The sequence below is a fragment of the Thermoplasmata archaeon genome (assembly GCA_036395115.1).
Taxonomy (GTDB): Archaea; Thermoplasmatota; Thermoplasmata; order RBG-16-68-12; family RBG-16-68-12; genus RBG-16-68-12.
Map to the genome: position 1 here is coordinate 1 of DASWDU010000032.1, position 56,806 is coordinate 56,806.

Annotated in this window: 59 protein-coding genes and 2 tRNA genes (1 of these 61 cut by a window edge); 23 read left to right on the forward strand and 38 right to left on the reverse strand. The window is 65.7% G+C overall.

The genetic code is table 11. The features are described from left to right. The 3 genes from VF992_07220 to VF992_07230 all read right to left on the reverse strand — a co-directional run. On the reverse strand, positions 1-2,159 hold a 2,159-nt coding region (locus VF992_07220; protein HEX9340940.1), incomplete at its 3' end, for a CARDB domain-containing protein. Positions 2,160-2,478: 319 nt separating this feature from the next. After that, positions 2,479-3,495 (reverse strand): zinc ribbon domain-containing protein, encoded by a 1,017-nt coding sequence (locus VF992_07225; GenBank protein HEX9340941.1) that lies wholly within the window; start codon positions 3,493-3,495, stop codon positions 2,479-2,481. A gap of 71 nt (positions 3,496-3,566) precedes the next feature. Continuing rightward, the gene (locus VF992_07230) at positions 3,567-4,325 is read right to left on the reverse strand and encodes an ATPase domain-containing protein (GenBank protein HEX9340942.1); all 759 of its coding nucleotides are present in this window, start codon (positions 4,323-4,325) and stop codon (positions 3,567-3,569) included. 181 nt (positions 4,326-4,506) lie between these two features. Here VF992_07230 and VF992_07235 point away from each other — a divergent pair, with 181 nt between their 5' ends. Next, positions 4,507-5,934 carry a zinc ribbon domain-containing protein gene (locus tag VF992_07235; GenBank protein HEX9340943.1) on the forward strand — a complete coding sequence of 476 codons (1,428 nt, stop codon included), beginning with the start codon at positions 4,507-4,509 and terminating at the stop codon, positions 5,932-5,934. On the opposite strand, the gene VF992_07240 is transcribed toward VF992_07235, so the two are convergent. After that, positions 5,918-8,011: a DnaA/Hda family protein gene (locus VF992_07240; GenBank protein HEX9340944.1), complete on the reverse strand. Its 2,094-nt coding sequence runs from the start codon at positions 8,009-8,011 to the stop codon at positions 5,918-5,920. The two genes, VF992_07235 and VF992_07240, sit on opposite strands and share 17 nt — an antisense overlap. Before the next feature lie 157 nt (positions 8,012-8,168). Here VF992_07240 and pgk point away from each other — a divergent pair, with 157 nt between their 5' ends. Both pgk and VF992_07250 read left to right on the forward strand, forming a co-directional pair. Beyond that, complete coding sequence (gene pgk / locus VF992_07245; protein ID HEX9340945.1) at positions 8,169-9,416, forward strand: phosphoglycerate kinase; 1,248 nt, start codon at positions 8,169-8,171, stop codon at positions 9,414-9,416. Positions 9,417-9,475: 59 nt separating this feature from the next. After that, the gene (locus tag VF992_07250; protein ID HEX9340946.1) at positions 9,476-10,849 is read left to right on the forward strand and encodes a cytosine permease; all 1,374 of its coding nucleotides are present in this window, start codon (positions 9,476-9,478) and stop codon (positions 10,847-10,849) included. Between the two features lie 17 nt (positions 10,850-10,866). Here VF992_07250 and VF992_07255 read toward each other — a convergent pair whose 3' ends face one another. Further along, positions 10,867-12,225 (reverse strand): sialidase family protein, encoded by a 1,359-nt coding sequence (locus tag VF992_07255; GenBank protein HEX9340947.1) that lies wholly within the window; start codon positions 12,223-12,225, stop codon positions 10,867-10,869. A 210-nt stretch (positions 12,226-12,435) separates the two neighbouring features. After that, positions 12,436-12,539: transfer RNA gene (locus VF992_07260), tRNA-Thr, on the reverse strand. 92 nt (positions 12,540-12,631) lie between these two features. Here VF992_07260 and VF992_07265 point away from each other — a divergent pair. The 4 genes from VF992_07265 to VF992_07280 all read left to right on the forward strand — a co-directional run bounded on the left by VF992_07265 (position 12,632) and on the right by VF992_07280 (position 17,393). Next, a complete protein-coding gene (locus VF992_07265) occupies positions 12,632-13,765 on the forward strand; it encodes an amidohydrolase family protein (GenBank protein HEX9340948.1) in 1,134 nt (377 codons plus the stop codon). 57 nt (positions 13,766-13,822) lie between these two features. Then, on the forward strand, positions 13,823-15,307 hold the full coding sequence (locus VF992_07270; protein ID HEX9340949.1) for a glycine--tRNA ligase: 1,485 nt from the start codon (positions 13,823-13,825) through the stop codon (positions 15,305-15,307). Between the two features lie 267 nt (positions 15,308-15,574). Next, the gene (locus tag VF992_07275) at positions 15,575-16,501 is read left to right on the forward strand and encodes a hypothetical protein (protein ID HEX9340950.1); all 927 of its coding nucleotides are present in this window, start codon (positions 15,575-15,577) and stop codon (positions 16,499-16,501) included. Positions 16,502-16,574: 73 nt separating this feature from the next. Continuing rightward, positions 16,575-17,393 carry a Rab family GTPase gene (locus VF992_07280; GenBank protein ID HEX9340951.1) on the forward strand — a complete coding sequence of 273 codons (819 nt, stop codon included), beginning with the start codon at positions 16,575-16,577 and terminating at the stop codon, positions 17,391-17,393. Here VF992_07280 and VF992_07285 read toward each other — a convergent pair whose 3' ends face one another. From VF992_07285 to VF992_07305, 5 genes are all read right to left on the reverse strand, one after another. Continuing rightward, positions 17,394-18,947, reverse strand: coding sequence for a tRNA uridine(34) 5-carboxymethylaminomethyl modification radical SAM/GNAT enzyme Elp3 (locus VF992_07285; GenBank protein HEX9340952.1), 1,554 nt, complete (start codon positions 18,945-18,947; stop codon positions 17,394-17,396). 24 nt (positions 18,948-18,971) lie between these two features. Further along, a complete protein-coding gene (locus VF992_07290) occupies positions 18,972-19,493 on the reverse strand; it encodes a hypothetical protein (protein HEX9340953.1) in 522 nt (173 codons plus the stop codon). A 49-nt stretch (positions 19,494-19,542) separates the two neighbouring features. Further along, positions 19,543-19,818 (reverse strand): hypothetical protein, encoded by a 276-nt coding sequence (locus VF992_07295; protein HEX9340954.1) that lies wholly within the window; start codon positions 19,816-19,818, stop codon positions 19,543-19,545. Positions 19,819-19,821: 3 nt separating this feature from the next. Next, complete coding sequence (locus tag VF992_07300) at positions 19,822-20,256, reverse strand: winged helix-turn-helix domain-containing protein (GenBank protein ID HEX9340955.1); 435 nt, start codon at positions 20,254-20,256, stop codon at positions 19,822-19,824. A 104-nt stretch (positions 20,257-20,360) separates the two neighbouring features. Beyond that, positions 20,361-21,191 carry a hypothetical protein gene (locus VF992_07305; protein ID HEX9340956.1) on the reverse strand — a complete coding sequence of 277 codons (831 nt, stop codon included), beginning with the start codon at positions 21,189-21,191 and terminating at the stop codon, positions 20,361-20,363. Positions 21,192-21,300: 109 nt separating this feature from the next. Here VF992_07305 and VF992_07310 point away from each other — a divergent pair, with 109 nt between their 5' ends. Next, positions 21,301-21,609, forward strand: a complete 309-nt coding sequence (locus tag VF992_07310; protein HEX9340957.1) for a MoaD/ThiS family protein — start codon at positions 21,301-21,303, stop codon at positions 21,607-21,609. Between the two features lies 1 nt (position 21,610). Then, positions 21,611-22,711, forward strand: a complete 1,101-nt coding sequence (locus VF992_07315) for an exo-alpha-sialidase (GenBank protein HEX9340958.1) — start codon at positions 21,611-21,613, stop codon at positions 22,709-22,711. Between the two features lie 78 nt (positions 22,712-22,789). Here VF992_07315 and VF992_07320 read toward each other — a convergent pair whose 3' ends face one another. The 4 genes from VF992_07320 to VF992_07335 form a co-directional block, all read right to left on the reverse strand. Continuing rightward, positions 22,790-23,119, reverse strand: a complete 330-nt coding sequence (locus VF992_07320) for a hypothetical protein (protein HEX9340959.1) — start codon at positions 23,117-23,119, stop codon at positions 22,790-22,792. 10 nt (positions 23,120-23,129) lie between these two features. After that, positions 23,130-23,450: a hypothetical protein gene (locus VF992_07325; GenBank protein HEX9340960.1), complete on the reverse strand. Its 321-nt coding sequence runs from the start codon at positions 23,448-23,450 to the stop codon at positions 23,130-23,132. 172 nt (positions 23,451-23,622) lie between these two features. Next, positions 23,623-25,029, reverse strand: coding sequence for an FAD-binding oxidoreductase (locus VF992_07330; protein HEX9340961.1), 1,407 nt, complete (start codon positions 25,027-25,029; stop codon positions 23,623-23,625). A 44-nt stretch (positions 25,030-25,073) separates the two neighbouring features. Continuing rightward, entirely contained in the window at positions 25,074-25,220 is a 147-nt protein-coding gene (locus tag VF992_07335) for a hypothetical protein (GenBank protein HEX9340962.1), read from the reverse strand. A gap of 320 nt (positions 25,221-25,540) precedes the next feature. Here VF992_07335 and VF992_07340 point away from each other — a divergent pair, with 320 nt between their 5' ends. From VF992_07340 to VF992_07350, 3 genes are all read left to right on the forward strand, one after another. Continuing rightward, positions 25,541-25,729, forward strand: a complete 189-nt coding sequence (locus VF992_07340) for a hypothetical protein (GenBank protein ID HEX9340963.1) — start codon at positions 25,541-25,543, stop codon at positions 25,727-25,729. Between the two features lie 113 nt (positions 25,730-25,842). Next, positions 25,843-26,271, forward strand: a complete 429-nt coding sequence (locus tag VF992_07345) for an SRPBCC family protein (protein HEX9340964.1) — start codon at positions 25,843-25,845, stop codon at positions 26,269-26,271. Between the two features lie 93 nt (positions 26,272-26,364). Continuing rightward, positions 26,365-26,832 (forward strand): winged helix-turn-helix domain-containing protein, encoded by a 468-nt coding sequence (locus tag VF992_07350; GenBank protein HEX9340965.1) that lies wholly within the window; start codon positions 26,365-26,367, stop codon positions 26,830-26,832. Here VF992_07350 and VF992_07355 read toward each other — a convergent pair. Both VF992_07355 and VF992_07360 read right to left on the reverse strand, forming a co-directional pair. After that, positions 26,777-27,835, reverse strand: a complete 1,059-nt coding sequence (locus tag VF992_07355; protein HEX9340966.1) for an SIS domain-containing protein — start codon at positions 27,833-27,835, stop codon at positions 26,777-26,779. The two genes, VF992_07350 and VF992_07355, sit on opposite strands and share 56 nt — an antisense overlap. 157 nt (positions 27,836-27,992) lie before the next feature. Further along, complete coding sequence (locus VF992_07360; GenBank protein HEX9340967.1) at positions 27,993-30,656, reverse strand: AAA family ATPase; 2,664 nt, start codon at positions 30,654-30,656, stop codon at positions 27,993-27,995. Positions 30,657-30,791: 135 nt separating this feature from the next. On the opposite strand from VF992_07360, the gene VF992_07365 reads away from it, so the two are divergent. Further along, positions 30,792-31,688, forward strand: coding sequence for a prenyltransferase (locus tag VF992_07365; GenBank protein HEX9340968.1), 897 nt, complete (start codon positions 30,792-30,794; stop codon positions 31,686-31,688). Here VF992_07365 and VF992_07370 read toward each other — a convergent pair. Beyond that, entirely contained in the window at positions 31,683-32,609 is a 927-nt protein-coding gene (locus VF992_07370; GenBank protein HEX9340969.1) for a prenyltransferase, read from the reverse strand. The genes VF992_07365 and VF992_07370 overlap by 6 nt on opposite strands. Position 32,610: 1 nt before the next feature. Continuing rightward, on the reverse strand, positions 32,611-32,985 hold the full coding sequence (locus tag VF992_07375; GenBank protein ID HEX9340970.1) for a cupin domain-containing protein: 375 nt from the start codon (positions 32,983-32,985) through the stop codon (positions 32,611-32,613). Between the two features lie 62 nt (positions 32,986-33,047). Between VF992_07375 and VF992_07380 the strand changes: the two genes are divergently transcribed. After that, complete coding sequence (locus VF992_07380) at positions 33,048-33,731, forward strand: helix-turn-helix domain-containing protein (GenBank protein ID HEX9340971.1); 684 nt, start codon at positions 33,048-33,050, stop codon at positions 33,729-33,731. Between the two features lie 25 nt (positions 33,732-33,756). Here VF992_07380 and VF992_07385 read toward each other — a convergent pair whose 3' ends face one another. After that, positions 33,757-35,004, reverse strand: a complete 1,248-nt coding sequence (locus VF992_07385; GenBank protein ID HEX9340972.1) for a glycosyltransferase — start codon at positions 35,002-35,004, stop codon at positions 33,757-33,759. Positions 35,005-35,062: 58 nt separating this feature from the next. Here VF992_07385 and VF992_07390 point away from each other — a divergent pair, with 58 nt between their 5' ends. Continuing rightward, positions 35,063-36,148, forward strand: coding sequence for an ABC transporter ATP-binding protein (locus tag VF992_07390; GenBank protein ID HEX9340973.1), 1,086 nt, complete (start codon positions 35,063-35,065; stop codon positions 36,146-36,148). 19 nt (positions 36,149-36,167) lie between these two features. Beyond that, entirely contained in the window at positions 36,168-37,349 is a 1,182-nt protein-coding gene (locus VF992_07395; GenBank protein ID HEX9340974.1) for an amylo-alpha-1,6-glucosidase, read from the forward strand. Here VF992_07395 and VF992_07400 read toward each other — a convergent pair. The 3 genes from VF992_07400 to VF992_07410 form a co-directional block, all read right to left on the reverse strand. Further along, positions 37,339-38,157, reverse strand: coding sequence for a carbohydrate ABC transporter permease (locus VF992_07400; protein HEX9340975.1), 819 nt, complete (start codon positions 38,155-38,157; stop codon positions 37,339-37,341). The two genes, VF992_07395 and VF992_07400, sit on opposite strands and share 11 nt — an antisense overlap. A gap of 47 nt (positions 38,158-38,204) precedes the next feature. Continuing rightward, positions 38,205-39,110, reverse strand: coding sequence for a sugar ABC transporter permease (locus tag VF992_07405; GenBank protein ID HEX9340976.1), 906 nt, complete (start codon positions 39,108-39,110; stop codon positions 38,205-38,207). 74 nt (positions 39,111-39,184) lie between these two features. Beyond that, complete coding sequence (locus VF992_07410; protein ID HEX9340977.1) at positions 39,185-40,489, reverse strand: ABC transporter substrate-binding protein; 1,305 nt, start codon at positions 40,487-40,489, stop codon at positions 39,185-39,187. Between the two features lie 145 nt (positions 40,490-40,634). On the opposite strand from VF992_07410, the gene galT reads away from it, so the two are divergent. Further along, the gene (galT, locus tag VF992_07415; protein HEX9340978.1) at positions 40,635-41,648 is read left to right on the forward strand and encodes a galactose-1-phosphate uridylyltransferase; all 1,014 of its coding nucleotides are present in this window, start codon (positions 40,635-40,637) and stop codon (positions 41,646-41,648) included. 172 nt (positions 41,649-41,820) lie between these two features. Here the strand turns inward: galT and VF992_07420 are convergent, their stop codons facing one another. From VF992_07420 to VF992_07445, 6 genes are all read right to left on the reverse strand, one after another. After that, positions 41,821-42,453: a hypothetical protein gene (locus VF992_07420; protein HEX9340979.1), complete on the reverse strand. Its 633-nt coding sequence runs from the start codon at positions 42,451-42,453 to the stop codon at positions 41,821-41,823. Between the two features lie 107 nt (positions 42,454-42,560). Continuing rightward, the gene (locus VF992_07425; protein HEX9340980.1) at positions 42,561-43,403 is read right to left on the reverse strand and encodes a Stp1/IreP family PP2C-type Ser/Thr phosphatase; all 843 of its coding nucleotides are present in this window, start codon (positions 43,401-43,403) and stop codon (positions 42,561-42,563) included. Between the two features lie 2 nt (positions 43,404-43,405). Next, entirely contained in the window at positions 43,406-44,617 is a 1,212-nt protein-coding gene (locus VF992_07430) for an FHA domain-containing serine/threonine-protein kinase (GenBank protein ID HEX9340981.1), read from the reverse strand. Between the two features lie 13 nt (positions 44,618-44,630). Continuing rightward, positions 44,631-45,311 (reverse strand): zinc-ribbon domain-containing protein, encoded by a 681-nt coding sequence (locus VF992_07435; protein HEX9340982.1) that lies wholly within the window; start codon positions 45,309-45,311, stop codon positions 44,631-44,633. Next, positions 45,311-46,594, reverse strand: coding sequence for a VWA domain-containing protein (locus tag VF992_07440; protein HEX9340983.1), 1,284 nt, complete (start codon positions 46,592-46,594; stop codon positions 45,311-45,313). The genes VF992_07435 and VF992_07440 overlap by 1 nt, the downstream gene beginning before the upstream one ends. Positions 46,595-46,733: 139 nt before the next feature. Further along, the gene (locus VF992_07445; GenBank protein ID HEX9340984.1) at positions 46,734-47,177 is read right to left on the reverse strand and encodes an ester cyclase; all 444 of its coding nucleotides are present in this window, start codon (positions 47,175-47,177) and stop codon (positions 46,734-46,736) included. Positions 47,178-47,354: 177 nt separating this feature from the next. On the opposite strand from VF992_07445, the gene VF992_07450 reads away from it, so the two are divergent. After that, complete coding sequence (locus VF992_07450) at positions 47,355-48,488, forward strand: hypothetical protein (GenBank protein ID HEX9340985.1); 1,134 nt, start codon at positions 47,355-47,357, stop codon at positions 48,486-48,488. Positions 48,489-48,542: 54 nt separating this feature from the next. Here the strand turns inward: VF992_07450 and VF992_07455 are convergent, their stop codons facing one another. From VF992_07455 to VF992_07465, 3 genes are all read right to left on the reverse strand, one after another. Next, on the reverse strand, positions 48,543-48,923 hold the full coding sequence (locus VF992_07455) for a hypothetical protein (protein ID HEX9340986.1): 381 nt from the start codon (positions 48,921-48,923) through the stop codon (positions 48,543-48,545). A gap of 9 nt (positions 48,924-48,932) precedes the next feature. Further along, on the reverse strand, positions 48,933-49,157 hold the full coding sequence (locus tag VF992_07460; protein HEX9340987.1) for a hypothetical protein: 225 nt from the start codon (positions 49,155-49,157) through the stop codon (positions 48,933-48,935). Between the two features lie 225 nt (positions 49,158-49,382). Continuing rightward, positions 49,383-49,467 (reverse strand) — tRNA-Leu (locus tag VF992_07465). Positions 49,468-49,573: 106 nt separating this feature from the next. Between VF992_07465 and VF992_07470 the strand changes: the two genes are divergently transcribed. Further along, on the forward strand, positions 49,574-49,951 hold the full coding sequence (locus VF992_07470; protein ID HEX9340988.1) for an SCP2 sterol-binding domain-containing protein: 378 nt from the start codon (positions 49,574-49,576) through the stop codon (positions 49,949-49,951). On the opposite strand, the gene VF992_07475 is transcribed toward VF992_07470, so the two are convergent. The 3 genes from VF992_07475 to VF992_07485 are packed head-to-tail and all read right to left on the reverse strand — an operon-like array spanning position 49,914 to position 52,391. Further along, positions 49,914-50,336, reverse strand: coding sequence for a hypothetical protein (locus VF992_07475; protein ID HEX9340989.1), 423 nt, complete (start codon positions 50,334-50,336; stop codon positions 49,914-49,916). The genes VF992_07470 and VF992_07475 overlap by 38 nt on opposite strands. A 4-nt stretch (positions 50,337-50,340) precedes the next feature. Further along, positions 50,341-51,288, reverse strand: a complete 948-nt coding sequence (locus VF992_07480) for an NAD-dependent epimerase/dehydratase family protein (protein ID HEX9340990.1) — start codon at positions 51,286-51,288, stop codon at positions 50,341-50,343. Next, positions 51,285-52,391: a hypothetical protein gene (locus VF992_07485; GenBank protein HEX9340991.1), complete on the reverse strand. Its 1,107-nt coding sequence runs from the start codon at positions 52,389-52,391 to the stop codon at positions 51,285-51,287. The genes VF992_07480 and VF992_07485 overlap by 4 nt, the downstream gene beginning before the upstream one ends. Before the next feature lie 123 nt (positions 52,392-52,514). On the opposite strand from VF992_07485, the gene VF992_07490 reads away from it, so the two are divergent. After that, positions 52,515-53,669 carry an acyl-CoA dehydrogenase family protein gene (locus VF992_07490; GenBank protein ID HEX9340992.1) on the forward strand — a complete coding sequence of 385 codons (1,155 nt, stop codon included), beginning with the start codon at positions 52,515-52,517 and terminating at the stop codon, positions 53,667-53,669. On the opposite strand, the gene VF992_07495 is transcribed toward VF992_07490, so the two are convergent. Continuing rightward, on the reverse strand, positions 53,666-54,280 hold the full coding sequence (locus tag VF992_07495; GenBank protein HEX9340993.1) for a metalloregulator ArsR/SmtB family transcription factor: 615 nt from the start codon (positions 54,278-54,280) through the stop codon (positions 53,666-53,668). The genes VF992_07490 and VF992_07495 overlap by 4 nt on opposite strands. A 207-nt stretch (positions 54,281-54,487) precedes the next feature. Between VF992_07495 and VF992_07500 the strand changes: the two genes are divergently transcribed. Further along, positions 54,488-54,730 (forward strand): hypothetical protein, encoded by a 243-nt coding sequence (locus VF992_07500; GenBank protein ID HEX9340994.1) that lies wholly within the window; start codon positions 54,488-54,490, stop codon positions 54,728-54,730. Positions 54,731-54,775: 45 nt separating this feature from the next. Beyond that, positions 54,776-55,372, forward strand: coding sequence for a hypothetical protein (locus tag VF992_07505; protein HEX9340995.1), 597 nt, complete (start codon positions 54,776-54,778; stop codon positions 55,370-55,372). A 380-nt stretch (positions 55,373-55,752) separates the two neighbouring features. On the opposite strand, the gene VF992_07510 is transcribed toward VF992_07505, so the two are convergent. Continuing rightward, entirely contained in the window at positions 55,753-55,992 is a 240-nt protein-coding gene (locus VF992_07510; GenBank protein ID HEX9340996.1) for a hypothetical protein, read from the reverse strand. A 117-nt stretch (positions 55,993-56,109) separates the two neighbouring features. On the opposite strand from VF992_07510, the gene VF992_07515 reads away from it, so the two are divergent. After that, positions 56,110-56,745 (forward strand): hypothetical protein, encoded by a 636-nt coding sequence (locus VF992_07515; GenBank protein ID HEX9340997.1) that lies wholly within the window; start codon positions 56,110-56,112, stop codon positions 56,743-56,745. On the opposite strand, the gene VF992_07520 is transcribed toward VF992_07515, so the two are convergent. Beyond that, a protein-coding gene (locus tag VF992_07520) for a hypothetical protein (protein ID HEX9340998.1) crosses the window boundary here: on the reverse strand, positions 56,742-56,806 show its final stretch. Its footprint extends 424 nt past the window's final position; 65 of the gene's 489 nt are visible here — the last part of the coding sequence; the start codon falls outside the window, past its right edge; its stop codon occupies positions 56,742-56,744. The genes VF992_07515 and VF992_07520 overlap by 4 nt on opposite strands.

Sequence of the window (56,806 nt, forward strand, 5' to 3'; positions counted from 1 at the left end):
GCCTGGCAGTTCGAGCACTTCGCCATGTCCTTCTCGAACTCGACGCCGCACTTCGGGCACGTCGTCGCGTCCTCGGCGATGAAGGCGCCGCACTCGCCGCACTCGACCATCTTGCCGAGGCCGTAGACCTTCCAGTACATGGTCACGCCGATCGCGACCGCGACCACGGCCGCGATCATGATGAACAGCAGCCAGAAGGGAATGCCGATGATCGGCACGATCTGGTTCAGGATTGATCCGGGCGTCTTCACGGCAATGGTGACGCTGCCCGACGAAATCGAACTCGCGGAGGGCGTCGCGACGATCGAGTAGGATCCGTCCTGCGTGCCGCTCGGCACGGTGATCGTCCCGATGAAGAAGCCTTGGCCTCCCGATGTCGTCGTGTTCGTGGAGAGGACCGTGGTTCCGGAGCGCAGTTCGATGATGACCGGCACCCCCTCGATGCCGTTCGAGTTTGTATCCCGCAGGTATCCCGTCACGGCCAAGGGTTTCCCCGGCTCGAACGACTGCCCGCTCGACGGCGACAGGATCGAGGCGGATCCCGAGGGCGGCAGCACGACGTTCAGGGTGATGTTCGCGAAGTTGTTGCTCTCCTGCGCGGCGCCGCCTTCGTTGATCAGGTTGTTGGGATCGACGATGAGCTCCAGGGTCGCAGGACCCGCGATGGGCATGCCCGCGACGACCGTCAAGGACCGGTTCACTACGGCTCCCGCCGCCACATTGACGCCGGTAGCCCGTGCCACCTCGTTGGCGGGGTTTCCGTTCGCGTAGGCGGCGACCGCAGCGTTCGTGGCGTCCGTTTGCCCGCTGTTGCTGATCAAGGCGTAAACCGTGAAGGGCTGGTTCTGAATGACGGTCATCGTGCTGGGGGTAGCCTGGAGCACGAGATCGGGACCCGTCCGCACGGAGACGCCGCTGAAGGACAGCGTGAGCCACACGTTGTTGTCCGCAGCGTCAATCGCCGGGTACGGCGGGAAGGATACGCTGCCGGTCTGCGTCGATGCCGAGTACGTCGCGAGTTCCTCGTAGTTCCCGAACGACTCCGCGTTCGGCAGGCTGGCCGTCGTGATCTGATCCGTGAATAGCGGAATCGCAGCCGTGCCGCTCGAATCCGTCCGGTCCCACGCGTTGGTGCCGCTCGACGTTCGGCCGAGGTACCAGATCGTACGCGTCGTGGGCGTCGTCGCCCCGGCGCCGTTGTCCGGATACTGGGCCGCAGCCGAGCTCGGACTCAGGGTCGATGCGATCGTCGTCCCGCTCATGGGGAAATTCGTCGAGTCGCGTGCGACGACATGTGCCCACCGCAGCAGGTAGACGCTGCCGCCGGCGGCCGTCGGGACATATGCCGGCTGGAAGTCCGACAGCAAGGGTGGATCCTGGCTCCGGTCAACCGTGACGTTGTACAGGTATGCGTTCGACGTTCCGTCGACGCTCAGCGTGTTGTGCCAGCCCGCGACGTTCTTGAAGTCCACACCCAGGTACGTGTCGTACGCGTAGAGACTCGTCGATGCCGTCAGGCTGAAGTCCATGCTGCCCGTGCCGTTCGGGCCGCTCGTGTACTCGTACAGCCGCTCGAACCGGGAGGCGAAGACGCTCGCCGACGTGGACGCCCACGAAATCGAGGGCGCGTCGTTGTTGTCATCCGTGTCGACCCCGAGCCCCGAGAGATCGGAGTCCACGAAGCCGGTGACCGTCGACTTGGAGATGTTGAGTGTCGCGCCGGCGGTCGCATTGAACCAGCCGGGGAACTTTATCATCGACCCGTCCTCCATCGCGAAACGGCTGCCGGCGCCGGATACGGTGACCGCGAGCTTCAGATACGGATTGATTGCTTTCGTCACGGTCGTGAGGGTCGAGTGGTCAAGGATGAGCTCGCCGCCCGCGTTCACATTGAGCGCGTAGCTCGCGTGGGGCGGGGTCGCGTCCTTCGAAAAGTTCAGGCCGCCGTCGCGAACCGTGAGGCTCCCACCGGAATTAATGTTGATCGTCCCATCAACGGTGAAGAAACCACTGCAAACCTGGACCGTGGAGACAACCCAGTCCCCCGTAGGTACGCCCGCGACCTGGTCGCAGGCCGCCGCGCGCGCAGTGGGGCTCAGCACGATCACCGATGCGAGCAACCCGCCGAGCGCGAGCGAGAAAACGATCAAAACGCTCAAACAAATTCGACCGCGTCCGGCTTCGTCAGACATAGGAATACCTCCGAGGATCGCGCGCTCCGATACCCGGAAGGCTACGACCAGTGGGCATGATGTCCGGGCCATCCTGGGCCGCTTTATAAATAGGTTACCGCGCGATTATCTATCCCGATACGCAACTGTTCTCACGCCGGAGAACAGGCGGTTTCTATGGAGAGATTACTATTATCCGATTGTGAGTATGGAAATAGCCTGAGAACGCGCGAAACGATCGAAAATCGCGTGGAAAAAGGAGGGTTCGCCGGCCGCGGATGGACTCCGCGACCGGCTCGGGTCGAGGTCAGATGACCTTCTTCTTCAGGACCTTCTTCACGCTGACCGCCGTCTTCTTCGCGCCCCGGTCGTCGTCCGATGCGATTCGGTGGCCGCACGCGTAGCACATGATGGCGTCGGACGAGATCATCGTGCCGCATGCGGGACACGGGAGTTCCGACTCGCCCTCGGGCTCGACGGCGACCGCGGGCTTCGCGACCGGCTTGGCGGCGGGCGCGGCGGCAACGGGTGTCGCGGGCCTCGCGGCGGGTGGCGCCGAAGGCGTCTGCGCGACGGGTTGCGGCCGGAACCCTGGGGCGGGTGCGGGCTGCGCAGCGAGGGGCCTCGGAGCGGCACTGGGCGCGACGGCCGCCGGTCCAGCCACGGGGGCACGGGCAACCGCTTGTTCGTGCGCCAACAGCTGCTTCTCTTTCTCGATGAGGCGCTTCGCTTCCTCCGCGACCTTCCCCCGGGCGGATGCGATGTTGTCCTCTTCCGCCGCGAGTCGCTTCTCCCGGTCCATGAGTTCCCGGTTCCGGGCGATTTGTGCCTCGAGGGTCGCCTTCTGCTCTTCGAGGAGTTTCAGAATCTGCTCCTGCCGCGAGAGGATCTCGGCCTTTCGGGCCGCGACATCCCGAGCCTGGGCGGTTGCGTCCGCGTCGCGCCGGGCGATCTCTTCCTCGCGCTTCAGGTGCGACTCCAGGCGTTTCGCGAGCTCTTGCTCGCGCGAGACAATCTGGTTTTCCTTCGCGAGGACGTTCTGCCGCATCGCCTCGAACTCCTGATCGCGCTGGTCGATCGTCCGCTCCTTCTGTTCGACCTCCTTCTCCCGCGCGCGGAGGCCTTTTTCCCGTCCGACGATTGCGTCCCGTTCCTCCGCGAGGGCCGAGCGCTCCTGTTCGAGGGAACGGCGATCCTCCTCGAGCTTCGCGGACTGTTCCTGGAGGGCGGCTTCGCGCTCCTTGAACTCCGTGTCTCGGGACTTCAGGCTCTCGTCCAGTTTTTGCAGTGCGTCCAGCGCGTCTCGGATTGAATTCTCGGCCATCTACGGCACCCTCCGGAGAGGTTGGTTCGTTGCGCCGAGCCTCCCAGGCATCGGCGGGTGAATGGAAGTCATCAGGATGCTCCTATCTCGAAAATCGGACCGAGGACGGTCAGGCCGCCCTTGCGGACTTCGATTGCGTGCTTTTCCATGGAGTGGTCCGCGGATCGCATTTTCTCGACTTGCAAGTACCGCACGAGCTTCCCGCGCGAGCGGTCGAGCCCGAGCAACACGATGCCATCGACGAGGAACCCCTCGTTCCCGAGCAGCTGGCTCTCGCCGTTCGCGCTCCGCTCCATCACGACGAGCGACGTCAGATCGGCGTCGCGCAGCATCTTGAAGAAGTAGAACATCCGTCTCCGCATGTTCGTCGTGTTCTCCATGAGCGAGTACAGCGCTCCCAGGGAATCGAGCGAGAAGAGCTTGAACTTGTGACCATGGACCTTGCGGTAGTGTCCGATCATCCGCTCGATGAACGCGAGGTAGTCCGTCTGGTCCTCCGGGCCGACGACCGCATCGATCTCCCGAAGATCCGTGAAGTCGCTGATCTGCATGTTCATCGATAGCTCAACGCCGAGCGATTCCATGTTGCGGAGATGCGACTGGACGGTCTCCTCGAGCGTCGTGTACAGCCCGAACTCGCCGGTGTCCTTGAGGTACCGCGACATGAGGGTGTAGCAGAACGATGTCTTCATCGACCCCGGCGGTCCGGTGACGAGAATGACCTTCGGTGGCGTGATCTCGGACCGGATCACCTTGTCCAGGCCATCGATTGAATTGCGAAACCCCATGAGCCCGCCGTCGATATTCCATCGCACGGGGAGAGGGCTCACTTAATCGTTTTGCGCTGATTATCCACCTTGAGCACTTATCATTCTCTAAACTGAGTCCGGAAAGTCTTAGTACGACGCTCAAGGATGGAAACGCGTCGACGATTCGAGGTGTCGGCTTACGCCACGCAAGGAAACGAAAGTCTGTCCCGTCTGTGACTCTCCCATCGACGCGGACGCGCGCGTGTGTCCTTCGTGCCAGACCGACCTCACGCTGTTCGACCTCGGCGGCCAGACGTCCCACGAGACCGTCAACGTGGCGGAGAAGGACGGCCGGAGCATCGACGAGATTCTGGCCTCGATCATGGAGGGCAAGGAGGATCACCGGGAGATCTTCGAGACGCTGAAGAACGTCGCCCGGGAGAGCCCCGAGTCGGGCGAGGTCGTCACGGAGACGAAGGCCGTCCCGGGGTCGGAGGCGGGGAAGGACCTCGGCGAGCAATTCCTGTGCCCCGTGTGCGAGACGCTCGTCGCCGCGGATGCGACCGCGTGCCCCGGATGCGGTGCGGAATTCACCGAAGGGGAAGCGACGGAATACGAATGCCCTGTGTGCAGGGCCAGCGTGCCCTCCGACGCGGATCGCTGCCCGAGCTGCGGGGTGCGTTTCGCGGAAACCGAGGCGGAGGCGGAACAACCGCAGCCGCAGGTGGAGGTCGCCCGACCTCCGCCCTTGCCCGTCGAGCCGGCTCGGCCCCCGCCCGCGGCTCCGGTGGCGGCAGCCGGTCGAGCCCCGGCCCGCCCGGCCCGCATCCCCCTGCAGAATCGTCTCGACAAACTGCGGCAGGCGCAGCGGGAGACGGATCGGAAGATCCCGTCCGGCGATCGCAAACTCCTGTACCGGGAACTTCCGAAGCTCGTGAACGAGGTGAAGCCCCTCCTCGTTTCCGCCAAGCGGATCGGGCTCGAAATCGACGACGGCAAGCGGATCATCAACGAGGCGATCCAGGCCGGGAAGGGCCGCGACATCGAGCGCGCGGTCACCCTGATCTCGGAAGCCCGAATGGCGTTGGATCTCGCCTTCGTCGAATTCATCGGCGGCCGGATCGATTCGTTCGTGCAGGAAATCCAGGTGGCGAAAGGGGACGCCGGGATGCAGCTTGCGATGCCGAAGCTTCAGGCGGCCGTCGGGCGACTCGAAGCGGGCGACTACGACGGTGCCTGGGACCAATACGAAGGCTCGCGCGGGACGTTCCGGACGGATGCGAAGGACTATACAGACGCCCGCACGATCATCGAGGAAGGCGACCGGCTCGCGCGCGATGCGCGCACGATGGGCATCGAGGTCCGCGAAGCCGAACGGTTGCTCCGCCAAGGACGGGAGGCGATGGACCGGCGTGACGTCGCCGGCGCATCGCGCCTCGGGAGGGCGGCCCGCGAACGGCTCCAACGGGATGTGCCTGCGTTCGTGCAGGAGGAGATGCGGAAGGCCCGGAACGCGCTTCTGGACCTGAAGATGAGAGGCGACGATCTCGGCAGTCCGATCAGCATCCTGAAGGAGGCGAGCGCCCTCGTCAAGCAGGAGTCGTGGGGCGAGGCCCTCGGGTACATCCGGGACTTCTACAAGGAGATCGAGCGCCGCGGAAAGTCAGGGCTCGTCACGCCGCCTCGATGACTTCCATTTCCCGCTCGAGTGTCTTCAGCTCCTGATCTCTCAGCGTCGCGGGCCCGAGGGAAATCACGAAGGCGTAGTGGCTCTCGGAAACATTGTCCAGGAGCCTTCGGATGAACTTCAAGACGGCGTCGAACGAATTGTTTGAGACGAGATACTCGATCCCATCCAGCAGGACGGCACCGCGGGGGTTCTTCGACATGAAATCTTCGATCTCGTAGACGATTCGCTCCAGCGCGGGCGCGATCGTCTCCTCCGCAGACCCTTCCCGGTCCGTGAGCCAGAGGACCCGTCCTGCCGGCAGATCGAAGTTCTCCCGCAGCCGCTTCGGGTTCGTCCGGGTAATGACCAGGCCGCGGCTCCCGCCACCGAGGAACCGAGCGAAGAGGCGAAAGGCCACCGCGGGTCGGTCCTCCTTTATCAGGTAGCTGCGGCCTGGTTGGAAATCGCGATCGGCATCGGCACGCGCCTTGGCCGGCGCCTTCGGTTCGACCGCGGGGAGCTCCGGCGCGGCCCCGGAGAGGACCTCGCGTGCGAGGTCCTGCGTGATCGGCCGTTCCATCACGGATGAAAACGCGACGACCCGGTTGAACGCACCGCCGAGTTCCCGGACGTTGTTCTCCACCACGCTCGCGATGAAGCCGAGGATGTCCGAATCGATCGAGACCTTTGCATCGCGCGCCCGACGCTCGAGGATCTCGATCCGTGTGGCGAGCTCCGGCGGCTCGATGCCCGCGACGAGGCCCGACTCGAACCGCGACACGAGCCTCTCGTCGAGATTCGAGATCGCCTTCGGAGGGCGGTCGCTCGCCAGGACGATCTGTTTCTCCCGCTCGTGGAGGTCGTTGAACGTGTGGAAAATCTCCTCGTGGATTTCCGGCATGCCGCTGAGGAACTGGATGTCGTCGATCATGAGGCAGTCGAGGCCCCGCACGCGCTCCCGAAACGCGCCTAGGTCGCCCTGCACGCGGGCCTCTTCGAGGCTCGTCGCGAACGCCTCGCACGTCAGGTAGAGGACTTTCGAATTCTCGGAATGGGAGGCGATGTAGTTTCCGATCGCATGCAGGAGATGGGTCTTGCCGAGCCCGGGGCCCGACGTGATGAGGAGCGGGTTGTACGCCTTCGCGGGGTTCTTCGCGACCGCGACAGCGGCCCCGTGTGCGAAGCGGTTGCTCTCCCCTTCCACGAAGGACTCGAACGTCGACGCGGGCACGAGGTTCGTGCCCTCTTCCCGGACGGGCGTCGGCTCCTCGAGAACGCGGACGATATCCTCGGACCTTGGCTTGGACTCCGGAGGCAGGGCCTCGGCTTGACGCATCACGAACTCGAGCACTTTCTTCGTCCGTTCCGCCGATTCCCGCTCCCGGAGGAGTTCGAGCTCGCGGCGAGCCTCGATCCGGCGCATACCATCGATCGCATCCCGAAGGCCCTCGACTTCCGCATCGACGTCTGGATACCGGATCGGACTCCGGAGCTTGTCTCGGAGCAACGCGGCGCGGGACTCGAAACCGGTGACGTCGATCCGGTCCAGGATCTCTGACACCGCTTCGGACTTCTTGACCGCCTCGCGCATCGCGATGACGGACGCCGTGAGGACCGCCGGGTCCGATTCGAGGTTCGCCTCGACGGAGGAGACGTCGTACCCACCCTCCTGCCACGCGCGGACCTGCTTCTCGACCTCCGTGCTGCTCATCGCGTGGGGGACCTTCGTCCGCTTCACGACCTTCGAGGGCCTCTCGAGGACCGCATCCGCGTACTCCCGCACGAGGCCATCCATGTCCACGCGCGCGTGCAGCTCGAGGACGCAAGCGTCGTCGTAGGAGTCCTGCCAGACCTTCTTCAGGGCCGACCGTCCGCGATCCTGCCCCTCGCCGCGCTGGTAGAGGGTCGCCTCCGGGATGCCGCTGCGGAGCAGGACGATCCCTTCCGAGCGCCTCCCGCCCGACGACCGGACGGTCCGAACGTACCCGGAGAAGGAATACTTCTTAAGATCCAGGAGCAGCTGCTTCAGCGCATTCGGGCCGCCCCGCGTCGTCCGGATGAGTTTTCCCTCTGGCAGGAGGAGGTCCTGGGGCGTCACGGTACCTCGGTGGGGTCAGTCAATCCCCTGGACCCCTCTAAAAAGGTTCCAACCTAGTTTCCCCGTTTGAGAAGTACACAGGCGTGCACGGGAGGTGCGGCCCGTCCTCGACGCCTGCAAAAGACTATAATGCGCCGGGATTTAGCCGCGCGCGCGGATGGCCCGGGACTTCTTCACGATGGATGACTTCGACCTCTCGGGCCGCACGGTCCTGCTCCGAGTCGACATCAATTCCCCGATCGATCCGGCGACGGGTCAGCTGCTGAACGACGCGCGGATCCGAGAGCATCTGACGACGATCCGAGAGCTGCGTCGTTCGAAGGTCGCGCTGCTCGCCCACCAGTCCCGGCCCGGGAAGGACGACTTCACGAGCCTCGAGGTCCACGCCGAGCGGATCGGCGCCCTCCTCGGCGGCCCCGTCCGGTTCGTGCCCAGCTTGTTCGGACGGCCCGCGATCGAGGCGATCCAGGGGATGCGCGCGGGGGACGTCGTCGTCCTGGAGAACACGCGCTTCTTCTCGGAGGAGGAATCGCTCGCGGACGCGAAACCGGAGAAGATGGCCGCCACGCACATCGTGCAGCGCCTCGCGTTGCTCGCGGACTACTTCGTGCTCGACGCGTTCGCCGCGGCCCACCGCGCCCAGCCGAGCCTCGTTGGGTTCTGCGAGGTCTTGCCCTCCATGGCGGGGCGCGTGATGGAGCGGGAACTCACGATGATCGCGCGAGCGCTCGAAGATCCCTCGCGGCCAAAGGTCGCCCATCTCGGCGGAGTCAAGGCGGACGACTCGATCGCCGTGACGAAGCACATGCTCGAGAAGGGGATTGCGGACAAGGTCCTCACGTCGGGGGGCGTCGCGAATCTCTTCCTCGACGCCTCCGGCATCGATCCCGGACCGCCGACGACGGAATTCATGCGGAAGGAAGTCGACGACTACGACTCCCTGATCGTCGAGTGCAAGGCGTTGCTGTCGACGTTCCGCGGTCGACTCCTGATTCCGTCCGATGTCGTCCTGAACGACCATGGGCAGCAGATGGCCGTGTCGACACGCGACCTTCCTGCGAAGCTTCCGATTTACGACATCGGCCTCGACACGATCGCTCGGTACGTCGACGAAATCCACCGCGCGAAGACGATCTTCTACAACGGCCCCGCGGGGGTGTTCGAGCTCGAGCCGTTTTCCGTCGGGACGCGAGAACTCCTGAACGCGGTCGCCGAGGCCGACGGCTTCTCCGTCGTCGGCGGAGGGCACACGGTCGCCGCCGTCGAGCAACTCGGCATCCAACGCTCCATCGACCACCTGAGCACCGGCGGCGGCGCGCTCATGAACTTGCTCGCGGGGAAGGAACTCCCACTGGTCAGCGCGCTTCGCCGTTCGCACAAGAAGTTCGGGAAAGCCGCGGGCTGAACCCTCGAGGACGGACCGAGTCCCCAACACATTATATAGCGCCCGCGGTTGAGCGACCGATGGTCCGTCTTCGAAGGCCACCGGAGTGGGGCATCGAACCGGTCCCGGAATCCCTCCGCGTCCTCCGGACGTTCGACGTGTTCGTGCTTTGGTCGAGCCTCGGGGTCGGCCTTCTCGTCCTCGCCGCGGGCGCCCTGCTCGTGACGCTCTTCGGCCTCACCCTCTGGGAAGCGATCCTCGTCTCCCTCGTCGGGTCGATCGCCGGGAGCGCGCTGCTCGCGGGGGCGGGACACCACGGAAGCCGCGCGGGCGTGCCGACGATGGTGAGCCTGCGGCCCGTGCTCGGCCGCGTCGGGTCGTACGCCCCGACCGCCCTGAACATCGTGCAGTTGATCGGCTGGACGGCGTTCGAGCTCCTCATCATGGGACAGGCGGTCGCCCTCCTGTCGGGGGATGCGCTCGGCCCCTTGACGGCGGCGATCTTCGTGCCGGTCTGGGGCGCGATCACCGCCGCGCTTGCCCTCGGTGGCCCGCTGGCCGTCATCCGGGATTGGTTGGAGCGCTTCGCGATCTGGCTCGTATACGCATCGACCGCCGCGATCGCGGTCGCGCTGTTTCTGCACGGCTTGGACCTGGGCCTGCGGCCCGCCGCGACGGCCTCCGGATTCACGGGGACGCGGTCCCTCCTCCTGGGACTCGATGTCGTCGTGGCGATGCCGATTTCCTGGTGGCCTCTCATCTCCGATTACAACCGATTCGCCCGCGGGCCGCGTGCCGCCGCCGTGGGCACGGGAGTCGGCTACGTCTTCGCGAACACGGCGTTCTACGTATTGGGTGCCGGACTCGTGTTCTTCGGGATCACGACGCCGTTCGGCCTCGACCCCGCCGACCCGGCTGCGTTCCTCGCGGCAATCGGCCTACTGGGCTTGAGCGTCCTTCCCCTCATCGTCATCTTGGTCGACGAAACCGACAACGCGTTCGCGGACGTATACTCCGTCGCCGTATCCGTGCAGAACCTCGCACCGAAGCGGCGCCAGGCGACGACCGTCCTCGTCGCCACGGCGATCGGGACCGCGGCGGCATGGTCCCTCCTTGCCACCGGCCAAGGGCTCGGGGGCGCATACGAAGGCTTCCTGCTGCTGATCGGCGGACTGTTCGTTCCCTTGCTCGGGGTGGTGATCGCCGATTCATTTGTCGTCCGTCGGGGCGCGTATGCCCGAGACGATTTCTTCGCGGCGACGCCCCGATGGCGGTGGCCTGCGTTCGCGGGCTGGGGGCCCGGCGCGGCCCTATATTTCGTGATCGTCCTCTTCGCCCTCCCGGTCGGCGCGACGCTTCCCTCGTTCGCCCTCGCCGCGGCGCTGCATGTCGGCTTCTCGCACATCGAGGCGGGATGGAGACGGCGTTCCCCCATCGCGGTCGGGAATCCGTAGTGGGCCCGGCGACGGGCCTACGACTCCCACGCCGCGACGACCTGCGGCAGCGGCGCGACGGTGCCGTCGGAGCGGGTGTAGGTCGTGAGCGTGTCGTCCACGAAAATGACCGCGGCCTTGCCGTTCCGCGGGTTGATCGCGACCTCGAACAGGTCGAGGAGATTCCGTGTCCCGCTGGCGCATCCCGTGCCGAACGTGCAGATCACGCCGACGTGGTTCGGATGCTCGGACACCTGGGACTGCACGAACGAGGCACCATCGTTCGTGGTCTGCGCGAGGTAGGTGTTCCATACGGCGGCGGAGTCGTCCTTGCTCGATGCGGTCGTGCCGTAGTACACGATGTCGACCTTCCCGTTGTACGCGGCCACCCACGGAAACACCGCGGTCACCGCACTCCCGCTGTTGACCGACACCGTCGAGCTCCACGTCGCCCCGTGATCGGACGACGTCGCAAAAGAGACCGTGTGCGCGTCCGACCACGCGGCGTACAGATTGCCGTTCGCAGGATCGACCGCGAGCGCCGGGAAGACGTTGTTCAGCGCGGTGTTCACCGCGGCGTGGTAGACGAGCGTCGGCTGCCACGTGAGCCCGCCGTCGGTGCTCCGAGAGACGACGATGTTGTTGAAGTTCGCGTTCGTCCCCTTCTGGAGGCCGCCCTGACCCGACGCGTAGATCGCGAACACGGAGTGGGTCGTCGCGTCGGCGACGATCGGACCTTGGTCGTTGTTGAAGGTCGACATGCCGGTCAGGCCGTCCTGCCCCGGGATGGGGCTTGCGACCGAGTGCCACGTGAATCCGTCGTCGTCGGAGCGCTGCACGTGAATCAGGGTGCTCGATCCGCTGTCGTGGTACGAGATGTACACCGTCGGTCCGTCCGACGTCACCCACTGCCGGTCCGCTCCGCTCGTGTCGATCAGCTGCGCCCCGCAGTTGGTGAAGTCGTTCGACGTGTCGGCGTTCGGACAGGTGATCGCGGAGACGCCCAGCCTTAGGGAGGTGGAGGGCGGGTTCAGAATCGCCATCAGCGTGCTGAAGAGCACCGTGCCGGTGGAGCCGAAGTCGACGTCCGCATCCTCGCCTCCGATCGCCCCGTCAATGTGGGCATCGGGCGCGCCTTGGAACACGGGCGTACTCCCGAACGGAGCCTTCCAAACGTTCGTCTGGAAAAGCCGCCACGAGAGCGCCGTGTAGACGACGGTTCCGTCCGAGCCGATCGCGACAGCCGGCTCGCTGCTCCCGTTGTCTTGGAGCAGGATGTCCGTCGCGAAAGAAATCGTGCCGGGTCCCGCAGCGGCCGGTTTCCCTGCGCTCGCGGTCGACGCGAACAGCGACAGCGAGACCGCGACCGTGAACATGACGATCCACATGTGACGCATGCGAAGCCCTCCTCCAGGCAAGGGGCGGCGAAGGCGCGGTCCCGTCAAATACCTTTCGCGTACCGTCTAGCTTCGGGCAGCAACCAATCGTGTTATCGGGATTGACAACGAGCAGCTGCCCACAGGATTGATAATCGCATCGTCCAGTGCGGGGACCGCAACGATCTCCTGACGAGAGCGTCCATACCGCCCGGTCATCGAAACAAAGGAAGCCGCCGGAGGGCTTCGATCCCCCGACCTGCAGTTCCTTCGGCGCGGGCGTCTTCCGCCTGCGCATACGAAACTGCCGCTCTGCCGGGCTGAGCTACGGCGGCGCGATTCAGGCGGAAAAGGTCCACGCGCATAAAGATTGTCGGAAGCCGAACGACCCGCCAACGTTTATGGCGGCGCGGCCCATCGCAGCCGCGTGGAGCGCGTGTCCGGCTGGTACTACGACGGCCGTCGGTTCCGGCGCGGCACGGTTGGGTGGGATGATGGCGTCATCGCCGAGACCCGCACTTCCATCGACCGCGAGCGAATTGCGCAAGGCGTCATCATCCCCGGTCTTTGGAACGCTCACACGCATCTCGGGGATGCGGTGGTCACCCAGGAATTGAAAGGCACGATCGAGGAACTCGTCGCGCCGCCGCACGGCCTGAAGCACCGCGTCCTCGCACGCGCGAAGGATGACGCCGTAATCGCGGCGATGCGGCGCGCGATGACCACGATGCTCCGGACCGGAACGACCGGTTTCTCCGACTTCCGCGAGGGCGGGCTCAAGGGCCTCAAGCTCCTTTACGCCTCCGCCGCCGCTCTCCCGGTCCACGGGATCGCGCTCGGACGGCCCGCCGGCCTGACGTACGACCGCCGAGAGGTCGAGGCAATCCTGCGAGCCTCGGATGGGATCGCCGTCAGCTCGTATGTCGATTGGCCCGCGGCGGAAATCGAGAAGTTAGCCGCGGACGTCCGACTCGCGAAGAAGATCTTCGCGATTCACTGCTCCGAGCGGATCCGGGAAGACATCGATGCGGTCATCGATCTCAAACCGGCATTCCTCGTCCACATGGTGCATGCGACCGACTCGGATCTTGAGCGATGCGCGGACGCGGGCGTTCCGGTCGTCGTCTGCCCGCGGTCGAACGCCTTCTTCGGCCTGACGCCGGATCTCCCGCGAATGCGGCGCGCCGGAGTCGAGCTTCGGCTCGGGACCGACAATGCGATGATCAACGCGCCATCGATGCTCCGCGAAATGGAGTTCGCGTACCGAGTGGCGCGGTTGAAAGGCGATGTCAGTGCACGCGAAATCGTCGAGATGGCGTTGGGCGGGCGTCGCCTCGGCGACCCCGACGCCGCATGCGCGATCCGGGCGGGGGAACGGGCGGACCTCGTCGTCCTCGACCTGCCGGGCGGTTCAAGCGGTTTCGCGTCACTCCTGCGGGCCACCGCCAGCGACGTGCGGCTCGTGGTGTCCGGCGGCCGCGTGTGGGCGGGCGACCCTTGGTTGACAGTCAAGCAGGCGGGCCGACGGAAGCGACGCATCCGTTCTACCGGAGGAAATTAGCACACGAGGATGGGACCACCCCATCCTTTATCATCGGCCCTCCCGTTCGGGGCCGCGATGGCCTCGTACGACGACGTGATGTCACTGTCCGTCCGCCGCGGTTTCCTGTGGCCCGCGGTCGATCTGTACGGAGGCTTCGCGGGCTTTTACGACTACGGCCACAATGGCGTCCTCCTCCGGCGCCGATGGGAGGACCTCTGGATGGAGACGTTCCTCGGCCTAAGTGACAACTACTATCTGATCGACACGACGACGATCCTGCCGGAGGCTGCTCTGAAGGCCTCAGGCCATGTCGACCACTTCACCGACATCCTCGTCACCTGCACGCGCTGCGGCGAGTCCTACCGGGGCGACCATCTCCTCGAGGCCGCGACGCACGACGAGCGCGAAGGGCTGACGCCGTCGGAGGTCGACGCGCGCATCCGGGAACTCAAGATCCGTTGTCCGAACTGCAAGGGGGAACTCGGCCCCGCGCGGGAATTCAACATGATGTTCCCACTGGGAATCGGACCGATGGCCAAGGACCGCGCCTATCTCCGGCCGGAGACCGCGCAGGGAGTGTACATGAACTTCCGGCGGGAATTCGAAGCGCTCCGACGGAAGCTCCCGATGGGGCTGGCGATCATCGGCCGCGCGTACCGCAACGAGATCAGCCCGAGGCAGGGCGCGTTCCGGTTGCGGGAGTTCCTCCAGGCGGAGCTTCAAATCTTCTTCGACCCTGCGACGTTCGCGAGCGCGGTGCCCTTCGACGCAATTGCGGCGGAGCGCATTCGGATCGCCTGGGCCGCCGAGAAGAACGAGCCGACCGCGCATGACCTCCCTGCGAAGGACCTCGTTGGCCGCGGACTTCCGCCGTGGTACGTCTACCACCTGCATGCCGTCCAGCGATTCTACCTCGCCAATCTGCGGATCCCGAGGGATGCGTTCCGTTTCGCGGAACTCGACGAGCGGGAGCGGGCGTTCTACAACAAGATCCACTTCGACATCCAGCTGCGACAGGAGAGCCTCGGGGGGTTCCGCGAGGTCGGGGGCGTCCATTACCGGTCGGACCACGATCTCAAGGGCCATGAGGCGGGATCGCATGCGAAACAGTCCGTGACCGTCGGCACATCGAAGCTCGTGCCGCACGTGCTCGAACTGTCGTTCGGCGTCGATCGGAATGTCTGGGCGCTCATCGACTTGACGTTCGCCAAGGGGGAGCGGAGCGTCCTGCGCCTCCCACCGCGAATCGCGCCCGTGACGCTCGCGGTCTTCCCGCTCGTGAACAAGGACGGCCTGCCGGAGCGGGCCGAGGCGCTCTTCGCGAGCCTCCGAAAGCGCTTCACGGCCTTCTACGATGACTCCGCTTCGATCGGACGGCGATACGCGCGGATGGACGAAATCGGGACGCCGTTCTCCGTTACGGTGGACCATGAGACCCTCGAAGGGAAGGGCGTCACCGTACGGGAACGGGATTCCCAGAAACAGATTCGAGTCCTTGACGCCGAACTCGCGGACACGATTGCGAAGCTCCTCTCGGGCGAGACGTCCGTCGTCCCGTGACCGCCTGAATCGCTGCGCCGATCGACCTGTCCGTCCGAAGGGCCGGACGGCAACCGGCATGGACAGCCGGCGACGATTCCGTTCCTGAGAATCACTAATTCGGGAGCTATTCGGTTCGTGAGACGAACATCGGAACATTGAATAGACCCGTTACGAATGGTTGCCGCCGTCAGATTCAGTCCGCATGCGGACAACAGGTTGGGGGGGCGCCAACCGGTGCAACTGGGCCAAGCACAGATATCGAGAGTTATCGCCAGCGCGGGCCTAGTGCTCTTCGCGTTTCTGACTCTCGCAGGCAGCGCGAACGCAGCGCTCCCGCGGTCATTCTACTATCTCGGGGTCATCGTCGTCGATCGAGAAGAACCGCGAGTCGATTTCGTCTTCTGGCTCGACTCGCCGTATTCCTCGACGGATAACCAGACGATGGCGAAGACGATCGATGTCACCGCCAACTTCGGCCCCGAGCTGATGTGTCAGGATGCGAGCCCGGGTTCGTGCCAAGATTCCTGGAAGTACGCCGGCCACCTCGATGACGCGAAGGGGGACCAGTGGTTCAATGTGACCACGAGAATGGATTCGACGTCGACGGACCCGGTCTTCACGACGGTCAGCGTACATGTCGTGTACACGGACGCGGACGGAGCGCAAGCGCGGACGATCGACCGGACGCTGACCTTCGCACTAAAGTACGTGGCTCCGCCGCCCTCCGTGAACGTCGCGGCGGCCGCGGCGGCCGGCCTCGGAGGTGCGGGCGTCTTCGGAATCGGACTGTACGCGGCGCGTCGGGCGCGACTCGAGGAATTGTATCTGATGCACGACAGCGGCATGCTCATCCGCCATTGGTCGCGCAAACAAGGGATCGTCCACGACAGCGACATCATGAGTGGAATGCTAATCATCCTGCAGGAATTCGTGCGCGACTCGTTCGACGACCGCCGCGGGACGCTCGAGCAACTCCGGTTCGGGCAGCGCCAGGTCATCATGGTCCCTGGGGAGCACACGGTCCTCGCGGCCGTAATCGAAGGCCGCTACGTCAACGGCCTGCCGCGAAAACTCCAGCTCGCGGTCTGGGATTTCGAGCGGTCCCACTCGGACACCCTGGCGCAATGGGACGGCAACGTCGCCCTCCTGCCCCGCGCCGACGCGATCGCGGATCGGTTCATCCGTCCCCGTCTCCGCTTCCACCCGAACTGAACCGTGTATTCGCATCGCTGACATTGAGCCAGCAAGCGTTATAAGCGCGGCCCTCGAATGGGACGATGTCGCCATGGTTGATGATCACGTCAAGCGTAAGGTTCTCCTCCTCGGCGACGGCGCGGTCGGCAAGACGTCTCTGATTCGCCGCTTCGTGGTCGACAAGTTTTCGGACGACTATATCACGACGATCGGCACGAAGGTCACGAAGAAGGACCTCCGGCTCGAGTCCCCGGGCGGCGCGACGGACCTGACGTTCATGATCTGGGACGTCCTCGGCCAGAAAGGGTACAAGGGCATCCAGGATAGCTCCTTCCTCGGAGCGAAAGGCGCCGTCCTCGTCTACGACGTCTCGCGCACCGAGACCACGGAGAGCCTCCAGGACTACTGGATCCCCCATCTCCTCGACATCACGGACACGATCCCCATCGTCGTCGTCGGGAACAAGGTGGACCTCGTCGCCTCCCGCCGGACGGCGCAGGAGGGGCTCGACGAGCTCAAGGAGGAGCTCGAGGTCAAGGGCTTTCTGAGCTCCGCGAAGACCGGCGAGAACGTCGAAGCGGGATTCCTCGCGCTCGCGAAGTCGGTCGTCTCACACTCAGCCGGGAAGGTCGCGAAAGGCACCGCGGTCGACGAGGTCACGAACGAGTACATCACCGTTGCGGACGCGATCATCATGGACTTCTGCGACGTCATGGGCGGCCAGGAGGCGGCGATGCCGATCGTGCGGCAGCAGCTGACGCGGGCCGGCGTCGACGTCAAGGCGCCGACACGCGACGGGTTGCGCCTCGCAGTCGACTGTCTCGCGGAGGCGGAGTCGGCGTTCCGCAATGCGGACGACGTCGAGGCGAGCAAGCTGAAGCGCCTCGGCTGGATCAAGGAAATCTCGTGATCAGAGAGACCGGGCCATGTACGGGCCGTCGCGATCGTATCCGAGCGCTCGATAGTACCCCCGCACTCCGACGCCCGCGGTCACGCGGACCCTTCGGACGGAGAACTCCTCGCGCGCGATCCGCTCGGCCTCCCCCATGAGGCGCCTGCCGAATCCCCGGTGCTGCCACCGGCCCTTTGCCTCCGAATGGATCGGCACGATCCCACCGAACACCTTCAACTCGCGGACGGTCGCTCCCGCCCTGTCGAGACGCACTCGCGCGTACGCCACGAGCACATCGCGCCCTCGGTCCTCGATGCTCAGGAACAGCTCCGTACCTCCTGAGGACTCGTACTCCTCGCGGATCAGGGACAGGTCCTCGGGTCGCGGCACGACCTCTCGGAGGCCGACCTCGCGGCAACGGATGCAGCGGCACCGGAGGCCGGCACGCCGGAGTCGCTCTTTCGCGAGCACCCGCAGGTCGCCCCGCTTCGGGCCGTCCTCGATGTCCGCCGCGCCGATCTCCCGCTGCACCCGTTGGATGCGGCACCACCGCGGCACGATCACCTTGATGCGGGCGACGAGCTCGACCGCCTCCTCCGTTCGCAGCGGCGAGTAGCGACCGGATTTCCAGAGGCCGTACAGTGCGGTGCCCGGCAGCACGAGCGTGGGATAGATCTTCAGGAAGTCCGGCCGGTACGCCGGATCGTCGAAGAGGACGCGGAACGATTCGAGGTCGCGGTCCACGTCGGCCCCGGGAAGCCCGGGCATCATGTGCGCGCCGACTTTGAGGCCTGCGTCTTTCGCGCGCGCCATGGCGGCACGGCTCTGCGCATCCGTGTGCCCGCGATGGACCCGCTCGAGGACGTCGTCGTGGGTCGACTGGATCCCGAGCTCCACGCGGGTCGTCCCAAGGCGCAGGGACGCCTCCACCTCCGGGCCGAGGAAGCAGTCCGGCTTCGTCTCAATCGTGAGGCCGATGCATCGCACCTCGGCGCTCTCGTTCGCGGTCTGCGCCTCCTCGAGGGACGCCGCCACGGATCCGTTCATCCCGTCGAGACATCCTTTCACGAACCGCTCTTGGTATGCCGGCTCGAGCGCGGTGAAGGTGCCACCGATCACGATGAGGTCCACCTTGTCGGTGTCGTGCCCGTTCGCCCGGAGGGCCTGCAAGCGAGCGAGGGTCTGCGCGAACGGATCGTAGCCGTATTCGGCCGCCCGCATCGCCGCCGGCTCCGTGCCGAGGTACGACTGCGGCGTCCCGAACCGGGGTCCGCCAGGGCAGTACGTGCAGACGCCATGGGGGCACGCATGCGGGGCCGTCATCACGCTGATCACCGCCACGCCGCTCGCGGTCCGAGCCGGCTTCACTCGGAGGACGTCCCGAATCCCGTCGCGCATCTCCGGCGGGAGCGCCGCGAGGATCGAGGCGTCGCTCGGGAGGCCCGCGAGGCGGTGTGTCCGCGCGAGGCGGAGCTTCAGCCGTTGCATGTCGTCTTTCGACGACGGCGGCCTCCCGCGGAGTTCGCCGATCAGCGCATCGAGGAACGCGCCGTCCGGCCTTGTCGCGAACATCGATCGCACCTCCCGTCGGCTGGATCAGTCAGTCTTCTCCGGCGTCCCCGGCGTCGCCTCCTCCTCCCGGCGGCCGAACAGCCCGGCCGCTTGGGAGAGGCCGACGCCCAGCGAGGCGATTCCGGCGAGGCCCAGCGCGACCCCGATGATGCCGCCGACCGTGTACACGTCGCCGAGCGCGAGGATCAGGCCCGTGACGAGGCGGAACCACGCGAGGAGCAGCACGACCTCGAAGAGGACCAAGACGCCCACGCCCGCCGACGCGATCACGAGGCCGCTCACCCCCGCGGAAGACAGGCCCGCGGCGAGGTTCGCCCGCCAGAGCGCGGCTCCGACGCCGGCGAGGAAGAGGATCTGTCCGAGGTTCGAGGTCAGGCGAAGCGCGTCGACGGCATCGGCCATCGAGAGGCCCGCGGCGGCGGCGAACGCCTCCTTGTAGACCTGCGAAAGCTGCGACAGGAAGTACAGCCACACGCCGAGGAACGCGAGCGCGAGCCAGGCCCTCGGGGCCCGGACGCCTCCGAGGCTCACCCGTGCGGAACCCACGGCGGCAATATTCCGGACGTGGGGATGAACCTTGGCCCATGCGCCGGCGTCAGCCGTACATCGTGCCGGTCTTCTCGCCCTTGAGCGTCTCGCCCGCCACCTGCTCCATCACGTCGACCGCGAGGATCACGTGCAGCGGGATGAGGCGCAGTTTCCCCTTCATCTCCTGGTGGCTCTCGTCCAACTCGACGACGATCGCATCGTCCGTGCCGATCGTCGTGTACCCGCGGAAGATGCCTTTCGTGACCTTGGTGCGCTCGCGCGTCTCCATGGACTCGATGCGGTATCGCGATCCCTTGGTCAATGAAATCACATCTTGCGCCATCGCCTACCTCCGCCCCTCCGCGAGCTTCTCGAGATGATCGACCGTCTTGCGGTAGTTCTCCATCGCGATCTCGACGTTCGACTCGACGAAGTTCCACGCCTTCGAGAGGTTCCCGTACCGGATGCGGTAGCCTTTGCGCACCGCCCCGCGCTCGCTCACGTTCGCCTCGTCGAGGAGATCCATCTCCTTCAGCTTATTGATGTGCCGGTAGATCGTCGCCTTCGTCGTCTTCAGTTTCGCCGCGAGCTGCTCGACGGTCCACCCCTTGTCCATCCGGCCCAAGAGGCATTCGATGAACAATCGGTACGGCACGGACTCCCGCACGTTCGTCGCGTCCGTCTTCGGGTCGTATCCTTTTGGGATGTATCCGATCTGCGTGAGGAAGAGGAGGGCGACATCGTCGATGTCCTTGAGCGGCGTGAGGGGTGTGTTGCTCACCACGGCAATCTCAAACGGCAACGGGGAACCTTCGGTCCCGAACCGGCGTGCCCTAGTTAAGGTTTACCATTGAATTTTATTGCCGTAGGTAATAATAATTCCGGTCAGACGTCAACAATTCCACTGTAGGTATCGACGCGAAGGCCTCGCGCGCGCATTTCGCGGACGAGCACGTTGATGCCGATGCTGTCCGAGGCGACGTGGCCCGTGACCACGAGGTTCTTCGATCCCTCGCGACCGTATCGCTCCCACAACCGCTGGAGGGCCCCCGCATTGATGTGGATATAGAAAACCGTGTCGATTCGGTTGTCGTACGCCGCGCGGGCCACGGGGACGCCGCCGTTCGTGCCCGCGCCGTGGTGGACCGCCCACTTTCCGAGCGAATTCTCGAGTTTCCCCATGCGAACGACAATCCGCGTTTGTGCGGAGCGGAATTCCGGAATCGCCGAGAGCACGTCGATGGCGTCGCTCACCCTAGGATCGGACGGCAGGTGCGCGCGCAGCGTCTCGTCCATCACGCGCCGGCCGATCTCGTCGCACGGATTGTGGATGCACATGAGCCCGATCCCGATCATTCGTGCGATCGAGGGGAGGCGGTCATAATTCTCGGCGTGGACCTGCGGCTCGCGCTCGTCCTGCATCTCACGGACCGCCGCGTCCGCGGCGGCCTTCGGCACGCCGTGCCGGACGAGGATGTCGCCGTGCTTCGCGAGGACCTTCGGGAACCCGAGGATCGCCGAGCCGCCCGTCGGATGGTGCGCGATCACCAGGTCGTACCCTTTCTCCTTCGCCACGACGAGGTCCGCGGCGTCGACGTCGATGCCGACCAAGACCTTGTGGACGTCCTTCGCGGGGACGTTGATCGTCGTGTCGCCGGGGACCTCGGACTGCTTCGCGAGGGCGAGCGAGAGATCGAGGATCTCCTGGGAGTCCATGCCACACCGCGAACGGGCGCCGGTGCATAACCCTTCCCCGTCCGCTCGGGTTCGGCCAGGACAGCCAAAGGCTTTTCATTCCGGCGCCGTTGCCGAGGAGGGGAAGATCGTGGCCACCCGAGCCTCATCCGCCGAGATCGCCCGGACCGGGGTCACCGTCCGCATTCCGCCCGCGCTGCGATCGTACACCGACGGCCAGGATGAGGTCGTCCTCGAGGCGGATGACGTCGAGTCGCTCCTCCGGGCGCTCGACCGGGCGTTCCCGGGGATCCGGGACCGCGTCGTCGACGAGGCGGGACGACGGCGGCAATATGTGAACATCTTCGTGAACGAGGAGCTGCTCTGGTCGTCGCTCCCCGAGGCGCGGCTTCGGCGCGGGGACGTGGTCCATATCCTCCCGAGCGTTGCAGGCGGTTGACATGGCACGAATCAAGAAGGGCGATGTGGTCGTCGCGGTGGGGACGAAGAAAGGCGGATTCCTGTTCCATTCCCCGGACCGGAGGAAATGGTCCGTCGAGGGACCCGTCATGAAGGGCATGTCGGTGTACCACATGATCCTCGACCCGCGCGACGGACGCACGGTGTACGGCGCAGCACCGCACACGAACGAACCGTGGGGGCCCTGCGTGTACCGCGGCCGCGCGGGCGAGGACGTGAAGCCGACGGCCGCCTCGCCGAAGTTCAAGGAGGGCTCGGGCCTCGCGGTGACGCGCATCTGGCACATCGAGCCCGGGCCCGCGGACTCCCCCGAGACGATCTACGCGGGCGCGGAGCCCGCCTCCCTGTTCCGGAGCGACGACCGCGGCGACTCGTGGGGCGACTTCGACTCCCTGAACTACCATCCGACTCGGAAGGAGTGGCAGCCCGGGGGCGGTGGGCTTTGCCTGCATTCCGTTCTCGTCGACCCGCGGAATCCCAAGCACCTGATGATTGGCATCAGCGCGGTCGGAGCGTTCGAGACCCGCGATGGCGGGAAGTCCTGGACGACGGAGAACAAGAACGTCCGCGCCGAGTTCCAGCCCAACCGCTACCCGGAGCGGGGGCAGTGCGTGCACAAGCTCGCGTGGGACGCCTCCGGGGACGGGGCGATCTTTCAGCAGAATCACTGCGGCATGTACCACCGCGGCCCGGGGGGCGGCGCGTGGACGGAGGTCTCGAAGGGCCTCCCGTCGGATTTCGGCTTTCCTATCGCAGCCCACCCGCACGCGAAGCACACCGCGTTCGTCGCGCCGCTCGTCGGGGCGGAGAACCGTGTCTTCCCGAAGGGACAGATGGCCGTGTGGAAGACCTCGAACGCCGGCAAGACGTGGAGCCGACTCACGAAGGGCCTCCCGGGACCGAACGCGTACCTGGGCGTCCTCCGGGAGGGGATGGGCGTCGATGCGGAGGACCCGCTCGGCGTCTACGTCGGCACGAACACGGGACAGCTGTTCGCGAGCCGGGACGAAGGGGAGTCGTGGAAGATGCTCGCGGACTTCCTACCGCCGATTCTCTCCGTGAGCGTGGCGGAAACCAAGTGACGGCCCGCTGCTGCGACGCGTGAAAGGGGTGACGAGGCGGCGTGATCGGCGCCGCCCCGATGCGTTGCTGGCCGAACCTCAAAGGAACGTGAAAAACGGGAAGAACACGAAGATCAGGACGAGGACCGCCGCGAGGAGTTGCGCGATTCTCCACACGGTCGTCGTCCATGAATCGCCCGTCGCCGCGTACGCCCCGAGGAACAGGGCCAAGGTCACGAAGAAGCCGCCAACGCCAATCAAGACGATCGCCACCATCGCAATCGCGCCCACCGCTCCGGCTCCTGCGACGGAGAGGGTCGCAATCGTGATGATCCCCGTCAAGAGGGCGACTAGCCCGAAGACCAGGAGCGTAAGGTGCTGGGCCGGCGACTTGCCCATGTCCCAGAGTCTCTCGCCCATTCCCGGCATCGAGACCACCTCACCCGAAGATCGTGGGGGAGCTCGCGAGGACCAGCAGGAGCGCGACGAACGAGAGGATCAGCAAGAACAGGCGCACGAAGACGTCGAGATCTTCGAGCAAGATCGCGGCTCCCAGAAGGCCCGCAACGAGCAGGAACATTCCAAAGTGAGCGATCGCAGGACCCCACACTAAGCCCAAGTTAGCTTGGGCCGCCGATTGCTCCGGCGTTGGAGTAGAAGCGAACTGCGAACGGCTCGCATCGACCAACATCGCGCCTGCCGCTAAGAAGAGGAGGCCGGCTATGAGCAGGAAGCCGATCCCCATCCTCTTTCGATCCATGAACATGGGCCCACGCATCCTCGGTGGTGGTGGTTCCATCTGGTCCACACCTCGGAAGGCGCAGTTATGTTCAGATTTATATATATTCCGCTAAATGGGCAGTTCATATAAATTTCGCAAACGAGGCGGCCGGGACCGCTCGCGAACGACCCATGGGGGATTTCGCGCCGCCTCACACGCCCGCTTTTCCGGGGTTCAGGATGCGATCCGGATCGAGCGCCTCCTTGACCCGTTGGACAATGGCCAGGCCGGTCCCGAGCTCCTCGCCCATGAGGTGCGAGAGCTTCACGCCGACACCGTGGACGTATTCCATGGAGCCTCCGAGCGCGTGCGCGCGTCGGATCACCTCATCGACTGCGTCGGCGACGGCGAGCTTGGCCGCCGCTCGATCCCCACCGACCGGACGGACGACCTCGAGGGAGACGAGCTCGGGCTGCGTCCAGATGCCGAAGCCGATCGGCTTGACGCTGTGCTGCCGCAGGACGGCGAGCGCGGCCCGACGATACGCGAGGATCTTCGAGCGAGGGAGCGCGACATGCACGTAGTCGAAGATGACGTCTTTCAGGAACACGTCCGCACGCGTGATTCCGGGCGAGACCTCGTCGTGCGCGTAGATGATGTCGTGGCGCGTGCGCCAATACTCTCGGGCCTCCCGATCCGGATGGGGACGCGCCCGGGCCGCCCGAAGATGTCTCCGAGCGACCCGCCACGACGCCGCGACGAGTTCGCGAGCGCCCTCGAATCCGAGGTAGAGCGTCGGCGGTCCTGTGTCCGAGCCCCACGGGAGCCCGGGCGCGGGGAACGTCTGCTCGAAATCCATCGCGCTCGGCATGAGGCCCGCGTCGTACATCCGCGAGATGCACCGCAAGCCGGTCGGGAAATCCCGGAGTCGAAAGGCGTGAATCTCCGCCCGCTCGGGCACGGGGAAGACGCGCAGGGTCGCGGCGGTGACGATCCCCATCGTCCCTTCCGTCCCGACGAAAAGCCGCTTGAGATCGAGGCCGGTGGTGCTCCGAGCCGCGGGTCGCGTCCGGATGATCGTGGCGTCGGCCAAGACGACCTCGAGCCCGAGCACCTGGTCGCCCATCGTCCCGCGCAGGTATCCGGCATAGCCGATCCCGTTCGTGCCGATGGCACCGCCGAGGGTCGCGCGCGGCCGCGACCATGGGTCATGGCCGAGGCAGAGCCTTCGCCTCCGGAGGCGCTGATCGAGATGCTCCAAGACGATCCCCGCTTCCGCTGTGGCCGTGCAGGCAATCGCGTCGATTTCTCGGACGCGTCGCATCCGACGGAGATCGACGACGAGAGAGTGGGAGCCCGGGCGCGCACCGCCCATGAGGCCGGTGCCGCCTCCCCATGGGACGACCGAGAGGCCCGCGGCCTTTGCGGACCGAATGACGGCGGCGACGTCTTCGGGGGAACGGGGCCACACGACCGCCGCCGGCAAGGGCCCATCGTCCGGGAGGCGGGAGCCGCGGTGGGCCCGGAACGTATCGAGCCGATATCGGGGCGGAACGGCGGCGCCAATCGCGACCTGACTCGCGCTGAGACGACCGAGGAGATCCCCGAGCGACGCCACCACGCGGGCTCAACGCGCAGCGGATATTCAAGCCGCGCGGGACGTCAGGCGCGCTCGAGATAGTACAAGGTGTAGGCCTTGCGAGCCGGGGTCGCGTAGGAATTGTGCTCGAGACGGACCGGGACCCAGGAATCGGGGAGCTCGATCAGGTCTTCCTCGTCGCACTCGACGCGTTGCAGCTTTGCCTTCATGCGGATTCCGGAGTTGCGTTCGCGGATGGTGCCATAGCCATTTCGGGCCTGTTCTCGCGGATGATTCCTCGGCACCGCGAGGAGGGCGTCCGTCAGGATCGGTGGGCGGAGCGCGGATCGGGTCGCCCGGACCCGATCGCGAATGCGCCACTCTCAGACCGCCGATTCCGCGACCCACCGAACGTGACGCATCGATCCTCCATAGCGCGAGGGAGTGCTATACTATGACTATAATCAAGCGATTCCTCGCATGTCCGGCGAGCTTCTAAGGGAGGGAAACGCTTTTGATACCCTATTGTATGGAGGGGACGAGGTCAAACATGCCGTACACGTACCAGGGATGGACGCTGTACTCGCGAGACGTGAAACTGAAGAAGGGACCGAAAGTGACGATCTACTTCTTCAGCAAGCGCAAACCGAAGAGCGGCAAGCCGATGGACGAAATGCCGAAGAATCGCAAGGTCGGCGTGAACAAGCGCACGGGCCTTCCCTTCTTGCGGAAAGGTTGAGTCCACCTCGCGAACCCCCACCCGCCGAGGCAAAATGGGGGAGGACCTCGGCCCCTTTCTCTTTCCGTGATTCTCGTGGAAAGTATTTGGCCGAAGGCGTGTTGCTCGCCTCCGTGCCCGAAGGGACCGTCTCGTTCGAGGTCGCGGCACCCGTCGATCGGGTGTGGGCGTTCCTTTCCGACATGCGTCGCGTCGGCGGTTGCGTGCCCGGCGTGCAATCGGTTGAGGTCCTCGATGCGAACCGCGCGCGCTGGAACCTCAGGGTGAAGATCGGCCCGCTGTCCCAAGAGTTCGTCGTCCTCACGGAGACGATCGAGCAAATCCCGCTGCGACACGGGCGATTCCGCGGGGAGTCCGACCACATGGACCTGATCGGGACGATCGACCTCGCGCCGCTCGGGAATGGCACGAAGGTCACGTACACGATGGCCGTGCAGGCGAAAGGCCCGCTCGCGCGGATCATGGACAACTTCCTGCAGTCGAAGCTGAAATCGCAGACCGAGGAATTCGCCGCTAACGTGAAGAAGGCGCTCGAAGGCTGACGTCGGCGGGATTCCGACCGCGTCGCCTCGCGCCCATGGCTCCGGTTCAACCGTGATAACCGGGAGCTATGTCTTTTAATCGGGCGACCCTGAATGCGCCGTGTGTCGTTCGGACCGCCCGCGAACGGCAGCGAGCCCCCCCGACCGAAGTTGCTGGTCGAAGAACTCCTCCTGTACGACAAGGACGGGCAGTCCCTCCTCGACGACCACGCCTTGCGGATCCTGATCGCACTTCACCAGGAGAAGTTGACGGCGCAGGAGATCGCGAACCGGTACCGCGTGCCGATCGCCGCCTGCTATCGGCGCGTCCGAAGGCTCGCCTCCCTGGGGCTCATCTCCGAGGCGGGATTCGTGACGGAGGGACGCCGAAGGCCGGCACGCCTCTACAAATCCGAGGTAGACCGCTTCCAGATCACGTACGGGAGCGGCAAGATGCATCTGCACCTCCTCCTACGGAACGGCACGGATGTGGCGACGCTCGTCGGGATGCCCCCCGACATCGTCGTCAGTGAAACAGCGGCTGCAGCCCCGCACGATATCCGGGAATATCCGTCCGCATGACGTCCGGGTTCGCGCGCCGCTCGAGGGCGGCGTAGTACGCGAGGAACTGCAGCGACACGACGCTCACGATGGGGCGGAGGATCCGCTCCGTGGACGGCAGACGGATTTCGGCTTCGGGCGAGTCGCCGATCGTCGTCACGCGCGCGCCGAATTGCCGCATGGACCGGCGGATCGCCTCGCTCCGCGCCCCGTCGTCGCGGGACCGAAGCATGACGACGGACTCGCGGCGGTCGACCGAGAGACACGGACCGTGGAGCACTTGTTCGATGTGGTAGCCGCTCGCAGGGAGGCCGCACGTCTCCCGGATCTTCAGGGCCGCCTCGAGGGCCGTGATCGCGTCGAACCCACTGCCCAGGAACGACGCCCGGTCGCGTCGCGCCACAGCGGCGGCGACGCGCCGGACCGCGCCTTCGCACTTCAGGGCCTCCGCGAGCGCCCCCGGGAGCCTTTTCAGCGCTCGACGCACGCCCGCCCAAACCGGACCGCCGGCATCCGCGGCGAGCGATGCGAAGGCAGCGAGCTGCGTCGTATAGGCCATCGTGTTGGCCCAAGACCGGTCGTGGACCGTTCCGATGACGAACGCCCGGCTCGTTTCCCGCTCCATGTCGGACCGGGGAAGGCCGCACAGCCCGATCGTTCGAGCGCCCCTCCGGCGCGCGCGGCGTAGCGCGAGGTTCGTCGTCGGGGTGGACCCGCTGTGGCTCACGCCGAGGACCGTCGATCCGCGCGGCGCGCCGACACCGTATGCGAGATCGTACGCGTGGACGGCGCGGACCACCTTCGCGGTTCCGAAGGCTGCCTGGAGGACTTCCGCCCCGTACGACGCCGCATGGAATGACGTGCCGCATCCCGTGACGACGACGAGGCGGTTCCGACCGAGCACGTCGTCGACGGGCACGCGCTCGACCCGGCCCAGCGTTTCCGCGACGTAGCCCGGCTGACCGCGAATCATGTCGTGCATGTGGTACGGGTGTCGGTCCCGCGGATCCGGGAAGGAGACCATGCGACGGCATCCGCTCGCCGTCCTTAAGACCGCACAGACTCGGGTCCGCGAGCCGGCCGTCGGGAAAACAGAACAAGCCAAGTCACTTTTAAAAGCGAACCGGGGCGAATGCGCAGGCTGAGAGGTGACCCATGGACCCGCCGCCGAAGGATCCGAACTAACTACGCGTCGGTCGCGTCGCCGAACGGTTCTCGGGGGAGTCGGTGTCGGTGAGGAGCGGTTCGAGTTCCGCCAGGAGAGCGTCGTTCCCCAGGGCGCGAGCCAGCCGCGCGGCTTCGTCGAGGTACTGCCGGGCCTCCGACGTATCGCCGTGTTCCAGGTGGAAGCGACCCACGTAGAGGAGCGACTGAGCCAAGTCCGATCGGTCCGCGAACTCTCGCAGGCCGCGCAGGCCCTGCTCCCAGAGCCGCGTCGCCCGGCCCCACCGGCCCAGTTGGGACTCTCGCTGTCCCTCATAGACGGCGAGCAACGAAAGAGTGTCTCGTTCCTCGAGGATCTGGATGAGCCGTTTCGCTTCGGCGAGAGGCTCCCCCGTTTCTCGTGCGCGGCCCATGTCCATGAGGGCGGCGCACCGATCCATGGTCGCGTACGCGACGAGCCTCACATTGCCGACGAGACGCGCGATCTGCAAGGCGCGATCGTAACACCTCACCGCTTCTTCGTACCGCCGTAACCCGTGGTACGAGGCCCCCACCGAGATGGAGGCGCGCGCAATCTCCGTCAAGTTCCCCGCTCGCTCCGCGATCCGGAGGCCCTCCAGCTTGTACGCGAGGCCCTGATCGAGGTGGCCCCGATCCATTTCGATGCTTCCGAGTGCGGTCAGCCCACGCACGAGGGCGCCGGGGGCGGAGCCTTCCGTCGCGAGGTCGACCGCCGCGTTCATGTGGCCCGCCGCCTCCGCGAGGTTCCCCTGGGCTTTCTCCAGGAGGGCCATTTCCCTCAGGACCTCACCGAACTCCGCGGCGTCCGGTTGGCCCTTGAGCCGGGCGCGGGCCTCGACGAGATGGCCGAGCGCCTTCGCCGGTTCGTTGCGGCAACGCTCGATCGACGCGATCTTCCGAAGGAGACGGGGGATCCGTTCCGGCCGGGCGATCGCCTCGCACCGCTGGACCGCGTGGCGGTACTCGAGGAGGGCGGGGTGCGAGTCCCCGAGAGCCCGCAAGGCATCCCCCATGACCTCGGACAGGACGCACCGGGGCACCGCGTCCAGGGTGGCGGGATCGATATTCCGCAAGACGGCCAGCAGCTCCGAGGCGGGCACAGAGTCCAGCAGGCCGGCACCGCGCGACACGAGATAGTCTCCGATCCCTTTCAGGTCCCCCGCCTCGACGAGGTGGAACAGGCCCTCGAGACGGTCGTGCATCTCGGCTCCGTCGAGGAGGTACGCGCTCGCAAGCGAATGGAACGAGCGCCGTCGCGCTTCCGGCAACCGGTCGCGGATGTACTCGCGGATCGAGTCGTGCACGATGACGCCTCCCGAGATCGTCGGGGCGAGCAAGTTCTTCGCCTGGAGCGAGTGGACGGCCGTCTCCCATTCTGCGGTGTAGCAGTGCATCGCGTCGAGCGGCACCAGGCCTCGGAACAACGACGCCGCCTCCAGCAGGGTGCGTTCGTCCTTGGTGAGGGTCCGCCAGATCTCCCGCTCCAGGTAGCGGGTCATCTCGCCGCTCACGATCGACCCGGTCTGCGCCGCGAACGACAGCAGAATCGGGTGGCCGCGCGCGGTGTTCGCGACCCGCTGGAGCGCGACCTCGTCCCCGGCGAAGCCTTTCGCCCGCAAGAGGGACAGTGACGCGTCCAAGTCGAGGCCGCCGATGCGCAGGACCTCGATGCGCGGGCGTTTCGGCCCCTTTCGGCGGGAGAGGTTCGCGGGAACGGTGCGGGAGATCATCACAACCTTCGTCGGAGGCGACCGACACAGCTCGAGGATGGGTCCGCGGAGGAACCGGGCGAGGTCCGGGGTCGCGCGTTGGAAGTTATCGAGCACGACGAGGATGGGCAGATCTTTGAGGTCATGGTTCAGTAGGCGCACGACGACGGGCTGCGCATGCGAGCCGGCTTCGTGCAGGAGGCTCGTCAGCCCGCGGCGGCCCAGCCGCGCGAGGAACGCCGCCAGGCCGCGCAGGAACGCGGACCGCGTCGTCCCGTCGTGGATCTCGAACCAGAAGATGTACGGGCGGGGCTGCTGGCGGACGAGCCAGCTCGCGACGAGCGCGCTCTTCCCGATCCCCGCGATTCCCGTGACGACGAGCACGGCGGATGGCGAAGCGGCCCACGCGTCGAGGGCGCGGGACTCGTCGGAGCGTCCGAAGACGCGACCGAGCCGGCGGAGCGTATCGCCCCACAGGACCGGCGCGACCGCGCCCGCTCCGATCCCGCGGAGCTTCGTGAAGTCGAGCCGCCCCCGGCGGATCAACGAGACGGCGGCGGTCAGATTGACGTACGCGGGGAAGATCTCCGGGATGTCCGCCACCCGCATCGGCGTCGGATCGAGATCGGACGCGGCGACCTCGACGATGTCAGACTGGAAGCGGCCCCTCAGTTTCATCGCCTCGGCCCATCCGTCGTGGGTGAGGCGGTACACCGTCTTCCGGACACGATGTCCTGGCACGTGCGCCCGCTCGCCCGCGACGAGGCCACCTGCCTCGAGCCGGGCCAGCCATTTCGTCGCCGTGGTGCGGCCGGAGTGCGTCGAGGCGGCGATGCCTTCCTGCGTCAGGACGGAGAGCGTCACGGGCTCCTGCGCCGCCGTCGCGGAGAGGTGCGTGAGAATTCGGGTCGAGGTCGAGTAAAACCGCTTCCTCCGGTACCCCCTCGGCACGCGCCCGGGACGGCACGTCGAGCATTTAAGAATATTCGAGGATGGAACATTTGGCAATAGAGAATATTCTCGGATCCGATAACGTTGCCATCGCGGAGCGCAATCCTTTTTCGGGCGCGAGCGCTCGGCGGGCGGATGCGGGCACTCGCTTGGCTTCGCGCGTCCCAGGCGATCCTGTTCGAGGCCTCGATCGTGCCCGCGTTCGTCGGGGCCGCGGCCGCCGTCGGTGCGGGCGCAATGTTCCGGCCGGAGTACCTCGTCCTTATCCTGATGTCCCTCGTCGGAATCCAGGCGGGCGCGAACCTCTTCAAAGGATACTACGAGGGACTCGGCCGCTCCGTTCCGCCGTCCTCTCCGGGCACATGGTTCGCGTTCGACAGCGGCGCGGCGATCGGCCTCACGCGGAATCCGAGGACGGTCCTCCGGGCGGGTGGCGCGTGCTTCGCCGTCGGCGTGGTCACGGGACTCGCGCTGGTCGCAATCACCGCGAACCTGGCGCTCCTCGCCTTCGGCCTCGGAGGCGCGGTCCTCGCGTGGAGCTACAGTTCGCCGCCGCTCCGGCTCAGCTTCCGGGGAATCGGAGAGATCTCGACGTTCCTCGCGTTCGGACCGATCATGACCATCGGAGCGACGGTCGTGTTCGGAGGTGCGGGAATCGAGTCGAGCGTCTTCGCCTCGGCGATCCTCGGATTCCTCGCGGCCGCGATCTCGTTCGCCAGGTACTTCCCGAACCGGGAGGAGGACCTCGCGAAAGGAAAGCGGACCCCTGTGACCCTGCTCGGCGTGCCCCGCGCGCTCCGCGCTTTCCTGGGATTGCTCCTGGCCCCTTACCTTGTAGGCGTGCTGTGGCTCGTGCGGGGCGGCGGCCTCTTCTGGGTGCCCGTCTTAGCCGTGTTCGACCTCCTGATCGTGCGGTCGCTCCCCCGAACCGCCGGCCCGTCGGAGCGGTACGGCCCAGTCATCGCGTGGACGATCGCAGGGCACCTGTTCGTCGGAGCGGCCCTCGTCGTCGGTCTCGCGTTCGGGCTATAGGTTCGCAACGGCCGCGATGAGATAGCCCGCCGTCATGCCTGCCCCGAGCAAGAGCACGGCCTGGATCGTAGCGGCGTTGGCGGGAATGTGCGCCGGGTATTCGCGGTAGTGGGCGCGAAGGACGGACCGGGCCTTCGAGAGAGGGACGACCGCGAGGAGCCCGAGCATGGAGACCCACGGGACGAGTCGTACGGCCGCGAAGACGACAAGCAGGAGGAGCGCCGCGGACACCATCGCCTCGTACAGCTGGAGGGACTTCTCCAAGCCGATCCGCGCGGGAATCGTCCGTTTGCCGCCGCTCGGGTCCGTCTCGTGCTCCGGCATCTCGTTCACCAGGAGGAACGCGGCGATCAGGAGACCAAGCGGGATCGATGTCCAGATCGGCTCTACGGCGAATGCGCCGGTTTGCACGACGTACGACCCGAGGACGACGATGGGACCGAAGACGACGGTCACCGCGACCTCGCCGACGCCGTGATATTGCAGTGCGACCGGGGGCAGCGTATAGAAGACCGCAATCGCCCCGCCGATCCCACCGAGGACGAGCAAGATCCAACCGTTCGGACGGGTGGCCGCCAGGACGAGCCCGAGGAGCGCGGCGGCGGCGAAGAACCCGATCCAGACCCGACGGTGGGCCTCGAACGAGACCGCCGCATCCGGGAGGACGCGGGCGCCCCCCGTGAAGGGGCTCACGAGGTGCGGGGGCAAGTCGTCGACGCCGCGCTTGAAATCGATCGAGTCGTTGCTCATGTTCGTGCCGGCGTGGAGGCACACGACGCCGAGGGCCGTGAGCGCGAGCGCCGCCCCATCGAACGTCCGCGTACGGTCCCAAGCGATTGCGGTCCCGAGCGCCACGCCGACCAGGGACGCCAGGAAGCTGTGCGGCTGCGTCGCCTTGAACCAGGTCCGCAGCGAGGCCATCCTATTCCCAAACCACCTGGTCCCGAGGGAGCACGCGGACCTCGATCAATGTCAGAGGACCGGGACCCGGGTTGACGACCGTGTGCGTCTCGCCCTTCAGGAAGCGCGCGACCGAACCGGCGCCGATGTCGTACGTCGTGCCGTCGGCGATGATTTGGCCGCGGCCCTCGAGGATGTAGAAGATCTGCGTGTACCGGTGCCGGTGCGGCGGCGACTTCACGCCCGGCTCCATGCGCGCGAGCCCCATGAGCATGAAATTGCTGTCCCCGGGCCCCATGATCTTCTTGTCGACGATCCCCGGTCCGATCCCCTTTTCCCACGGCTCGTCCGGGAGGTTTCGCACCACCGCGCCTTTGCCGCCCGCAGTCGGTTCCATCGATCCCCTCGGACCGAGCACACCGCGAGCCTATATCTAGGCGCATGATTACCGGTAACCACATGCCATTGCGGCGGCTGACGATCGAGGTACCTGGAGACCTCCTGATCCGGGAAGGCGTCGTCCCGTCGACGTTCTTCGCGCACAACGAGTCCGTCGAGATCTTGCACGTCTACTCGTTCCAGCCGCGAGAGCGGGTCCTCCTCGTCCGCGTCGTGCGGTCGGGCCCTCCTCGGAGCGTGGACGAGATCATGCGGTCGCGCGAGCGGCTCCGGCGCCGCTACCGTCTGCGGGAGTTCGAGATCCTGCGCGTCGAAGAGGCCGGCCGCGCGTACGTCGCGCTCCTCCGGCAGCGGAATCCCGGCGCGCTCGAGGCGGTCCTCGAAGACCTCGGGGCCGGCGTCACCCCGACGACGCCCACCGTGATCCGCAAAGATTCCGCGACCCTGTCGTTCCTCGCGGATGAGGGGACCGCGCGACGCATGTTCGCGCTGCTCGACGACCTAGGCGTGGGATGGCGGCTCCGAGGCCGGCGGGCGATTCGCCACCCCGCCGCGCTCGGCGACGGGGAACTCACGGCCCGTCAGAGGGAAGTCCTGAGCCTCGCCTGGACCCTGGGATATTTCGACATCCCCGCAAAGGTCGGCCTGGGGAAGCTCGCGGAGCTGACGGGCTTGAGCCGGAACACGGTGAGCCAACACCTCCGCCGCGGACTCCGGCGGATCTTGCGAGAGACGCTCCCGTAGGCTACGACGACGGATGTCACGGAAGTCAGCCGGCGGCCTTGAGCTCGCCGAAGATCCGTAGGTACTCGCGCAGGTAGCGGGTAATGAGGAAATGGCGCCGGACCCGTTCCCGTCCGGCCTTGCCCATCGCCTTCCGTCGGGCGTCGTCGCGGAGCAGCTGGACCGTGCGGTCGGCCGCCTCCTTGACGCTCGACACGAGGTATCCGTGTCGCCCGTCCTTGATCTGCAGGCGGATCCCGCCGACGTCCCCGCCGACGACGGGCACGCGCTTCCACAGGGATTCGCTCACGATCAGTCCGAAGCCTTCGCGCAGGGATTTCGCGAGGGAGACGTCGGTCTCCCGCTGCAGGACATTGACTTCGAGGGCGCCGACCCCGCGGAGGTCCGTCAGCAGGTGGATATCGGGATCCTCGCCGGCGTGCCGCGCGGACCGCTCGAACCAGATCCAGCCCTCCGGATCGTCGCGGGCCATCGACGCGACGAGGACGAGCTGGACCCCGGGCACCTTCTTTTTCACGAGTCGGTACGCATCGATGACGCCGAGCGGATCTTTCCAGGGATCGAACCGTCCGACCTGGCTGATGACGGGCCGCTCGAAGTCGACGTCGAAGCGGGCGAGGATCGAGTCGCGCTCCTCGTCGTAGACGTGACGGTTCTTAGGGCTCACCGGGTCAATCGCCGGCGGGTTCACGTAGATGCGGCGGAAGGGCACGGTGCGGGGGGCGTATTCCGCAGCGCTGAACACTGCCGCATCGTACGCGCGCAGATGCGGTTCGAGGATCTTGATGGCCGACGGGTTGGGGGACGTCAGATCGATGTGGCACCGCCAAAGCCACGCACCATTCCGCTCGCACAGGTTGACGAGTGGCGCCGGCTGCGGGTCGTGGATCATCACGTAGTCGTACTCGTCCGTGAACGTCGATGCGTTCACCTCGTTGAAATGCCGGTACGCCGCGAGCATGTCGGCGGAGAGCGGCGTCTCTGAGCCTTGCAGAGCGTTGTGCATCGCCTTCGTCGCGTTGAAGAACGCATTCGAGCCCGCGAGGACGAACCAGTGCGCGTCGAGCCCGACGTCCCGCTGCAGGGCGACGAGGCTCTGGAGGAGCTCCGCGACACCGCCGCCGTACGCGGTCGCATTGACGTGCGCGACGCGCTTCCCGTTAAGCTTGCTCGCGAGCGCGAGAATCTCCGAGAAGGCGGCGGAGCCGATGATCGCGCGGTAGTCCGACAGCCGTTTCTCCGCGACGTGGACTTCTTCCATGGGCGCACGCACCGCGACGGCGGGAGGAAGGCGAAGATTATTTATCCGTTCTTCCCCGTCCGAACTCGCCTTGGCCCGAGTCGAGTTGCGAGGTCTCGCGAAGGCGTACGACGACGTCCCCGCCGTCATCGACCTTAACCTCGAGGTCAACGACAAAGAGTTCGTCGTCTTGCTCGGGCCGAGCGGATGCGGAAAGACGACGACCCTGCGTTGCATCGCCGGCCTCGAAGAGCCATCCGCGGGCGAGATCTACATCGGCGACCGCCTCGTGAACGACCTGGACCCGAAGCAACGGAACGTCGCGATGGTCTTCCAGAGTTACGCGCTGTATCCGCACATGACCGTGTACAAGAACATCGCCTTCCCCTTAGAGAACGCCAAGGTCGCGGAACGGGAGATCATCGCGCGGGTCAACCGAGTCGCGCGGCTCCTGCAGATCGAGGGCCTCCTGGATCGCAAGCCGAGCCAGTTGAGCGGCGGACAGCGACAGCGGGTGGCGCTCGGACGGGCGATCGTCCGCGAGCCCCATGTGTTCCTCATGGACGAGCCCTTGAGCAACCTTGACGCGAAGCTCCGGGTCCACATGCGAGCGGAGCTGAAGAAGCTCCAGAAGGACCTCGGCGTCACGACGATCTACGTCACCCATGACCAGGTCGAGGCGATGACCATGGCCCATCGCGTCGCCCTCCTCAACAAGGGCGTGCTCCAGCAATATGACGGGCCTCGGGACCTCTACAGCCATCCGGCCAACGAATTCACGGCGGCGTTCATCGGCAGTCCGCCGATCAACCTGATCGACTGCGACCTCGATGGCCGCGGGCAGCTCGACGCCGCCGACTTCCGGATCGATGTCCCAACCCAGTTCGCGGATGCACTGCCGGCGTCGTCCGGTGGACCACTCGTCCTCGGAATCCGCCCCCAAGACGTGCGGGTGAGCCCGACCGAGCCGGCAGAAGCAGACTGCATCGCGGCAGAAATCTACACGACGGAGCCTCTCGGAGACTCGACGATCCTGGACCTGAAGGTCGGGGACAAGCTCATCAAGGTGGTCACGGGCCCGACGTTCGAAGGGGACGCCGGCGCGACGGTTTGGATTCGCTTCGCACCGGAACGAATCCACCTGTTTGACCGGACGACGGGTCGGGCGATCGAGTAACCGCGCATCCGGGGGCCCGATGAACTTCGAGCGGCTGCGGGCCCGTCTCGAGCATGACTTGGATCGGCTCCGCGCGCCGGAGGGGTACCTTCGCGCCGGCTGGCCCCGCTACTTCACCCTGTTCGGCCGAGACTCCCTGATCTCAGCGTGGCAGACCCTCCGATACGATCCCCGAATCGCGGAGTCGACCCTCCGCGTGCTCGCCTCGTACCAGGGACGACGCACGGACGCGCGATCGGAGGAAGAGCCGGGAAAGATCCTCCACGAACACCGGTTCGATCCCGCGTCGCAGAGAGAGCTGCCGGATTGGGGCTTCCCGTACTACGGCAGCGTCGACTCGACTCCCTTATTCCTGATCGTCGCGGACGAATACGTGCAGCACACAGGGGACGAGCGGCTCGCGACGGACCTTTGGCCCGCGTTCCTCCTAGCCCATCGGTGGATGGATGTCCAGGGGGACATCGACGGAGACGGCTTCATCGAATACGAACGCAAGAATCCGCACGGGCTGTTCCACCAGGGATGGAAGGATGGATTAGTCGACCACCTGCGCATCGAACCGCCCGTCGCCATGGTCGAGGTGCAGGGCTATGCGGTCGCCGCACACCGCGCTTTCGCGGCGCTCGCGGAACGCCGCCGCGAGGACGAGATCGCAAGAGAGGCGCGAGCGCAGGCGTCGCGCGTTGAAGACGCCTTGAACCGCAACTTCTGGATCCCCGACGAGGCCTACTATGGCCTGGCCCTCGACGGCGGGAAAAGACTTCGCCGGGCGATCACCTCGAATCCCGGGCATCTCCTGGTCATGGGAGCCGTCCCGAGCGACAGGATAGCCGGACTCGTCTCGCGCCTGTTCAAAGATGACCTTTGGACCCCGTACGGCGTCCGGACGCACGCGACCTCCGAACCGGACTTCGATCCGTACGGCTATCATCTGGGGACGGTGTGGCCTCACGATAACTGGTTCCTGTACCGAGGACTGCTGGCCGCGCGCTTCGATCGGGAGGCGGGGCGCGTGCGCGATGCGCTCCTCCGTGGGTACGAGGAGCTGAAGGGAATCCCGGAGCTCTACGCCGTCGTGGACGACCGCCTCATCAATCTGTCCGCGACGCTTAAAGGGAGCACCCGGGCGAATGCCCTTCAGGCATGGTCAACCGGAGCGCTAATCGACCTACTCGGTGAAGGGGAAGCGCCTAGCCCTTGATCGTCCAGCCAATCATCCCGCGGATGTAGTACCGCTGCAGGAGGGCGAAGATTACGACCGGCACGATCATCACGCTCATCGACGCCGCAGAGAGGATTGCTTGATCACGCTGGTACGGTCCGGCGTCCGACAGCAGAGGCACGAGCTGTGTCCCGACCATTTTGTCCGGCGAGAAAAGGAGGATGGTCGCGAAGAAGAAATCGTTCCAGACCCACATGAATTGCAACACCGCCACCGCCGCGAGGGCGGGCAGCGCCATCGGGAGGACGATCTTCAGGAAAATCCGCAGGTCGGACGCTCCGTCGACCCGCGCCGCCTCCTCGACCTCCGCGGGGAGTGTCTGAAAGAAGTTCCGCATGAAGAGCAGAATCCACGGAATCGCCCAGCTCGAATGGAGCAGGATGACGCCGAGCCAGTTGTCCCATAGGCCCAACTCGATCATCCGCAGGAAGATTGGCACCGCGACCATTTGCTGCGGGACTGCCATGAACAAGACGATCGTCAGGAACAAGTAGTCGCGGATCGGGAAGCGGAATCGGGTAAAGCCGTACGCCGCGAAGGACGCGATGAAAATCGGGATGACGGTCGACGGGATTGCGACGATGAACGAGTTTCGGATGCCCCGCCACATTGGAGTCGAGGGGTCGGTCCACACGGTGACGAAGTTCTTCGCGGTCGGGTTGAACGGATCGAAGACCCACCAGCCGTGCAGGATTTCGTCCACAGGACGGATGGCAGTCATCAGGACCCCAAGGAACGGAAGGAGCCAAAGGAATCCGAGGCCCCAGGCGACGGCGTGGACCGCCACGGTTCGGGGTCGAATCCGAAGTCGGGGGAGGCTCCATCGTCTCATGGTCATCCCCCTACGAATCGGACCAGTCGCAGAAGGAGGCCCAGCGGCCTCCGGCCGCCCCGCGGGCCCACGACCATCCGGTGGAACATGAACGAGGCTACTAGGAGGGTCAACCCGGTCAAGAGCGTCGCGACGACCGCAGCCTCGGGGTAGTTTGTCCTGAGGAAGGCGTACCGCCACATCTGCAGGGCGAGCACGTCCGCCGCGTTTCCCACGCCGCCGTTCGGGCCTGTTGCGGCGCGAACGATGTCGAAGATCTTCAGCTCCCATAGGATGGTCATCGTCACGACGACGAGGGTGATCGGCCGCAGCAGCGGCCACGTGATCTTCCGGAACATCTGCCACGAGGATGCTCCGTCGATCTGCGCCGCTTCGAAGAAGTCCTTCGGGATCGTCGTGAGCCCGGCGGAGTAGATGATCAGGCTAAAGCCCGTCCACAGCCACACGGACCCGAAGATGAGTCCGAAGAGCAAGGTCGACGGGTATTGGGTCCATTGAATCGCCAGAGATTTGATCCCGATGGCCCCGAAGAGCTGCGGGACGATCCCGGACTTCTCGTCGAACAGGTACCGCAGGATGATCCCGCCGACAATGAGGGGCGTGACCATCCCGAGGAACACCATCGACTTTACGACGGACGCGCCCCGGACCTTCTGGAGCGTGAGGGCGAGGAACAACCCGGTAAACAGAGTCATCGGGAGGTGGATGGCGATCCACAGGAGGTTGTTGATCAAGGTCCCGAAGGGAACCTGTGTGTCTCTCAGGTCGATCGTCTCCGGCCGGCCGAGGACGTTCCCGTAGTTGTCGAAGCCGACGAATCCGCCGGTGCTGGGGCCGACAAAGCTCAGGGCGAGCGTCTGGAGGACCGGGTAGACGACGAGGACGATCAGGAGGACCGTCGCGGGCACGAAGAACAACACGCGGGTCAAGGGAGTCGAATAAAAGGAGAGGGGACGCTTGGCGCGCCCCCTTCGAGCTCGCCTCATGCGGCCGCTTGGATGTTCGCGAGGACGGTGTCGAGGGTGCTCGGGTCCGCCCACAGCGCCTGGAGCTGCGCCCAGAACGTCGTCTGGAACGTGCCTCCCTTCGTGTCGTCGAGATCCGAGAGCACTTCCTTGCCGGTCAAGAGCGCCGCGATCGATGCATCCAAGGGCGGATATGCGCTCGAGGGCACCCCGGTGACCGTCGCGATGTGCCCGCCGACCTTCACCTGCTGCGTCTGCGCCGCGGCGCTGCCGAGGAACGCGGCGAGCCGCTTCGCGGAGTCGAGCTGCGTCGCGTACTTCGGCACGAAGAAGTAGTCCGCCGCGAACACGATCCCTTGCGTGCTCACGCCTCCCGGGAGAGAGAACACGCCTATGTCCGCCGGGTTGGGGACCATCCCCGTGATCCAGCTGCCCATGAAGTAGAGGGCGTAGTCTCCGGCCCACCACTCCGTCACCCCGGTGTCCCACTGCCGCGGAGCGCTCCAGCAGCCGTTGGCGCACACGACGCCCGGGGTCAGGGTCGGCACGAGATAGTTCGCGAAGATGTCGTGCACCCGGGTATCCGTCCAGGCGAGCGTTCCGTTCATGAGCGCCCGGTGCATGCTAGGCCCGCCGTACGTCGCGATGAAGTGCTCCACGACGTCGGAGAGGGGCCAACCCACGCCATCGCCGCTGATGATCGGCTGGTTCGTCACGAGTCCGCGCGACTCGATGTCGGCCAAGAGGGCCTCGAAGCCGGCGAAGGTCGTCGGCGCTTGCAGGTTGCTCGCCGTGAAGAACGACTTGTTGTACCAGAAACCGGGCTTGACCTTCCCCGTGTACGCGCCGCCGTAGAGCTTGCTGCCGTCCTTGAGCGGGTCCAAGGCGCCGGCCACGTAGTTTGACTGCGTGATCGTCGACGCGAGGTCCGCGGCGTGTCCTTGGGCTCCGTACTGCTTGACGAAGGAACTCGGCATGAAAATCAGATCGGCGGGGGCCCGGCCCGCGGCGAACCAGTTCGGCAGGACCGATTGAAGATCCTCTTGCCGGGTCGTGATGTATTCGTAGTTGATGCCCGTCTGATTGTGGAACAGGTTCAGGACCGGCAGGAATTTGGCTTTTTCCGGGCCCGCCCAGGGACCGATGACGCGGAGCGTCGGTGCCGTCACGGTCGGAGTCGACACGTAGTACACGGTCAGCGCCGTGACGGCGTTGGTCACAACCAGGAGCACAATCAGGACCGCAAGCATTCGGCCCATCTTCCGCGGCGGCGTGTAATCCGTGCTCCCGCCAGGCGCACCCGAACTCGATAATCCAGCCATGTCGCTCTCCTCCCTAACCCCGCGGCGGATAGCGGTTTTGCGGTAAAAAGGTTCGGGCGCCTCGCCGCCGGAGCAGCGAACACAACGCCGAGTCGGAGTCCTCACAACGCTAAAATAGACCGACGCACGCATCGGCGAGTCGGCGATGCCGGAGATCCGGAAGGACTACGCGACGGACACGTGGGTCGTGTTCTCCGCCGCGCGCTCCCGCCGTCCGGGCGCGTTCCGAAACGCGAAAGCCTCGACGCCGAAGGAGGACTGTCCTTTTTGCGTCGGCCACGAGGCGATGACCCCGCCCGAGGTCCTTGCGTACCGGGACCGCGGCCGGAAGGACGGACCGGGGTGGCGCGTTCGGTGCGTACCGAACATGTTCCCTGCGCTCGAGGCTTCGGGGGATGTGCGGCGACACGAAGACGGTCTCTTCGTGAGCGTCGATGGCGTCGGGGCCCACGAGATCATCGTTGAGTCGCCGGACCACGACGGCCACATGTCGACCCTCGAGGACAAGCAGGTCGCAGAGGTCCTGCGGGCGTACCGGGACCGATATCGGGCCCTCGCCGCGGATCCGAGGGTCCGTTACGTCCTCATATTCAAGAACCACGGAGAGCGCGCGGGCGCATCGCTCTCTCATCCGCACTCCCAGGTCGTCGCGACCCCGATCGTGCCGCTTCGGATCCTGGACGAAATCGAGGGCGCCCGAGCGCACCGCGCCTCCGGCGCGGGTTCCTGCCTCTACTGCGACGTCGTCGCGAAAGAACGGGAAGCGCGTCAACGGATCGTCGCGGAGGACGAACGGTTTGTCGCGCTCTCTCCGTACGCCGCGCGGTTCCCCTTCGAGACGTGGATCCTGCCGAAAGACCACACCGGCGCATTCGAGTCGATCCCGGATGCCCATCGGCTCGTGCTCGCCCGGTTCCTGAGAGACATCTTGAGCCGGATAGACCGGATCCTCGACGACCCGTCGTTCAATTACTACATTCACACGGTCCCCCGGGAGGACGACGGTGCCTTGTATCACTGGCACCTCGAGATCACCCCGCATCTCACGGAGACCGCTGGCTTCGAACGCGGGAGCGGCTTCTACATCAATCCCGTCGTTCCCGAGGACGCCGCGGCTATCCTGCGAGGCGAGGTCCGGTGGAGCGAGCAGGCGCACTGAGCCGGCCCGATATCACTTAACTAAAGGGTGCGACAGGTCTCAATCGACGAGGTGCGGAGCGCGCTGCGATTCCGGCCCCAGAACGGATCCGCATGGAGCGCGACTCCGCACATCTTTGACGGAGCGCTTCGATGAACAGAGCGCATTGGAGAAGCCCGTGTCGACCGACGGGTCAGTAGATTCGAGTATTGTCGTCGGGAGGATCCGGCGCGGCTTCATGGGGGGCAGGGTCGAAGGCCGGATCGGGCTGCGGGTCCGAAGGGGGATCGGGGGCCGGATCGGGGGATGGAGCGGGGGCAGGCGGTGCCCGGCGCCACGCCCAGACACTCAGCATGAGAGACGCTGCAAGGAGCGCCAAGCCACCGACGAGGACGATGATCGCCAGGAGCGTTCCCTCCGTTTTCAGGCCGACCACGACCAAGTCGACATGGACCTGGAGTCCTAGCCGCGTCGGGGAGTCGACCGCGACGACGTGGTACTCCTTGGACCCCGCCAGATTCATCTCGAAAACGATGCTCGTACCGCTCTGCTCGAAAAGGGGGGCGGCTGTGTTCGAGCCGTCGCGGAACGACACATACCCGGCATCGTCGAAGACGTAAACGTCAAAGGAGCGACCCTGAAGCTCGGACAGGTTCCCGGTCAACCGCCCCGTCCCCAGGATGCCGAACTCGAAGTGGTAGTACGTCCCGTCGGGAACCACGACGTCCTGGGACGTCCGTACGGGCTGGGCGGCCCCGAGGATCGTGAGCGATCCCACGAGGATCTGCAAGGCGGCGATTGCAACCAGGAACTTGATGCGCTTCACGGGTCCGTCTCCTCGTCCCGTCCTCGGACGTCCATGGGGAGGCGGCTGGTTCTCCGCATTGAGAGACCGGCGTGGCTTTCATTCCTCGTGTCGAGCATTTGTTCACATCACGAAAAGTCGTCGGGAGGTCGCGCGATGATGACCGAGATGTTGTCGGTTCCGCCGCCTTTGTTCGCGAGAGCGACGAGGATGTCGCACGCGGTCTGCGGGTCGCTCGCCTCGACGACGACGCGTTGGATGTCCTCGTCTTCGACGTGATTGATGAGGCCGTCGCAGCACAGGAGGACGTTGTCCCCGGCCTCCATCGTGAGGCATCCGATGTCGGGGGTCACCTCCTCGTACACCCCGAGGGCCATGGTGATCACGTTCTTCCTCGGATGGTGCCGCGCCTCCTCGGGCTCGAGCTCCCCTCGATCGACCATCTCCTGCACGACCGAGTGGTCCCGGGTCACCTGGCAGATTTCTCTCGCATTCACGATGTAGATCCGGGAATCCCCCGCGTTCGCGACATGGAGAATTCGGCCGTCGGCGATGGCGAGGCTCAGCGTCGTCCCCATCCCTTCACACTCCGGATGGCGCTGAGCCTCTGCGATGATCGCCTGATTGGCGAGCCCGATTGCGATCTGGATTGCGCGGTAGTACGATGCCCGCGGGATGTCACTCTCACTCGTCAGAAGCGGCAGGAGCGTGCGCGCGATCGTCTGCACGGCGATCCGGCTCGCCACGTCCCCGCGACGGTGGCCTCCCATCCCATCGGCCACGATCAAGAGCATCCGATGTCGCGGTGCGGACAGGAACGCCGTCCGGATCTCGATCGCGAGGATGCTGTCTTCGTCGACGGGCCGGACCCTCCCGACGTTCGTCGCAAAGCCGAGCCTCCGGTGGGAGGAGCGGACGACGGTCTCGGTCATCTTCGCGGACGTCTCCTTTCCCAAAGCGGTTCGCTTCATCGTCATCGTCTCCCGGCCCCGCGGCCCCCTCTGAACGCGATTGTCATGTACGGGCCGCGGCCCGGTTTGTACACGAGGGCGACGACGTCTCCGTCCGTGAGCCGCTGTCGCTTGAACCCGGGGATCGGTTTGTAGGTCCGCCCGCCGTCGTGCGACATGGCGGTCCCGTTCAGGCTCCCCAAGTCCTCGATCCAACAACGGCCCTTCGGGTCCCGCAGGATTCGCGCGTGGTGCTTCGAGAGGTAGCGTTCGGAATCGAGGATCCCGATCTCGGGCGGGTGTCCGAAGCCTCGCTTCGTGCAACTCTCGTCGCATGACTTGTGGTCCCGGCCGATATCCATCTCCTTCTTGACGCGGCACTTCTTCCCGAGCACGACGAGGTGGGGAAACTCGGGAGGCTCCGCGGACCCTCCCTTGATTGCCTCGGTCATGTCCTGTGCGGTCGGAAACCGTTCCTTTGGATCGAATCTCATCGCCTTCGTCACAACGTCGGAGAGCTCGGGCGCGACGCTGGGCTGGAGATCGCGCGCGGATCGGAACAATTCCACGCCGCCTCCCGCGAGTTGCCTCATGGAACCTTGCGGGTCCTGCGCCGTCAAGAGGAAGAAGAGCACCGCACCCACGCTGTACAAGTCACTCGCCGGCGTCGCCTCTCCGAGGTTCTGCTCGGGCGCCCCCCAGCCGGGCGTGTAGATGACCGTGCCGGATCCCGTGAACTGATGGAACTCCTTCTTCGCCGCGCCGAAGTCGAGCAGTACCACCTCTCGGCGAGCGTCGAGGATGATGTTCTTCGGCTTGACGTCCCGGTGGATCACGTTTCGCGCGTGAAGGTAGGAGAGGGCTTCGAGGAGCTGGAGGACGCATCGGGTCGCGGTCGCAGGATCCGCCGGCGTGTCCCGGAAGCGTTCCGCTAGCGTATCGCCTTCGAGTTGTTCCTCGACGAGACAGAAGGGCCCGAGGTTGGTCCCCTCGTCGATGTACCGCACGACCCTCGGGTGGCCGGGGGAACTCAGGCTCTTGAGGATCTGGGCCTCGATCCGGAGGCGTTCCTGGGACTGGGCGAGATCCGTCCCGCTCGCTTCCTTCACGACGACGGGCTGCCCGCGGGGGGACTTGCCGAGGTAGATGGTCGACATCCCTCCGTCCGTGAGCTTGCTGACGACTTGATAGCGACCCTTCCGGCCTTTCAACGTGCACGGAAGGGAGAGCGTCATACGGTCCGCAGGCCTATCTCATCACAAACTGCAGCTTCACCAGCTCGGCGACGTCGAGCTCGTCGGCATCCTGAAGTTCGTTCCGGCCCGTGCCGGTGATGAGGATTCGGGAGGTGCCGCGGAGGAGCCACGTCTTGTTCACGCTCGCTTTCCGTTGGACCATCGTCTTTCCGTCCTCGACGAAGAACTTCTCGCCCTCCTGGAAGACCGTGAGGTGGCCCCGCGAAATCTCGTTGGCCTTGTCCGGATCGCCGAGGAATTTCTCCAGATCTGCGCGTCCAATCAGCCACTGCGACGGGGGAATGGGCTGCTCCGTGCTGTCGGGAAAGATCAGGTATCCGGACTTGGGCTCCTCCGCCGGGGGCTCCTCTTGCGTGTCCGTTGCGTCGGCCATGCCTTCGCCCTCCATGTCAGCCGACTCGGGTGGGCCGTGGTCCTCGGGTTCCATCGAGTCGCTTCCGAACGCCGGTTCATCCGATAGATCGGACCCGCCCAGCTCCGCACTCGGCGTTGAATCGAGGGCCTCTTCGTCTTCATTCGGTGCTGAGGGAGCAGCCTCGTCCTCCGAGGGAATCGGGGCAATCTGCGGTCCCGACTCCAGGCTCTCGGTCTCGATCCTGCCGCCGCACGCATCGCAGAATCGCGCGCCTTCCCGGTTCTCGCTCCCGCAGTCTGAACACTTCGCCACGGTCATCACCGCTTCGGTTTCTTCTTGCCGATGATCGTCGTCGCCTGGAGGAAGTCCTTCTTGGCGGACTCGCTCAGCTGGAGGCCGCTCCGCGCCACGGTCGCCTGGGCGTCCCGCATTGTCGTCACGACCTCGCTCAGGGCGGGGTTCGCACGGACCGCGGCGGCGGCGCCGGCATCGGTCGAGAGGGTCCGCATGATCTCCTCGGCCTTCTGGAGCGCCGACGGCTCTTTCGTCTGAACGGCCCTCTGCAGCAGGACGGTGGCTTCCGCCGAACTCAAGAGCGTGCGCGGGTACGGATTCGCCTCCGTATTCCAGAGCCTCGGGTCGTCGGTGAACGCCACCTCGACGTCCTGCGTCACTTCGACCAGGGAGAATCGAAGCAGGGTCGCCTTCCCCGCAGGCCGGGCCGGGATGCCCATGCGGAACACGAGCGTCTGCTCTTCGCCCGCGATCAGGTCTCGGAGCGGGACTGTGAAGGCGGTCCCATCGAATCGCGGTCGCGGCAGCCGGTTCAGGACAGGCCTCACGCTGTACGCATCGGCCAGCTCCGAGCCGGGCATGATTGAGACCTTCAATTCCGGATTCGAGACGATCGTCCCGGCCATCTGGGCCGCCTGCTCCTGGAAGATTTGGGGGAGGTTGCCTCCGGCATCGGTGATGTGGTGCCACAGCCCACCGGCCGCCTCCGCGACCTTCTCGAGGAGGGTCTCGTTGTAGTCGGTTCCAATGCCAATCGTTGTGATCGTGATGCCCGCCTCTCGCATCTGTTGCGCGAGGGTGACGAACTCCTTGCTGTCCGTCCGGCCGACGGTCGGATTGCCGTCCGTCAGGAGGATGACCCGCTTCACGGTCCCGGCTTCCAGGGAAGACTGCCGCGCCTGGGTGAACGCGGCTTCCAGCGCGGCGTACATCGCGGTGAGGCCGCTGACGGAGATCGCCTTCACCGCTGCCGCGAGCTCCCGGGAGGTTCCGACCGGGGACATGGGAAGTTGGACCGTCGCTTTGTCCGAGAACGAAATGATGGAGATATGGTCGGTCGGACGGAGCTGCTTGAGGAGCCCCAAGGCGGCCGCCTTAGCCTGTTCGATCTTCTCGCCGTCCATCGAACCGCTCGAGTCGATTGCGAGGCAAATGCCGCGGTTTCGTGCCGCGACGATGGCGGCCGACGGCGTCAGGTCGACGGCAACGTACACGAATGTACCCGTGTTCGGCTTCAGGCTCGAACGATTGACGGTGCACTTCATTGCGAGCGGCGATCGCTTCTGAGGTCGGTTCTGGGGCTCCATCGCTTGTCGCATCTTTCCACCCTAGAGCCGGGCGATGGCGGGGCGGCTTTCTTAGCTCTTCCGACCCCGTTTTCACGGAATGATTTTCACGTCACCGAGCCGCGATCGGAGCTGCGGTTTGAGGGACTCGTGGCGCGATTCACGCGAGTCCAACTTGCCTCATGAGGCCTACGAGGTCGTAGAAGAGCCGCTCTTCCGTGATTTCCCCCTTCTCGTTCCACGTGGCCACCGTACAGAACTCCACATGGAAACTCTTCCCAGTCGGCGGGATGACCTTTCCGTCCGCGGTCTTCATCGGTCCCTTCATCGTGCCGGAGAATTCCGCGATGGAGCACGTGTGCGTTCCTTTCTCGTTGGCGAACAGAATCTTGTACGGGCGGTTGATTAGGTGGTTGTCGGGGAAGGTCTTGAAAAATTCCTTCGCCTCGACCTCGTGGTTGTGTCGTCCCCGCGTGGGCTCGGGCTGGCCGGGCCAGTAAACGGCGGTGTCCTCGGCGTGTCGCCTCCGGAACACAGGCCAGTCCTGCTTGTTCCACGCATCGTCCAGAGTCGTCATCAACTCAATGAGCTCTTGTTGTTCCATGCCGAACCCCTATCTCCACATCCATCGGGCCCTCAATAACTCTGGCATTCCGTGCCACGCGGAGCCAATCCCGGGGCTGAGCGGAAGACGCGTGGGCGCGGGCCCGACCCGTGAGATGGGTTTCCGAGCTCGTCCACGGCGCATTCATATCCGAGTCGCTCCGTGTCCGGAGCTAGGATGGACCCTGCTCGCCGCCGCGAGGTCGCTGGATGGGTCATTGCAGGCGGTGCGGGGCTTTGGATGGTCGGGAAGATCCTCCTGCTGAGCTTGCCGCTCGCGGCGGCTCAGAAGTCGGTCTCGCAGGCCGCCATGGTGGCCGCGGCGTTTGCATCCGAAGGATTCGGATCTGTGCTCCTCGCAATCGGATTGCTCGCCTTCGAGGGCGCAACGTCCGATCTCTGGATCCCCAGTCCCCGTAGCAAGCCGTCGTCCGCGGGAGCCGTGACTCGAAGACCCGGATGGATCGCGAGAGCCAGTTTCATCGTCTCTTCGATCCTCAACTTCGCGACCGCGAGAGAAGCGAGTACATCGGGAACCTCTGTTTCCGTAGGCATGGTCGGGAGCTGGATGTTGTCTGCGATCTTCCTCGCGTTGGGCTGCTTCGCGTATGAGACGTTTGTGCGGAAGCTCACCCGCGTGACGGCCAGCCTGGCTTTCCCGCGGGCCGCAGGGCTGCGGAGGTACTCGGTCATCAACGTCCTCGGGGTTTCCCTCCTTTCGGGGGCCGTCTTTTCCGGGGCCGGCTTTCAGTCCACATTGATCGGAGCGCTCTCTTATTTTCTGGTTGGAATCGTCATTCCAATCGTCGGGATCATCGTTTCGGCGTTCTTGGTCAGAGATGGCCTTCGATTCGGGAGCATCGGACGCGTCGAAGGCGTCGCGGATGTAAACTCGTTCCTGAGCGCGAGCGCGCGCTCCCGACCCCCCGGTTCAAACGCGACCAGCTGGTCGTGCTATCTGGTGGAGCGACCCGAGGTCGTGCATCGGAGGGTACAAGCTCGACTCGTGTCGAGCGGATTCCGAATCACCGCGAACGTCGCGCCGCACGGCCTAGCTGCGGAGGTGCGACCGGTCAACCTCATGATTCTCATCGTCCTGGTCGTGCTTTTCTGGCCCGGGGCGATTCTCTACTACCTGATTCGGAAGAGGAATGCCGCCACGGTCGGGATTAAGGACATCGGCACCGGATCCTACGTGGTGGTCGACGCCGAAGGGGGGAAGGCCTCGGACGTCCTGCGCCTCGCCATCGCGAGCCTGACTCTCGCCCCTGCTCCACCAGGCGCAGCCTCTGCGCCTCCGGCCCCGGACTGACCCGGACCTGCGCCGCCATGTCCCTCCCAGGATCCCGAAGGACGTGGGATCGGGCTACTTCTTCGAGTATCCGCTCTGTTTGCTGTATGTACGGTGGTCCCAGAGGTAGAGGACCCAGATTCGTGCGCCTCCGGGTTCGCCGATCAGCGAGTAATAGCCTCGCCACCGGTCAGCCAGTTCAAACCGAAACAGGTTCGGTATGTCGGGTCCGTAGTCACGAGTGAGGACATCCGGCCAGCAATCCCTTGCGACAGGGTCACCGGCGGTCAAAGGGTTCGCCCACGAGCGTGTCTCGAATGTGGTGAGGCTTTTGAGCTTCGCCTTGGCTGAGCGCTTCTCGTTGTCATTTCCCTCCTTCGCCAAGCGGAGCCACTCGTCGCATACAGGGGAGGCTTCTACGGCGTATTCGAAGCCGAGCAGCTTGGGCTTGGCCAAACGGACCGCCTACGCGCCTCGCAGCCGAGCGCGCGGCGCGGCGGAGGTGCGAATCCAGAGCACCTTGCCGCCAGGGCCCTCGTCGTATACCATCTCGTGGTCGGCCATGTACTCGAGGCCCTCGTCTAGGAGCGGCTGGGCGATCCGGTTCCCTAGAGCCTGCCGAATCTTGTATCGCGTCATAGGCACGGCCTCTTTTCGGAGGACTTCCTCGATTGCCTTAAGAGTCGCCACGGTCGGCCCCTTCGGCGCTGTAAGCGAGGTCGAAGACGTCACCGGTACAGGATAAGGCTGCGATAGTATATTAACTCATACATTAACGAATCCGTTATCGTGGCGCAGCCATACCCCACGATGCTCGGCTCCGGCGTTTCCCAGTCATGTCGCGTCCATTGGATGCATCCCTTAGAGAGGGACGAGTTCACCTTGCCCTCGTCCATAAGTAGGGGCGAGTCCGAATGCGTGGGCCAGGATTCGAACCTGGGAACCCCTTCGGGAAGGGATCTTGAGTCCCTCGCCTTTGACCGGGCTTGGCTACCCACGCGCGTTCGCGGAGATGCCCGGCCCCGTAAAACCTTTCCTCCCGTGTGACGCTCGACGATCAGGGAAGGCTTTTTCCGCGCCACCGACTTGCGGCCCGAGAGGGTCTGATGGTCCAGTATTTCTCGGAGGCGTTCTTCGACGAGGTCGCGAACCGACTCAATGTGGATCCGGAGTGGGCGAAGAAGGCTTCGACCGTGACGACGAAGATCGTGCTCACGTGCACGGACCGGAACGCGTCGTTCCTGCTCGACATCGCCAACGGCATGGTGAGCGCCGCGCCTGTCGCCCCGGACGTCCCCGCCGAGTTCAAGTTCGAGGGCACGTACGATGCATGGACGCAGCTTGGCAAGGGGGAACGGGATTTCCAAGGGCTGGTGCTCGGCGGCCGAATCCGGTTTCGAGGCTCCATGCCGAAGGTCATGGCGCTCACCGGTCAGCTGAATCGCATCACGCAGGTGGCGCAGCAGGTCCCGAAGGAATTCTAGCGACACGCCGAAGGACGAGCGTCGCGACAAAGGCCGACGCGAGTTCGAGACAACCAAGGACGGCGGCGGTGCCCACGAAGACGAGAGTCCAGGGCTCGCCGAGGACCACCGACACGTTGTCCGGGCTCGCCCCGACGAAGTGATTGTAAAATCCATACGTGAACGATGCGGCCATGAACGCCGCGATGAGAGCGGCCGCCAGCGCGGGCCGCGATCGAAACAATCCGAGGGCCGCGACGGGCCCCACCCAAATCACGGCGACGATGAACGCGAGATCGAATCCCGCCGGGAGGATCTGGAGTGCGGCATGGGACGCGGCATGGACGATCGTCACCGCGAGATGCATCACGACGAGCCCAATCAGGATCGAGCCGAGACGCTCCACCCCCTCACGCCCTCCTGACAGGAAACCCTTCGGCTCTCATCGTCGCGACGACCTCATCGAGGCCCTGCTCGCAGGTCGGGAAGGCCGGACGCCATCCGAAGTCCTGCCGGAAGCGAGCGTTCGACGTCGCGAACGATGACCGGAGGAGCTCGGCCGTGTAGCGGCCGAGAGCGAGGCGCGCGATCCATGCGGGCATCTGCGTCGGTGGGGGTGCGCCCAGCCTCGTCGCGATGCTCCCGAGGAAATGCGCGAGGGCGACCGGACGATCGTCGACGACATGCCACACGCCGCTCCGGGGCGACTCGCTCGCCGCGACGAACGCGGCGGCCACATCGTCGGCGTGGACGACGGACCAGACCGGGGACGTCCCCCGAATCATGGCGGGCCTCCCGCGGGAGAGCGCTTCGGCCATGACGCGGGTGTGCCAGGCGTCGGCGCCGTAGAATCCGCCGCACCGGAGGGTCGCGGCAGCGAACCCGTGGCGGGCCCCGGCCCCGCGGGCAATCCGCTCGGCTTCCAAGGCGGACGCGAGCACCGGATCGGACACCGCGGGGGCGTCCTCGTCGAACGGCGATCCGTCGGGATTGCGGACGGCCCAGACGACGCTCTCCTGCACGTACGCCCTGGCGTGCACCCGCGACGCGGCCTCTGTGAGGGCCTTCGTCCCCTCGATCCGAATCCGATCGTTTTCGGCCCAATCTTTCGGAGACGTCCGCAGCTTCGTCGGAATCTTCGTCGCCGCTCGAATCACGACCTCGGCGCCCTCCGCGGCCCGCGCGAGCCCGTCCGGGTCGAACAGGCTGGCTCGACGCGGTTCACCTCCGAGGGAGCGGACGACCTTCGCGCCCGCGTCATCGCGGACCAAGCCGACGGCATGGTGGCCTCGTTCGGCGAGCCGATGCACAAGCCTGCGGCCCAGGACGCCGGTCGCACCGGCCACGAAGACGTTCACGGTCTCCGCCCAGTCCCGCCGTTCGCGGAGGCGGCGACGGGAAGCATCGGAGGCGATCCACTCGAGGCGAGGAGCGCGTCGACCCGCCTCGTGAACGCGACGCTCGCGAAGGCGCCGATGACCCCGCCGACGGCGAACAGGAGCGGGAACCAAGCCGGATTCGCCGCAATTCCGCCCGTCATCGCGACCACGGGCCCGCCGGCGAAGAAGCCGCCGAGGACCCCGCCCGCGATCCCCAGGAGCGGCGTCGTCACGCGCCGCGCGCGCTCGGACGGATAGCGCCTCACGATGAAATCAATTAGGGCGGCGGGGACGAGGATCAGCGCGAGGCCGAGCGACAGGGAGGCGGGGTCCGGCGGCGAGCCCATCAGCGCGTCCACCAGGGTGACGTCGATCGTGACGACGGTCAGGGTCGCGGTCGCGCCACCCCACCACGGTACGAGGCGCGCAGCGGACAGCGCGACGAACGGGAGCAGCGTCGCGAACAGCATCCCGACGACGCTCCGTTGCCACACCTCCGGCAGGAACGCCGGCTTCGTGAATCCCGGATAGGTGAAGACCCAGGTGAAGCCCCAGAGCGCGTAGAAGAGCGCGACGAATGCGACGGGCATGGCGGCGTACAGCAGCGGCCGGACCTTCGGGACCGCGGTCGCCCAAAAGGCGGGCGCCCGCGCGAGCACCACGAGACCGGACACGAAGCCGAATCCGGAGACGACCATCCCGTCGATCAGGAGGACGTGCGGCGGGCTTAGCGCGTCGTCCACCCCGTACGTCGCGTGCCACCACGTGTCGAATCCGCCCGCCACGAGCTGCATGACCAGGCCGACGAGCGCGACGCGGATCCCGATCCGAAGGGTCCGAGGCGGCACGGGTCCCAGGAACTGCATGAAGACCGCGCCGAACGCCGAGGCGAAGGCGACGGCGAGGCCGCTGTACAGGACGGTATGGGGCGGCGTCCAGAACACCTCGACGAGGCGGCGGATGTGCCACCGGATGTCCCAGTCCCCGCCGGTCATCTCGATGAGAATCGCGAAGCCGCCGATCGCATGGGCGAGGGCGAACAGCGAGTATGCCGTCCGCGGCGTGAAACGAAGGACCGCCATGCCTGCTCGCGGGCCGTATGCATCGCGGCTTTGTGAATCTGGCGGCCCCGCCGGCGTGCGAATCCAACCATTAAATACCGAGGGTCCCATCGTCTCGCGAGAAGGCCAATCGGGAGAATCGCCTTGGTCGATTTTGAACTCACGGAGGAGCAGCGGCTCCTTCAGAAGACGGCCCACGAGTTCGCCGAACGGGAGATGCGGCCGGTCGCCCTCGAGTACGACAAGAAGGGCGAGGTGCCGTGGGACATCATCAAGAAGGCGCACGCCCTCGGCCTCGACTCTGCGTTCATCCCCGAGGCGTACGGGGGCGGCGGGATCGACTCGACCTTGACGCACGTCATCGTGATGGAGGAGCTGAACTGGGGCTGCGCGGGCATGGCGACGGGCCTCATCGGCGCCGGCCTCGCGTACCTTCCGATCATCCACATGGGGACGGAGGACCAGAAGAAACGGTTCTTGACGCGCTTCACCGGGCCGGAGGCCCGCCTCGGCGCGCTGTGTCTCACCGAGCCGGACGCAGGCAGCGACGTGGCGAACATCTCGACGACGGCCGTCAAGAAGGGCAAGGAGTGGGTCCTGAATGGCGTGAAGCGCTTCATCACGAACGGCGGGATCGCGGATTTGCACATCGTCTTCGCGACGACCGACAAAGAGCGCGGGTATTTCGGGATCCGTGCGTTCGTCGTCGAGCACGATACCCCGGGCCTGAAGATGGGAAAGGTCGAGGACAAGATGGGCGTCCGGGCGAGCCATACGGCCGAGGTCATCCTGGACGACTGCCGCATCCCCGCGGACAACATACTCGGCTCCGACGAAGGCACGGCGTTCTACGGGGCGATGAAGACGCTCGAGTCGTCTCGGCCGCTCGTCGCGGCCGGCGCGGTCGGCATCGCGCGCGCGGCGTACGAGTACGCGCTCGAGTACGCGCGGAGGCGGAAGGCGTTCGGTTCGCCGATCGCGAAGAAGCAAGCGATCGCCTTCATGCTCGCGGATATGAAGACGAAGATCGAGGCGGCGCGCCTGCTTGTCTGGCGGGCGGCGTGGATGCTCGATCAAGGGATGCCGATGAACAAGGAGGCGAGCATCGCGAAGCTCCTCGCCGCCGACATGGCGATGGAGGTAACGACGGACGCGGTGCAAATCCTCGGCGGCGCGGGCTACATGAAGGACGAGCCCGTCGAGAAGTGGATGCGGGACGCGAAGATCTTCCAGATCTGGGAGGGCACATCGCAGATCCAGCGGCTCGTCATCTCGCGCGAGGAGATCGGCGAACTCTAGGGCGCTCGCGGCGCCTCGACCGAGGCGGGTTCCTCGACGAGGGACTTTAACTGCTTGCGTTGGTCGCGCGCCAAGTTGAGGTACTCGGCGAACTCCTCGTCGCTCATCGAGAGCAGCTTGGCCAGGTGCTGGACGTATTGCTTCACGAAGAAGTCGACGTCCTCGAGACCGGCAATCAATTCGGACCGTTCCGCGTTCTCGCCGATCGCCTCCATCCGCTTCTCGGTGTCCACGATCGCCGACACGACCTGCGGATCTTGACGCATCCGGATCCCGATCTTCTCGAGCGCCTGGAGCGCCTCGGTCGTCTTCGCCTCGGCGTACGCGGACGGGACGCTTTCGCCGTGGGACATGTTGAAAATCTCCGCGGTGGCCCGGTAGTACGTCTCGATGAAGTGGTCTACGCGCTCCTCCCGCGCCACCTCGACCATGCCCGCATCGCGGAGCTTGCGGATGTGATGGTAGATGGCCTGCGGCGTCAGGTTCAGCTCGCCCGCGATCTGGCTGACGGTCATTTCCTTCGCCCGGAGCAGGTAGATGACCCGCCGTCGAGTCTCGTCCCCGAGGAGCTGGAACGCCTCCGGGTCTTTGATGAGCTTGAAGGCCTTCATGGTCGCCTCGGTACAATACATATTTGTTGATGTTAATAATCGTTTCTGTAACTGAAACAGATGCTTTATTAACTACCGTTTCTATCACCCAAACATGCGTTATAATAAGAGAAACAGGAAGTTTGGAGGCGCAGGCGAGACTGCCCTCGAAGCCACGACCGCACGGGAGGGCGCCATCCGGGCGAGCGTCCTCGTGGCCGCGAACCCGTGGGTCCGGAGGTGGGCGCTCTGATCGGCATCAGCTCGTTAGACTGGCTCCCGACGTCGGTCCCGCGCACGAGCCCGCCGGGGCACGAACGGTATCTTCGCGCCGAGCTCGGGCCGGACCTCGTCGCGCGGCTCTCCCCCTCGCCCGGAGCGAAAGCCGCCATGGAATCCGATTGCTCCGACGACTCCCCCGAGCGCGGGCTTTTCGCGCGCGTGGCCCGCGCCTTAGCCTCGTTCTTCTGAATTCCCGTCGTCACGCTTAAGCCGCGCGTGCGCCCTCGCGCGCCTGTGTCCCTCCCGATGCCGACCCCGGTCCCGATCCCGGAGCCGCTTCGGCTGCCTCGTGGGAGCGTCCGCGGCGGCATCGCGATCCTCGTCGCCGCGACGTACGGGTATCTACTCGTCCTCGGGATTATGGTCCCGAGCGTCCTCGTCAACGCCGTCGTGGTCGTCGTCGCCTTCTTCTTCGGAAGCCATGCCACGACGCCCGCGCCGCAACCTCCGGGGCAGCCGCCCCCGCGTCGACCCCGGATCGTCCGCGGCCTCCTCCTCCTCGGGTTCCTGGCCCTCGCGGGCTGGTTCCTCGCGCACAATCCTTCCCCGTCGGGCGTTCCGAAGGAGCTGACGGCGGTGCTCGAGGTCCTTGCGGGCTACGTCGCCGGGTATGTCGTCTCGTGGCTCGTGCACCGTCGGGCGCATACCAGCTCGCTCCGGCGCCGGTTCGCGACGTTCTTCCGGGACGTCACCGCCATCGGCGCCCTCGCCCTCACCGGCTTCATCTGCTACGCGCTCGCGACGAACCTGGCGAGCGCCTTCGCGGGCGGCGCGGAGGAAGCCCTGTCGCTCGTCGTCACGTTCTACTTCGGCTCGCGGGTCATCCACTGATTCACGGCAGCAGAATTTCATTTTGGATAGGCGGCCGGGAACCTATTTAGTCGGGTCCGAGAACGGACGTCGCGGTCCCCCGATGGACGCGCTCTCCGTAGCGGTCGCGGTCGCCCTCCTGTCGTGCGTGGCCGGGTTCGCGCTGGGAAGCCGTCGCCGGGCGCGCACCGCCTCCCGTCCGCGGGGTTGGATGTGCCAAGTCTGCGCTCAGCCGAACGAGGCCGCCCTCGATCGCTGCTGGAGCTGCGGTCGCCGCATCGGCGATGTCCGGCACGATGCGTCGCACATCCCGCTCGCGTGGCGGTGGTCGTGCGGATCGTGCCGCGCTTGGAACGGCATCGCCCGTGGCGACTGCTGGCAGTGCGGCCGCGCGTATGCACCTAGTGAATGTCCGGCGCTTCCTCAAGAAAGTCGCGCTCGCGCATCTCGCGGCGCTTCCAGCCCTCGAGATCCCCGACAAAATATGGGAGAAGGCGCATCGAAACGTAGGAATTCATGAGCGGGATCCCGAGCTGCTCCGAGAAGACGAGCAGGTTCACCGCGTCGTTGTAACGGAGCCGCATCTTCATCGTCTCCGTGTAGAGATCGTACATGAAGAGGCCCCAGAGGATCTCCTTCACGATCTGCAGGGCCCGCCGGGCGCGGCTCAGGCTCTCCCCGATCCGAGCGCATGGGCCGGCGCGGCTAAACGTTTTCCTGACCCGAGGGCTTTAGGGGCGCGCCGCCATCCGCCCGACGTGGCGGACGTGGACTGGGGGCTGATCGCGGTCTTCGCGATCGCGGTCTTCTTCCTCGCATGGTACTACGGCGCGTTCCTCTACTCCCGTCGGCTCGCCGGACGGATCGCGACGGAACTCAAGGACGCCGTCCTCGCCCTGGGCGGCACGTCCCAGATCCGCTGGTTCGGGACGACCGCGTTCCGGATGACCACCGAGGGTGCGAACGCCCCGTTGCGGGACGTCTCGGTCACCGTGACCCTCCGGCCCCGGGAGATGCCCATCAACTGGGCGATCGGCACGGCCCAGGGCCGGCGCGATGCGGCGCTCGTCGAAGCATCGCTCCGCGTGAATCCACGGATCGGGTTCGAGCTGGTGGATCCGCGGACCCGGCTCGGGCGACGGCGCGCCCGCGCGAAGGGAGGGTGGTCCACGGTCACACTGGGCGGCCGGGAATGGCTCCTGTCCGCGGAGGACGAACATGAGGCCAGCCGACTCGTCGAAGCGCTGGGTTCGCCGCCGTTCGAACCGATCATGGCGTTGCACGTGACAGCCGGAAGCAAACCGGGTATCGCGGCCTCGGTTTCCGTCGAGAAAGGGCACGCGGCTCGAGGCCTCGCGGCGATCCAGGCGCTCGCGGAGCGCCTCGCGATCTAGTGGCAGCGGACTCGCTCGAGCGGAGGGATGAACGCCTCGAGCATCTCCGCGCTCCCCTTGT

Coding starts and splice junctions, on each gene's coding strand:
- VF992_07225 (HEX9340941.1), bottom strand. CDS start 3,495: ATGGCCGAGAATTCAATCCGAGACGCGCTGGACGCACTGCAAAAACTG.
- pgk (HEX9340945.1), top strand. CDS start 8,169: ATGGCCCGGGACTTCTTCACGATGGATGACTTCGACCTCTCGGGCCGC.
- VF992_07250 (HEX9340946.1), top strand. CDS start 9,476: ATGGTCCGTCTTCGAAGGCCACCGGAGTGGGGCATCGAACCGGTCCCG.
- VF992_07255 (HEX9340947.1), bottom strand. CDS start 12,225: ATGCGTCACATGTGGATCGTCATGTTCACGGTCGCGGTCTCGCTGTCG.
- VF992_07270 (HEX9340949.1), top strand. CDS start 13,823: ATGGCCTCGTACGACGACGTGATGTCACTGTCCGTCCGCCGCGGTTTC.
- VF992_07280 (HEX9340951.1), top strand. CDS start 16,575: ATGGTTGATGATCACGTCAAGCGTAAGGTTCTCCTCCTCGGCGACGGC.
- VF992_07285 (HEX9340952.1), bottom strand. CDS start 18,947: ATGTTCGCGACAAGGCCGGACGGCGCGTTCCTCGATGCGCTGATCGGC.
- VF992_07295 (HEX9340954.1), bottom strand. CDS start 19,818: ATGGCGCAAGATGTGATTTCATTGACCAAGGGATCGCGATACCGCATC.
- VF992_07305 (HEX9340956.1), bottom strand. CDS start 21,191: ATGGACTCCCAGGAGATCCTCGATCTCTCGCTCGCCCTCGCGAAGCAG.
- VF992_07315 (HEX9340958.1), top strand. CDS start 21,611: ATGGCACGAATCAAGAAGGGCGATGTGGTCGTCGCGGTGGGGACGAAG.
- VF992_07320 (HEX9340959.1), bottom strand. CDS start 23,119: ATGCCGGGAATGGGCGAGAGACTCTGGGACATGGGCAAGTCGCCGGCC.
- VF992_07325 (HEX9340960.1), bottom strand. CDS start 23,450: ATGGATCGAAAGAGGATGGGGATCGGCTTCCTGCTCATAGCCGGCCTC.
- VF992_07335 (HEX9340962.1), bottom strand. CDS start 25,220: ATGAAGGCAAAGCTGCAACGCGTCGAGTGCGACGAGGAAGACCTGATC.
- VF992_07340 (HEX9340963.1), top strand. CDS start 25,541: ATGCCGTACACGTACCAGGGATGGACGCTGTACTCGCGAGACGTGAAA.
- VF992_07350 (HEX9340965.1), top strand. CDS start 26,365: ATGCGCCGTGTGTCGTTCGGACCGCCCGCGAACGGCAGCGAGCCCCCC.
- VF992_07355 (HEX9340966.1), bottom strand. CDS start 27,835: ATGGTCTCCTTCCCGGATCCGCGGGACCGACACCCGTACCACATGCAC.
- VF992_07365 (HEX9340968.1), top strand. CDS start 30,792: ATGCGGGCACTCGCTTGGCTTCGCGCGTCCCAGGCGATCCTGTTCGAG.
- VF992_07370 (HEX9340969.1), bottom strand. CDS start 32,609: ATGGCCTCGCTGCGGACCTGGTTCAAGGCGACGCAGCCGCACAGCTTC.
- VF992_07375 (HEX9340970.1), bottom strand. CDS start 32,985: ATGGAACCGACTGCGGGCGGCAAAGGCGCGGTGGTGCGAAACCTCCCG.
- VF992_07380 (HEX9340971.1), top strand. CDS start 33,048: ATGCCATTGCGGCGGCTGACGATCGAGGTACCTGGAGACCTCCTGATC.
- VF992_07395 (HEX9340974.1), top strand. CDS start 36,168: ATGAACTTCGAGCGGCTGCGGGCCCGTCTCGAGCATGACTTGGATCGG.
- VF992_07410 (HEX9340977.1), bottom strand. CDS start 40,489: ATGGCTGGATTATCGAGTTCGGGTGCGCCTGGCGGGAGCACGGATTAC.
- galT (HEX9340978.1), top strand. CDS start 40,635: ATGCCGGAGATCCGGAAGGACTACGCGACGGACACGTGGGTCGTGTTC.
- VF992_07425 (HEX9340980.1), bottom strand. CDS start 43,403: ATGAAGCGAACCGCTTTGGGAAAGGAGACGTCCGCGAAGATGACCGAG.
- VF992_07430 (HEX9340981.1), bottom strand. CDS start 44,617: ATGACGCTCTCCCTTCCGTGCACGTTGAAAGGCCGGAAGGGTCGCTAT.
- VF992_07435 (HEX9340982.1), bottom strand. CDS start 45,311: ATGACCGTGGCGAAGTGTTCAGACTGCGGGAGCGAGAACCGGGAAGGC.
- VF992_07440 (HEX9340983.1), bottom strand. CDS start 46,594: ATGGAGCCCCAGAACCGACCTCAGAAGCGATCGCCGCTCGCAATGAAG.
- VF992_07445 (HEX9340984.1), bottom strand. CDS start 47,177: ATGGAACAACAAGAGCTCATTGAGTTGATGACGACTCTGGACGATGCG.
- VF992_07450 (HEX9340985.1), top strand. CDS start 47,355: ATGGACCCTGCTCGCCGCCGCGAGGTCGCTGGATGGGTCATTGCAGGC.
- VF992_07470 (HEX9340988.1), top strand. CDS start 49,574: ATGGTCCAGTATTTCTCGGAGGCGTTCTTCGACGAGGTCGCGAACCGA.
- VF992_07485 (HEX9340991.1), bottom strand. CDS start 52,391: ATGGCGGTCCTTCGTTTCACGCCGCGGACGGCATACTCGCTGTTCGCC.
- VF992_07495 (HEX9340993.1), bottom strand. CDS start 54,280: ATGAAGGCCTTCAAGCTCATCAAAGACCCGGAGGCGTTCCAGCTCCTC.